General features: G+C 41.2%; 59 protein-coding genes and 1 pseudogene (2 of these 60 running past the window's edge). 41 read left to right on the forward strand and 19 right to left on the reverse strand.

The window, feature by feature from the left end:
* The 33 genes from ACJ7Z2_RS09665 to ACJ7Z2_RS09825 form a co-directional block, all read left to right on the forward strand.
* On the forward strand, nt 1–182 hold the end of the coding sequence (locus ACJ7Z2_RS09665; protein WP_409500150.1) for a conserved phage C-terminal domain-containing protein. 865 nt of this gene lie to the left of the window's left edge; the window shows 182 of its 1,047 coding nt (coding positions 866–1,047); the start codon falls outside the window, past its left edge; it ends in the stop codon at nt 180–182.
* Between the two features lie 10 nt (nt 183–192).
* Entirely contained in the window at nt 193–786 is a 594-nt protein-coding gene (locus tag ACJ7Z2_RS09670) for a DNA N-6-adenine-methyltransferase (RefSeq protein WP_409500151.1), read from the forward strand.
* 1 nt (nt 787) lies between these two features.
* On the forward strand, nt 788–913 hold the full coding sequence (locus ACJ7Z2_RS09675) for a hypothetical protein (RefSeq protein ID WP_015484691.1): 126 nt from the start codon (nt 788–790) through the stop codon (nt 911–913).
* Entirely contained in the window at nt 913–1,941 is a 1,029-nt protein-coding gene (locus ACJ7Z2_RS09680; RefSeq protein ID WP_409501135.1) for a DUF968 domain-containing protein, read from the forward strand. Before ACJ7Z2_RS09675 ends, ACJ7Z2_RS09680 begins: the two co-directional genes overlap by 1 nt.
* Nucleotides 1,934–2,293, forward strand: coding sequence for a RusA family crossover junction endodeoxyribonuclease (locus ACJ7Z2_RS09685; protein WP_409501136.1), 360 nt, complete (start codon nt 1,934–1,936; stop codon nt 2,291–2,293). The genes ACJ7Z2_RS09680 and ACJ7Z2_RS09685 overlap by 8 nt, the downstream gene beginning before the upstream one ends.
* A complete protein-coding gene (locus ACJ7Z2_RS09690; protein ID WP_409500152.1) occupies nt 2,283–2,642 on the forward strand; it encodes an antiterminator Q family protein in 360 nt (119 codons plus the stop codon). Before ACJ7Z2_RS09685 ends, ACJ7Z2_RS09690 begins: the two co-directional genes overlap by 11 nt.
* 78 nt (nt 2,643–2,720) lie before the next feature.
* Nucleotides 2,721–3,047, forward strand: a complete 327-nt coding sequence (locus ACJ7Z2_RS09695; protein ID WP_134916738.1) for a hypothetical protein — start codon at nt 2,721–2,723, stop codon at nt 3,045–3,047.
* A gap of 38 nt (nt 3,048–3,085) precedes the next feature.
* Nucleotides 3,086–3,445 (forward strand): hypothetical protein, encoded by a 360-nt coding sequence (locus ACJ7Z2_RS09700; RefSeq protein ID WP_134916739.1) that lies wholly within the window; start codon nt 3,086–3,088, stop codon nt 3,443–3,445.
* A gap of 207 nt (nt 3,446–3,652) precedes the next feature.
* Complete coding sequence (locus ACJ7Z2_RS09705) at nt 3,653–3,898, forward strand: hypothetical protein (protein ID WP_006251705.1); 246 nt, start codon at nt 3,653–3,655, stop codon at nt 3,896–3,898.
* Nucleotides 3,891–4,460, forward strand: a complete 570-nt coding sequence (locus ACJ7Z2_RS09710) for a lysozyme (RefSeq protein WP_134916740.1) — start codon at nt 3,891–3,893, stop codon at nt 4,458–4,460. The genes ACJ7Z2_RS09705 and ACJ7Z2_RS09710 overlap by 8 nt, the downstream gene beginning before the upstream one ends.
* A complete protein-coding gene (locus tag ACJ7Z2_RS09715) occupies nt 4,433–4,783 on the forward strand; it encodes a DUF2570 domain-containing protein (protein WP_409500153.1) in 351 nt (116 codons plus the stop codon). Before ACJ7Z2_RS09710 ends, ACJ7Z2_RS09715 begins: the two co-directional genes overlap by 28 nt.
* Nucleotides 4,784–5,096: 313 nt before the next feature.
* On the forward strand, nt 5,097–5,492 hold the full coding sequence (locus ACJ7Z2_RS09720; protein ID WP_409500154.1) for a hypothetical protein: 396 nt from the start codon (nt 5,097–5,099) through the stop codon (nt 5,490–5,492).
* A gap of 6 nt (nt 5,493–5,498) precedes the next feature.
* Nucleotides 5,499–5,849: an HNH endonuclease gene (locus ACJ7Z2_RS09725; protein WP_409500155.1), complete on the forward strand. Its 351-nt coding sequence runs from the start codon at nt 5,499–5,501 to the stop codon at nt 5,847–5,849.
* Nucleotides 5,850–5,959: 110 nt separating this feature from the next.
* Nucleotides 5,960–6,445: a phage terminase small subunit P27 family gene (locus ACJ7Z2_RS09730; RefSeq protein WP_249763893.1), complete on the forward strand. Its 486-nt coding sequence runs from the start codon at nt 5,960–5,962 to the stop codon at nt 6,443–6,445.
* A complete protein-coding gene (locus ACJ7Z2_RS09735; protein WP_409500156.1) occupies nt 6,442–8,145 on the forward strand; it encodes a terminase large subunit in 1,704 nt (567 codons plus the stop codon). The genes ACJ7Z2_RS09730 and ACJ7Z2_RS09735 overlap by 4 nt, the downstream gene beginning before the upstream one ends.
* 145 nt (nt 8,146–8,290) lie before the next feature.
* Nucleotides 8,291–9,508, forward strand: coding sequence for a phage portal protein (locus ACJ7Z2_RS09740; protein ID WP_409500157.1), 1,218 nt, complete (start codon nt 8,291–8,293; stop codon nt 9,506–9,508).
* Complete coding sequence (locus ACJ7Z2_RS09745; RefSeq protein WP_006251697.1) at nt 9,501–10,100, forward strand: HK97 family phage prohead protease; 600 nt, start codon at nt 9,501–9,503, stop codon at nt 10,098–10,100. The genes ACJ7Z2_RS09740 and ACJ7Z2_RS09745 overlap by 8 nt, the downstream gene beginning before the upstream one ends.
* Before the next feature lie 66 nt (nt 10,101–10,166).
* A complete protein-coding gene (locus ACJ7Z2_RS09750; protein ID WP_409500158.1) occupies nt 10,167–11,375 on the forward strand; it encodes a phage major capsid protein in 1,209 nt (402 codons plus the stop codon).
* A 52-nt stretch (nt 11,376–11,427) separates the two neighbouring features.
* Nucleotides 11,428–11,748, forward strand: coding sequence for a head-tail connector protein (locus ACJ7Z2_RS09755; RefSeq protein WP_249763887.1), 321 nt, complete (start codon nt 11,428–11,430; stop codon nt 11,746–11,748).
* Between the two features lie 41 nt (nt 11,749–11,789).
* Entirely contained in the window at nt 11,790–12,125 is a 336-nt protein-coding gene (locus tag ACJ7Z2_RS09760; protein WP_134916750.1) for a phage head closure protein, read from the forward strand.
* A complete protein-coding gene (locus ACJ7Z2_RS09765) occupies nt 12,106–12,582 on the forward strand; it encodes an HK97-gp10 family putative phage morphogenesis protein (RefSeq protein WP_409500159.1) in 477 nt (158 codons plus the stop codon). The genes ACJ7Z2_RS09760 and ACJ7Z2_RS09765 overlap by 20 nt, the downstream gene beginning before the upstream one ends.
* Complete coding sequence (locus ACJ7Z2_RS09770) at nt 12,579–12,923, forward strand: DUF3168 domain-containing protein (RefSeq protein ID WP_032844558.1); 345 nt, start codon at nt 12,579–12,581, stop codon at nt 12,921–12,923. Before ACJ7Z2_RS09765 ends, ACJ7Z2_RS09770 begins: the two co-directional genes overlap by 4 nt.
* A 4-nt stretch (nt 12,924–12,927) precedes the next feature.
* Nucleotides 12,928–13,584 (forward strand): hypothetical protein, encoded by a 657-nt coding sequence (locus ACJ7Z2_RS09775; protein ID WP_006252746.1) that lies wholly within the window; start codon nt 12,928–12,930, stop codon nt 13,582–13,584.
* A gap of 57 nt (nt 13,585–13,641) precedes the next feature.
* Nucleotides 13,642–14,058 (forward strand): hypothetical protein, encoded by a 417-nt coding sequence (locus tag ACJ7Z2_RS09780; RefSeq protein WP_006252745.1) that lies wholly within the window; start codon nt 13,642–13,644, stop codon nt 14,056–14,058.
* A 44-nt stretch (nt 14,059–14,102) separates the two neighbouring features.
* The gene (locus ACJ7Z2_RS09785; RefSeq protein WP_032844570.1) at nt 14,103–14,333 is read left to right on the forward strand and encodes a DUF4035 domain-containing protein; all 231 of its coding nucleotides are present in this window, start codon (nt 14,103–14,105) and stop codon (nt 14,331–14,333) included.
* 70 nt (nt 14,334–14,403) lie between these two features.
* Complete coding sequence (locus ACJ7Z2_RS09790; RefSeq protein ID WP_172459171.1) at nt 14,404–14,640, forward strand: hypothetical protein; 237 nt, start codon at nt 14,404–14,406, stop codon at nt 14,638–14,640.
* Nucleotides 14,641–14,693: 53 nt separating this feature from the next.
* Entirely contained in the window at nt 14,694–18,119 is a 3,426-nt protein-coding gene (locus tag ACJ7Z2_RS09795) for a tape measure protein (RefSeq protein WP_409500160.1), read from the forward strand.
* Between the two features lie 9 nt (nt 18,120–18,128).
* A complete protein-coding gene (locus tag ACJ7Z2_RS09800) occupies nt 18,129–18,464 on the forward strand; it encodes a phage tail protein (protein WP_134916756.1) in 336 nt (111 codons plus the stop codon).
* Nucleotides 18,464–19,195, forward strand: a complete 732-nt coding sequence (locus ACJ7Z2_RS09805; protein ID WP_409500161.1) for a phage minor tail protein L — start codon at nt 18,464–18,466, stop codon at nt 19,193–19,195. The genes ACJ7Z2_RS09800 and ACJ7Z2_RS09805 overlap by 1 nt, the downstream gene beginning before the upstream one ends.
* A 1-nt stretch (nt 19,196) precedes the next feature.
* Nucleotides 19,197–19,970 (forward strand): C40 family peptidase, encoded by a 774-nt coding sequence (locus ACJ7Z2_RS09810; protein WP_409500162.1) that lies wholly within the window; start codon nt 19,197–19,199, stop codon nt 19,968–19,970.
* Between the two features lie 17 nt (nt 19,971–19,987).
* Nucleotides 19,988–20,500 (forward strand): tail assembly protein, encoded by a 513-nt coding sequence (locus ACJ7Z2_RS09815; protein ID WP_409501137.1) that lies wholly within the window; start codon nt 19,988–19,990, stop codon nt 20,498–20,500.
* A gap of 71 nt (nt 20,501–20,571) precedes the next feature.
* Nucleotides 20,572–26,163: a phage tail protein gene (locus ACJ7Z2_RS09820; protein WP_409500163.1), complete on the forward strand. Its 5,592-nt coding sequence runs from the start codon at nt 20,572–20,574 to the stop codon at nt 26,161–26,163.
* Nucleotides 26,164–26,225: 62 nt separating this feature from the next.
* Entirely contained in the window at nt 26,226–26,567 is a 342-nt protein-coding gene (locus tag ACJ7Z2_RS09825) for a hypothetical protein (protein WP_249763881.1), read from the forward strand.
* 414 nt (nt 26,568–26,981) lie between these two features.
* Here ACJ7Z2_RS09825 and purA read toward each other — a convergent pair whose 3' ends face one another.
* From purA to ACJ7Z2_RS09850, 5 genes are all read right to left on the reverse strand, one after another.
* Nucleotides 26,982–28,280 carry an adenylosuccinate synthase gene (gene purA, locus ACJ7Z2_RS09830; protein ID WP_409500164.1) on the reverse strand — a complete coding sequence of 433 codons (1,299 nt, stop codon included), beginning with the start codon at nt 28,278–28,280 and terminating at the stop codon, nt 26,982–26,984.
* A gap of 173 nt (nt 28,281–28,453) precedes the next feature.
* Nucleotides 28,454–29,341, reverse strand: coding sequence for a protease modulator HflC (gene hflC / locus ACJ7Z2_RS09835; RefSeq protein ID WP_006250047.1), 888 nt, complete (start codon nt 29,339–29,341; stop codon nt 28,454–28,456).
* 2 nt (nt 29,342–29,343) lie between these two features.
* A complete protein-coding gene (gene hflK / locus ACJ7Z2_RS09840) occupies nt 29,344–30,567 on the reverse strand; it encodes an FtsH protease activity modulator HflK (RefSeq protein ID WP_409500165.1) in 1,224 nt (407 codons plus the stop codon).
* Between the two features lie 170 nt (nt 30,568–30,737).
* Nucleotides 30,738–31,067 carry a thioredoxin gene (gene trxA, locus ACJ7Z2_RS09845; RefSeq protein WP_409500166.1) on the reverse strand — a complete coding sequence of 110 codons (330 nt, stop codon included), beginning with the start codon at nt 31,065–31,067 and terminating at the stop codon, nt 30,738–30,740.
* Nucleotides 31,068–31,313: 246 nt separating this feature from the next.
* Nucleotides 31,314–31,985: an OmpW/AlkL family protein gene (locus ACJ7Z2_RS09850; RefSeq protein WP_154704530.1), complete on the reverse strand. Its 672-nt coding sequence runs from the start codon at nt 31,983–31,985 to the stop codon at nt 31,314–31,316.
* 254 nt (nt 31,986–32,239) lie between these two features.
* On the opposite strand from ACJ7Z2_RS09850, the gene clpB reads away from it, so the two are divergent.
* Both clpB and ACJ7Z2_RS09860 read left to right on the forward strand, forming a co-directional pair.
* Nucleotides 32,240–34,807, forward strand: coding sequence for an ATP-dependent chaperone ClpB (gene clpB, locus ACJ7Z2_RS09855; RefSeq protein WP_409500167.1), 2,568 nt, complete (start codon nt 32,240–32,242; stop codon nt 34,805–34,807).
* 213 nt (nt 34,808–35,020) lie between these two features.
* A complete protein-coding gene (locus ACJ7Z2_RS09860; protein WP_409500168.1) occupies nt 35,021–36,163 on the forward strand; it encodes a 5-methyltetrahydropteroyltriglutamate--homocysteine S-methyltransferase in 1,143 nt (380 codons plus the stop codon).
* Between the two features lie 56 nt (nt 36,164–36,219).
* Here ACJ7Z2_RS09860 and ACJ7Z2_RS09865 read toward each other — a convergent pair whose 3' ends face one another.
* The 4 genes and pseudogenes from ACJ7Z2_RS09865 to folB form a co-directional block, all read right to left on the reverse strand.
* Nucleotides 36,220–37,611 (reverse strand): DASS family sodium-coupled anion symporter, encoded by a 1,392-nt coding sequence (locus ACJ7Z2_RS09865; protein WP_409500169.1) that lies wholly within the window; start codon nt 37,609–37,611, stop codon nt 36,220–36,222.
* A gap of 159 nt (nt 37,612–37,770) precedes the next feature.
* On the reverse strand, nt 37,771–38,670 hold the full coding sequence (cdd, locus tag ACJ7Z2_RS09870; protein ID WP_409500170.1) for a cytidine deaminase: 900 nt from the start codon (nt 38,668–38,670) through the stop codon (nt 37,771–37,773).
* Nucleotides 38,671–38,683: 13 nt separating this feature from the next.
* A pseudogene (locus ACJ7Z2_RS09875) lies at nt 38,684–39,554 on the reverse strand (DMT family transporter).
* Nucleotides 39,547–39,903, reverse strand: coding sequence for a dihydroneopterin aldolase (gene folB / locus ACJ7Z2_RS09880; protein ID WP_006249772.1), 357 nt, complete (start codon nt 39,901–39,903; stop codon nt 39,547–39,549). The pseudogene ACJ7Z2_RS09875 and the gene folB overlap by 8 nt, the downstream one beginning before the upstream one ends.
* Before the next feature lie 69 nt (nt 39,904–39,972).
* Between folB and plsY the strand changes: the two genes are divergently transcribed.
* Nucleotides 39,973–40,578, forward strand: a complete 606-nt coding sequence (gene plsY / locus ACJ7Z2_RS09885) for a glycerol-3-phosphate 1-O-acyltransferase PlsY (RefSeq protein WP_006249773.1) — start codon at nt 39,973–39,975, stop codon at nt 40,576–40,578.
* A 73-nt stretch (nt 40,579–40,651) separates the two neighbouring features.
* Here the strand turns inward: plsY and parE are convergent, their stop codons facing one another.
* The gene (gene parE, locus ACJ7Z2_RS09890; protein WP_409500171.1) at nt 40,652–42,559 is read right to left on the reverse strand and encodes a DNA topoisomerase IV subunit B; all 1,908 of its coding nucleotides are present in this window, start codon (nt 42,557–42,559) and stop codon (nt 40,652–40,654) included.
* Nucleotides 42,560–42,652: 93 nt separating this feature from the next.
* Nucleotides 42,653–43,039 (reverse strand): Cu(I)-responsive transcriptional regulator, encoded by a 387-nt coding sequence (gene cueR / locus ACJ7Z2_RS09895; protein WP_409500172.1) that lies wholly within the window; start codon nt 43,037–43,039, stop codon nt 42,653–42,655.
* 88 nt (nt 43,040–43,127) lie between these two features.
* On the opposite strand from cueR, the gene ACJ7Z2_RS09900 reads away from it, so the two are divergent.
* Together ACJ7Z2_RS09900 and ACJ7Z2_RS09905 are read left to right on the forward strand one after the other, a co-directional pair.
* Nucleotides 43,128–43,328, forward strand: coding sequence for a heavy-metal-associated domain-containing protein (locus ACJ7Z2_RS09900; protein ID WP_409501138.1), 201 nt, complete (start codon nt 43,128–43,130; stop codon nt 43,326–43,328).
* A gap of 52 nt (nt 43,329–43,380) precedes the next feature.
* Entirely contained in the window at nt 43,381–45,573 is a 2,193-nt protein-coding gene (locus ACJ7Z2_RS09905) for a heavy metal translocating P-type ATPase (RefSeq protein WP_409500173.1), read from the forward strand.
* 52 nt (nt 45,574–45,625) lie between these two features.
* Here the strand turns inward: ACJ7Z2_RS09905 and truA are convergent, their stop codons facing one another.
* Together truA and folE are read right to left on the reverse strand one after the other, a co-directional pair.
* Entirely contained in the window at nt 45,626–46,411 is a 786-nt protein-coding gene (gene truA / locus ACJ7Z2_RS09910; protein WP_409500174.1) for a tRNA pseudouridine(38-40) synthase TruA, read from the reverse strand.
* A gap of 60 nt (nt 46,412–46,471) precedes the next feature.
* Nucleotides 46,472–47,161 (reverse strand): GTP cyclohydrolase I FolE, encoded by a 690-nt coding sequence (folE, locus tag ACJ7Z2_RS09915; protein WP_409500175.1) that lies wholly within the window; start codon nt 47,159–47,161, stop codon nt 46,472–46,474.
* Nucleotides 47,162–47,260: 99 nt separating this feature from the next.
* On the opposite strand from folE, the gene ACJ7Z2_RS09920 reads away from it, so the two are divergent.
* Nucleotides 47,261–47,968: a 3-deoxy-D-manno-octulosonic acid kinase gene (locus tag ACJ7Z2_RS09920; protein ID WP_409500176.1), complete on the forward strand. Its 708-nt coding sequence runs from the start codon at nt 47,261–47,263 to the stop codon at nt 47,966–47,968.
* A gap of 54 nt (nt 47,969–48,022) precedes the next feature.
* Here ACJ7Z2_RS09920 and apbC read toward each other — a convergent pair whose 3' ends face one another.
* The 4 genes from apbC to ACJ7Z2_RS09940 all read right to left on the reverse strand — a co-directional run bounded on the left by apbC (nt 48,023) and on the right by ACJ7Z2_RS09940 (nt 53,344).
* The gene (gene apbC / locus ACJ7Z2_RS09925) at nt 48,023–49,120 is read right to left on the reverse strand and encodes an iron-sulfur cluster carrier protein ApbC (RefSeq protein WP_409500177.1); all 1,098 of its coding nucleotides are present in this window, start codon (nt 49,118–49,120) and stop codon (nt 48,023–48,025) included.
* The gene (locus ACJ7Z2_RS09930) at nt 49,117–50,670 is read right to left on the reverse strand and encodes a peptide ABC transporter substrate-binding protein (protein ID WP_409500178.1); all 1,554 of its coding nucleotides are present in this window, start codon (nt 50,668–50,670) and stop codon (nt 49,117–49,119) included. Before ACJ7Z2_RS09930 ends, apbC begins: the two co-directional genes overlap by 4 nt.
* A gap of 30 nt (nt 50,671–50,700) precedes the next feature.
* Entirely contained in the window at nt 50,701–51,351 is a 651-nt protein-coding gene (locus ACJ7Z2_RS09935; RefSeq protein ID WP_006247833.1) for a YchE family NAAT transporter, read from the reverse strand.
* Nucleotides 51,352–51,472: 121 nt separating this feature from the next.
* Entirely contained in the window at nt 51,473–53,344 is a 1,872-nt protein-coding gene (locus ACJ7Z2_RS09940) for a SurA N-terminal domain-containing protein (protein WP_409500179.1), read from the reverse strand.
* A gap of 185 nt (nt 53,345–53,529) precedes the next feature.
* On the opposite strand from ACJ7Z2_RS09940, the gene rpsO reads away from it, so the two are divergent.
* Nucleotides 53,530–53,799 (forward strand): 30S ribosomal protein S15, encoded by a 270-nt coding sequence (gene rpsO / locus ACJ7Z2_RS09945; protein WP_005597777.1) that lies wholly within the window; start codon nt 53,530–53,532, stop codon nt 53,797–53,799.
* Nucleotides 53,800–53,870: 71 nt separating this feature from the next.
* Nucleotides 53,871–54,740: a DUF808 domain-containing protein gene (locus ACJ7Z2_RS09950; protein WP_409500180.1), complete on the forward strand. Its 870-nt coding sequence runs from the start codon at nt 53,871–53,873 to the stop codon at nt 54,738–54,740.
* 88 nt (nt 54,741–54,828) lie between these two features.
* Here the strand turns inward: ACJ7Z2_RS09950 and ACJ7Z2_RS09955 are convergent, their stop codons facing one another.
* Both ACJ7Z2_RS09955 and ACJ7Z2_RS09960 read right to left on the reverse strand, forming a co-directional pair.
* Nucleotides 54,829–56,094: a heme biosynthesis protein HemY gene (locus ACJ7Z2_RS09955; RefSeq protein WP_409500181.1), complete on the reverse strand. Its 1,266-nt coding sequence runs from the start codon at nt 56,092–56,094 to the stop codon at nt 54,829–54,831.
* Between the two features lie 18 nt (nt 56,095–56,112).
* Nucleotides 56,113–57,102: the 3' portion of a uroporphyrinogen-III C-methyltransferase gene (locus tag ACJ7Z2_RS09960; protein ID WP_409500182.1), read on the reverse strand. It continues 321 nt past the right edge of the window; the window shows 990 of its 1,311 coding nt (coding positions 322–1,311); the start codon falls outside the window, past its right edge; its stop codon occupies nt 56,113–56,115.

Genomic DNA, 57,102 nt, shown 5'->3' on the forward strand with positions numbered 1-57,102 from the left:
TAAGTGGCAATCCGTTTAAGTCGTTGGATTTCAGCAATAAACGCAATTTAGTGATGTACCACGCCACCATCAACACCAAAAACAAGCGACCACTTGAGCGAGATTTGCCGATGATTATCAGCCAAGAAATTAAAAATGCCGTTGAGCGTATCGACCGGCTAAAAGTACCGACATTTTCGTAAGGATTAGACAATGACAGATTTTGACAAAGACAGCTACCAAACACCTAATGATTTGCGTAATTGGCTAAATCACCGCTATGCGTGGTTCCACATTGACGGTTGCTCTAACGGACAAAATGCGTTGTACACCTATTGGATTGGTAAAGCGGCGGACGGTTTAGATGATGATAAATTAAGTTGCCAAATTGCCGATGATTTCTTGGCAGACAACTTGTTGGATGTGTTATTAGATCGGGTGGCTGATTGGGGCGAATTACTCCGTATCTTCGTTAATCCGCCATATAGCAATCCACTGCCGTTTGTACAACGGGCGGCAGAGCTGAAAAAAGCCGGTCATTTAGTTGTAATGTTGTTACCAGCGGATAAGACTACAGAATGGTACACCATTATCCAGCAACACGCTAATGAGGTTATAGACATCATAGGCTATCACGATGAAAAAGGCACTTGGCGGACAGGGCGGATTCAATTTATCAACCCGGTAACAGGTAAACCGGCACAAGGTAATAATAAAGGCTCGATGATTGTTGTGTTTGACCCATTTATTGAGGGCATTGTAACTCGTCAGATGCCACTAGATAAAATCAAGGAATGGGGAAGATAAAATGAATTATTGGGAATTATTTATTGGTATTAGTGCGGTGATTGGCGTATTCATTTTTTTACTATGTGTTGGTGTATTTATGCTGCTCGTTAAAGCCTATGATGATACCGAGAAATGGGGGCAATGATGGCGGAAGGTTTACTACTCACTCCCTATTTTCAAACTGAAGTCGGTATTGTGTTTTACCGTGTGCCGAAAGATGTTTCTCCTGCCGCATTCGGTGAGCGGACATTATTGCGACCGGCACCGACTGATTTAGCGACGGTTAAATCAGGTAAGGTTGCAAATTTTTCGGAAAATTCGACCGCTTGTAAAGAGCTGGCGGCGTTTGCGAAATCAGAAAACGTGAGAGCCGTATTAAATAAACGTGATAGATATAACAACGAATTTCCGTATATGCGATTTGTGAAATCTATTCAGACTTGCCAATGCCGAGATGGCAAATATTGCCACACGGAAAAAGTGCTGGTAGAGAATAAAAACGGTGCGGTGCATATTTGCTGGCATCACGACAAAATGAGAATGGACGGCGAAATTTCAACAGAAAAATTAGAAGAATTGGCGGATGAAAACTGGGAAAGGTTTATCGCCCAACAAATCCGCTTAACCTTACGCAAAAAACAATCTACCGCTATTGAATTTGCGGACTTAGTGTTGTTTGCGAGTATCAAAGGTTTGCTTGATGAATTAGACAGCAACGCATTACAGCAGTTTCTCGGCTATCCACCACTGAATAATAGCGGTGTGAGCCAAGAAAGTAATATAGGCTTTGATGATGTGCCGAATGCCCGGGCCAATCTCAAAAAATGGGCGGAAAAATTAAAACTGAAAGTCGAACCGGAACCGTTGGCGGCATTTATGGCAAAACCGAAATTACAGCGGTTTGAATGGCGTAAGTGGTTGCAGTTTGTAAAAGCACAACCTTGTATGTGTTGCGGTAAACAAGCAGACGATCCACATCATATTATTGGCTATGGCGGAGCGATGGGTAGCAAACAGCACGATTTATTTGTAATACCACTCTGCCGAATCCATCACGATGAGTTACATCGTAATGTGGGTAAGTTTGAGCAAGATTACGGCTCACAGTTGGAGTTGTTGATTAAGTTTTTAGACCGAGCGATAGGTTTGGGGGCGTTAGAAATTGATGGTTGAATTAGTGCTGCCCTATCCGCCAAGTGTAAACGACTATTGGCGGTGGGTAAGCAAAACAAGACGAGTGGTGTGTAAACGAGGCAAAGATTATCAATGGGCAACATTTATTGCGAGTCGAGAGAAACCCTCATTTATAGGACAGGTGGAAATTGAATGCGATGTTTACTTTCCCGATAACCGAGATCGGGATTTGGATAACTTAGGCAAGTGCATTTTAGATTCGTTGGTATATAGCAAAGTCATTGTTGATGACTCCCGGCACTATGTCAAAAAGCTGACATTTGAGGACAAGGGCAATCAAAAAGGCGGTGCGGTAATTGTAAGGATTAAGGAGAGGTTAGATGTTAATTGATATTAAAGGTATTTTACGGTTTTGGGGCTATTCCGCCAACGGCAGACTCGGCACAGAATTTCCCTGCGTGGCGGCAGGTATGAAACCCGCCGTGCCGGCAAGCAACCACCGCATATTGCGTTTAACTGACGAGTCCATTTTTGAGATTGACCGCTGTATCAAACAGCTTAAAGAGCAAGAGCCTCAGCAATATGAGGTGCTGATTGGTCGATATGCAGCAAGGGTGTCTGATACACAAATCGAAAAAGTATTAGGTATCAGTCACTCCACATTTAAACGAGAACTGGCACAGGCGGAAATGTATGTGCTGGGTGTGGTAGTTGGGTTAAAATTGGCGTTGGTGGTTTAAATAATGTGATCTATATCACTATACCATTCCTAAAAATACGATAAAGTATAAGCTCCTTTTACCTATGGAGATTTTGAAATGAAAAAATTATTATGTCTGTTGCCATTTATAGCCTTTGCTCAAGCAAAAGAATACACCCCGTCACAATTAAAACAAATGATTAATTCTGGGAATTATCCTCAACAAGGAGAAGCAAAATCCGAATCAAGTAGAATGGATTTCTCAGATTGCGTGCTTACGACTAAAGCACTCTTATCTGAGATAGCCAGTAATTACCCAGTATCTACCATTGTTGACACTTCTATGGTTTATTCCGTGAAAGCTTGGGTTAATGACGCAGCTCTTACTGTGACTTGTTCACAACCAGATGGGAAAAGAGTAATTACTCAATCAGCATACAAATAGAATCGGTATAATTCTTAATTACTTACGGAAAGATGAAAATGAAAAAACTCTTATTTATGAGCTTAATAGGACTTACTTTATCTGCGTGTCATTCCGGGTTTACACATAACAGCAGTAGTGATTCAAAATCGGAGACAAGAGAAGTTTATTCCACTCCACAAATTGATAATGCCAACGCTACGATACCAGGGCAAGGTCGTATATTCCCTCCGTCAAAAGTAGAAAAATCGGTAGGTAAGCAATCAAAAGTTAAAGCAAAAAAGAAAGCTGTTTCATCATATTCCACTAAGAAACGTTATAGAAATTTTAGTAGTTGTGATTGCGGTTATGGCTATTGCTACGGGCCAAGAGGCGGCAGATATTGCTACACATCTGGCGGTAACAAAAGCTATCGTTAAATTAACTAAGCCCTATTGCAATCAATGGGGCTTTGTTTTAGCGGCAAGTGTTCAAATGGTCAAAAAATGATTGACAAGGTTCACCTGAAAGTGTATCGTTTATGTAATCCTTGCGATTAGTGCAAGTGCATTACGCAACACTATTTTTATAGCCCTGATTGGTTTTCCAGTCGGGGCTTTTTTATTGCCTCAAAAATGAGGTGGAGTATGAAATATATGAAAGATATGGGAACGCAAAGCTATATTTGGTCTAGCTTTGGTGGTTTTATTGCTTGGTTAAGCGATCAGCAAAACTTAATGATATTAAGCCTAGCTATTGGTATTGTTACAGCTTGTGCGAATTTGTATCAGCGTTGTGAAGATGGTAAACGGCGTAAGCGTGAAGATGAGCGGGCGGAAGAGCTTCATCAAGCGAAAATGACAAGATTGAGAAAGGGGTTAAGTGATGAGTAAAAGCCTTAAATATGGCAGTGGTATCGTTTGTGGTATCGCTGCCATTATTGCATTAGTCCAATATCAACATCCCGAAATCCGCACTAACCAAGCTGGATTAGAGATTATCGGTAATGCTGAGGGTTGCAGACGTGATCCGTATAAATGCCCTGCCGATGTAATCACGGTTGGGATTGGCTCAACGGAGTTTGGCGGTGAAAAGATTAACCCATACCATCTTTATTCGGATAAAGAAATTGCTGACCGTTGGGCAAAAGATTTGAAGATTGCGGAGAGTTGTGTCAATCGTCATTTTAATGGTAAAGACATGAACGATAATCAATTTTCGGGAATGACGTCCGCTGTATTTAATATGGGTTGTTATAACATGAGATTTTATCGGAATAAACAAGGTCAATATGTGCAGACTACCATCCATAAACTCGCAGTGAATAAACAATTTGAGGAGATGTGTCATCGACTACCTGACTTTATTCGTGCCAGTGGTAAGGTGTTGAACGGATTGGTTATCCGCCGTGAAAAGGAGAAAGCATTATGCTTAACTGGATTAGTGGCACGATAGCCATTGTGATTTTGGGCTTGTGTGTATGGTTATGGGGTCAGTCTCAGATGATAGATAGCTTAAGAGCCGAGAACCAAACGCAAGCCCAAACCATTGAGCAGCAACAAAAAGTCAATCAACGGCTTGCTGATACGCTCGAGCAAGAGCGACAAGCGGTCGAAAAAAGCCAACAAATTGCAAATGAGCTGCGAACTAAAGTGGAGGTTGCACAAAGTGAAATTAAATCAATACTGGCACAAGACAGTTGTGCTAAAGCTGATTTGCCTAATGGCGTGGCTGATAGTATTAAGCGGCTGCACCAGCAAAACAATCACAAGCACTGAATATTTATATCCGCCGGCAGCATACCTAGTACCGTGCGAGCGAACAGAGTTTAGCGGTAAAACCTACGGCGATACGGTCGAGTATCTCGTTAGAGTAATGGGAGAGCGTGATTTGTGTGCGAGTCAGATTGACCGTATCAGAGAGTGGCAAGCACAAACCAAACAGGGTTTTAAATGACTTGGTGGATTAAACCGCTAATGAGAGTGGGAGCTTAATTGCTCCCTTTTCATTTGCGTTACATTACTTAGTTATGCTTTTGATTGTATCAAGATCATAACTAAGCAATGTGTTCTATTAACAAAAGGATTACTTATGATTATTAAATTGAAATTAGGTTCGGTGCTTGTGTTATCACAAGTTAAACAAGCGACTATTGCATACGCTGATTCAGAGGCGTATCAAACAGCAATCGAGCAAGCCAAGAAAGGTTTACGCGATGAAGATAAAGGTAAACCGTTTGAAACGGTTCTTCACTTACCTGCTGTGTATGCCGATGAAGATGGACAAGAAGAAGTTTGCCCTGAGCAGATTGCAACTACAGTACGTTCAGATAATGTAAGTGGCGATCCTGTTGCGGTGGTATTGATTCTAGATGATAACGTGGTTGGCGAACTGCAATCTATTTTCATTTATAAGACAGATTATGCGGAAGTGCTTACTGATACAGGCACTACACTAAGTAAAGTAAAAGCTAAACGTTATCGATAACTTATTATGCCAGCTAGAATACCCAAAGCCTGTCGCAAGCAAGGCTGCAAACATACAACCACTGATCCAAGTGGTTATTGTGATACGCACAAGTCTTGTGGTTGGCAGCGACATCAGCAAGGTAAAACATCATCGCAACGTGGCTACGGCTCACAGTGGCGAAAGCTAAGAGCAATCGTATTAGAGCGTGATAAGCATTTGTGCCAAGCCTGTTTGCAGCGAGGTTTGTATGTATCAGCCTCAGCTGTGGATCATATAATTGCCAAAGCACACGGTGGTAATGATGATTTATCCAATCTACAAAGTTTGTGCTACTCGTGCCATAAAACGAAAACCGCACGAGAACGGTTAGCGTAAAAATTTGGCAGGGAGGGGGGAGGAAAATCGCTAGGGCGAACGCTCTTCGAAACCGCCCCCTGAACTCAATTTTTACAACCGCGAAATTAAAAATTTAGGGTAAACGCCAAATGACAGGAAAATCCACTACGCCGGGACGAGGGCGAAAACCCACCCCGACCAAAGTGAAAGAGCGTCGAGGCAACCCCGGAAAACGAAAGCTAAATCAGAATGAACCTGAATTTAGCCCATTTAATGAACATAGCCCACCACCGCCACAGCTTAATGAAGATGGCCAGCGAATGTGGGCTTTTCTTTTGAAAGAATTATTACCTCAAGGTGTACTGTTTCAAACCGATCTTGAGGTTGTAGCCAACTATTGCATCGCTTATCAGAACCGAAATTCAGCCTGTAAAGACATTGATAAATACGGCACATTTGTTGAAAACAGCAATGGTGGACTCTCCAAAAACCCTGCCTTTACTGTACTGAATGAGGCTCTAAAACAGATGACAACATTTGGATCTCTGCTTGGACTTGACCCCAGCAGCCGCCAACGTCTAACTGGCAAAGCAGACGAACAAAACATCAACCCATTTGCGGAGTTATTACAATGACGGACAATATCAAAAAAGCGACTAAATACGCCAAAGATGTTGTTGCAGGGAAAATTCCGGCTTGCCGTTTCATTGTAAAAACCTGCCAGCAATATCTTGATGATCTTGAACGCCAACAAGCGGTCGAATTTCCCTATTATTTTGCGGAAGATAAAGCAGAAAAAGCTTGCAAGTTCATTCAATATCTACCGCACACCAAAGGCGAATGGGCATTAAAACGGCAGAACATCACACTTGAACCGTGGCAACTGTTCATCGTAGCCAATGCCTTTGGCTGGTTACGAAAATCTAACAACCTTCGCCGCTACCGTGAAATTTATGTGGAAGTGCCAAGAAAAAATGGTAAATCAGCAATTTCCGCCGGTGTCGGCTTGTATATGTTTTGTATGGACAACGAATTTGGAGCCGAAGTCTATTCAGGTGCGACTACCGAAAAACAAGCGTGGGAAGTTTTCCGCCCGGCACGCCTAATGTGTAAGAAAACCGATCTACTTTGCTCAACCTTCGGCATTGAAGTAAATGCTTCTAATCTAAACCGTCCAAGTGACGGTTCACGCTTTGAACCGCTTATCGGCTCACCGGGTGATGGTGCTTCGCCAAGTTGTGCGATTGTGGACGAATACCACGAACACAAAAACGATGAACTCTACACCACAATGCTCACCGGTATGGGAGCAAGAAAACAGCCGTTAATGTTCATCATCACTACTGCAGGTTACAACATTGAAGGGCCGTGTTACGACAAACGCCGTGAAGTGATTGAAAAACTTAACGGAGCAATCCCAAATGACGAACTATTCGGCATCATATACACCATAGATGAAGATGATGACTGGACGGACGAAAGCGTACTCCGCAAAGCGAACCCCAATTTTGATGTATCGGTTTATGGTGATTATCTGATTAGCCAACAAAACAAAGCGATCAACAACGCACGGCTCACCAACACTTTCAAAACCAAGCACCTGAACGTATGGGTATCAGCAAAAGAGAGCTTCTTCAATATGGTTAGTTGGGAAAACTGCAAAGATGAAAGCCTTAGCCTCAATGATTTCCAAGATGACGAGGTTTATTTAGGGCTAGATATGGCTCGCAAACTCGATATGAACTCGCTCGTTAAAGTATTCAGTCGAATGATAGATGGCAAACGTCATTACTACTGCATTGCTCCTGAATTTTTTGTGCCGGAGGATACGGTTTACAACACCGACACGGCCTTAAAACGTGTGGTAGATAAGTATCAAAAATGGGTAAACAGCGGGCATTTAACTGCAACGGACGGTGCAGAAGTGGATTATCGAGAAATCGAAGAAGTCATTAAAGAAACTAACCACCAACACAGAGTGTCTTGTGTGGCGATTGACCCACACGGAGCGATTGCAATCAGTCACAACTTGGCGGACGAAGGTTTAAACCCGATAACCATTACCCAAAACTACACTAATCTTTCCGACCCAATGAAAGAGCTAGAAGCAGCCATCGAAAGCGGACGTTTCCATCACGACGGCAACCCTATTATGACGTGGTGTATCGGTAACGTTGTCGGTAAAACTGTGCCGGGTAATGATGATGTGGTTCGCCCGATTAAAGAAATCCCCGAAAACAAAATTGACGGAGCAGTTGCTCTAATGATGGCCATCGGTCGCATTATGTTGAACGTGGACGATAACTTTTTCCCTAATGAGGTATTAGAATTATGAAAACGCTCCTAACAGATGTCATCGGTATTGGCGGATTTTTAATACTTTGTTATGGCGTGTATCTCCAATATGGAGAGGCTATTGCTTGTATGGCTGGTGGAACACTCTTATTGATCTATGCCCTTATAAGTGCCGGAGGTAAGCGGTGATTTTTGACAAACTTTTTACCACTCGCTCACTGGAAAATCCAGCCGTCCCATTAAATGCAGAGAACGCCTACGAAGAATTATTCGGCACACAACCAACAAAAGCAGTCAGTCCTGATTTAGCGATGAAACTCGCAGCGGTTTATGCTTGCGTATATGTTCTTTCCAGCTCTATTGCTCAATTACCGCTCCACGTTAAACGCAAAAGCGGCGATAAAGTAGAAACCGTTCGAGATCACTCAACTTATTACTTACTGCACGACAGCCCGAATTTTTGGCAAACCTCATATAAATTGCGTGAGTATGCTCAAAGTGCGGTGTTACTGTATGGTAATGCGTACATTCACATTGTGCGGAATAAAAATGGCACGGTGCAGTCTCTCGAATCACTTGAACCGTGGAAAGTTCAGCTACTGAAAAATGGCGGTCGTTACGTTTACGGCTATTATGATGACGACAAAACATTGAGCATTTCGCCCGATGATATGATTCACATTAAATCACTTGGGCCATCGATCAAAACCGGCAAATCCGTTATTCAAACCCACGCTGAAACCATTGGTCTAGGGCTAGATGCTCGCAAATTTGCCAGCGGATTTTTTGGCGGCAACGCACGACCGGCAGGGATTTTATCGGTAAAAACACCTATCAATAGCAGTTCTTGGGCTAATTTTAAGTCAATGTGGCAAGAGGCTCAAAATAAACTCCGTAGCGAAGAAAACAAAACCATTTTACTCCCGGCAGAACTTGATTATAAAGCCCTGACTGTATCGCCGGTTGATACCGAACTACTGTCAATGATGAAACTCAACCGCTCAGAAATTGCCGGTATTTTCAATGTACCGGCTCATATGATTAACGACTTGGAAAAAGCCACTTTCTCCAACATTTCCGAGCAAACCATTCAATTTATCCGCTATAGCGTAATGCCGTGGGTAGTAAATTGGGAACAAGAGCTAAATCGCAAAATCTTTACCGAAGCAGAACGCAAAGCAGGCTACTTCGTCAAATTTAACCTTGCCGGCATTATGCGTGGCACAGCAGCTGAGCGAGCCACTTTCTACCACAATGCTATTACCGATGGCTGGATGTCTCGCAACGAAGCTCGACAACTGGAAGATATGAACCCAGTTGAGGGCTTAGACGAAATGTTAGTCAGCGTGAATGCAGCCCAACAATCTCAACACAATCAACAACAGGAGAACAGCAATGAGTGATATTGAAAAACGCTCCTACGCTGGCGAAGTACGAGCTGAAAACCGAGAAAATGAACCAACGCACATTATCGGCTACGGCTCGGTATTCAACTCAAAGTCGGAAGTAATGTGGGGTTTCCGTGAAATCATTATGCCAGGAGCCTTTGATGATGTCCTTGAAGACGATGTAAGAGGTTTATTCAATCACGATCCGAATTTTATTCTAGGTCGCAGTAAAGCCGGTACATTAAGCCTTTCTGTTGATGAAACAGGCTTAAAATATGACATCATCGCCCCTGATACGCCAACCATTCGTGATTTAGTGATCGCCCCTCTAAAACGTGGCGACATTACTCAATCGTCCTTTGCGTTTCGTATCGCTCGTAACGGTGATGATTGGTACGAAAATGAAGATGGTGTCATTATTCGGGAAATCCACAAAATTTCACGTCTGTATGATGTCAGTCCGGTAACTTATCCGGCTTACCAAGAAGCCAGCAGCACGGCACGCTCCCTTGAAGCGTGGAAAGAAGCAAGAAATTCAGGAGCAATCGCAAAAGCCGTTTCACAAAAAGCCGCACGAGAGCGGTTTTTAAGCCTAATCAGTGCTTAAACCAACACAATTTTTATCAATACGAGCCACATTCTTGTGGCTTTTTTCATTTAAGAGGAAACCAAAATGGCTAAATTACACGAGCTACAAGAAAAACGCCGCAATATTGCGGTACAAATGCGTCAATTAAATGACGAAATCGGAGAAAAAACGTGGACGGATGAACAACGCACCAAGTGGGATTCGATGAAACACGAACTTGTCGGGGTAGAGGCACAAATTGAGCGTGAAGAATCGTTACGTTCAACCGATGCACTCTTTGTGGAAGAAAAACGTGAAGAGCAAGTTAAAGATCCTGTGTTAGATGTAGAAGCAAAACGCTCACAAGTATTTGATTCCTTCTTACGCCGTGGCTTAAGCGAATTAACTCAAGAAGAAAAGCAGGTAATGGCTGAACTTCGAGCTCAGGCAGCGGGTACTGATAACAAAGGTGGTTACACCGTGCCAAAAGAAATGCAGGCTCGTATTGTAGAAAAAATGAAAGCCTATGGCGGTATTGCAAGCGTAGCTCAAATTCTTAATACGGCAGATGGTCATCCGATTATGTGGGCAACCGCAGACGGCACAGCAGAAGAAGGTGAATTAATCGGTGAAAACGTAGCTGCGACCGAACAAGATGTGGAATTTGGTTCTGCTGAATTGGGTGCGAAAAAACTTTCTTCCAAAATTATCCGTGTATCGAATGAATTACTACAAGATTCCGGTGTGGATATTGAAGCGTTTTTAGCAAGCCGCATCGCTCAACGTATCGGTCGTGCGGAAGCAAAATATCTAATCCAAGGCACAGGTTTAGGTACACCGGCACAACCGAAAGGTTTACAGGCTGCCGTGACCGGTGTAACTCAAGCAGCAGCTGCAACTGCGGTAGCGTGGACAGATTTAAATGCTTTAATTCACTCAGTTGATCCAGCATATCGAAATTTAGACACGACTCGTCTTGCGTTTAACGACAACACATTGAAGGCATTAAAAGAAATGGTGGACGGTCAAAAACGCCCATTATGGTTGCCTGATATTGCAGGTGTTGCACCGGCAACTATTTTAGGTCAGCAATATGTTATCGACCAAGGCATCGCAGACATTGCTGCCGGTGCGAAATTTGCTTACTTCGGTGATTTTAGTCGTTTTATTATCCGACGGGTCTCGGGTATGACATTACGCCGTTTAGTGGAACGCTACGCAGAGTTTGATCAGGTCGGTTTCTTGGCATTCCACCGTTTCGACTGTGTGCTTGAAGATACCGCAGCAATAAAATCATTAGCCGGTAAAGGCTAATCGCTCTACGCAGGGAGAAAGACTATTCTCCCTGTTTCTATAAGGTAAAGCAATGAACATTACCCTAGAAGAAGTCAAACAACAATGCCGTATCGAACACGAGCTGGAAGATGATTTGCTCAATGGCTACCTGCTTTCAGCCCGAAAAACGGTAGAAAATCTGACTAATCGCCAACTTTTTGATGAACTACCCGAAGAACCACCGGCAAATGCCTTGCTTCTGACGGCAGATCTCAAAATGGCGGTATTAATGCTCACGGCATACTTGTACGAAAACCGAAGCGGCTGGAATGAAGCGAATAACTCACCGAATTTTGCCATTCCGCCAACAGTCGAGATTATTATTCAACCCTATAAATTCATCACGCTCTAACAAGCGGTCAAATTTTCCGAAAAATTTACATAAGGAAAGGTATGAACATCGGCAAACTTCGTCATCGGATTATTATCCAAACGCAACGCAACCGCCCAAGCGAATATGGTGCAGTCGTTGCCGAATGGCACGATTTACACACCGCTTGGGCGGAAGTTAAACCGATTTCGGGGCGAGAACTTAACTCGGCAAACCAAATTCACAGTGAGGCTACGATGCAAATTTGGCTACGTTACTTGCCGAACCTTGATCACACAATGCGAGTGAAATTTGGTAACCGCCTATTTGAGATTGTGGCAATCCAAAACTGGCGGGAACTTGATCGAAGTCTATTACTGCATTGTAAGGAACTAACCAATGGCAATGCTCAACGTTAAGATTGAAGGCTTAAAAGAGCTTGGTCAAAAAATGCAATCGTTAGGCAAAAAAGCCTCAAATCGGATTGCAGTCAAAGCGATGCGACAAGGTGGTGCGATAGTGCGAAATACCGCCCGAGCCAAAGCTCCTGTATTGCAAGAAAACGTACCACATCGTAAAAAAGGCACATTGAAAAAAGCGATTACCGCCCGAACCAAAATTAAAAACGGTAAAACAGAAACAATCGTTTGGGTTAAGAAATTGACCGACAAACAAATTAGCCGTTTCAAAGGGAAAAGCGGAAGAGGTGGGGCTTACAATCCTAACGATCCGTATTACTGGCGGTTTGTAGAGTTCGGCACAAGCAAAATGGGAGCAAAGCCATTTATGCGACCGGCTTTTGAACAAAGCAAACAGCAAGCGGCGAAAGCTATTACCGATACGCTCCGCACCGAAATTCACAAGGAGGCTTCTTGATTCAAAATGAACTCTACTCTGCCCTGAAATCACTGGTTTCAGGGCGTTGTTTTTATGAAGTGATTCCTGAAACTAATCGGGAATATCCTGTAATTGTCTATCAATTCCCAACTATTACACCAAATTCTGCTTTAGAAGATGGCGATCTTGATGATTTTACAGTACAGATTGACATTTACAGCCCCAATCCTGATGACATCTTCGCTTTGCGTAAACCAATTTTTACTGCCCTAACAGAAAACTTTGATTTTGCTGAGCGTGTGAATGATTTCAGCGATTACGAACCCGACACTAAACTACATCGTCGGGTGATGACTTATCAAATTGCTTACGGAGAATAACCATATGGCAACACAAACCACCCCATTTCAGGGAACAAAATTTTATATTGGTACTGGCTTAACCCAAGAAAAAGCCATTACTGCTTGTACGGTAACACCTAATGCAACAATTACCGCCGCTGGTCACGGTGCTAAAGTAGGCGATTTTGTCAAAATCACCGGCTTAGGTTCACTTGATGGCTTTTATCCTGTTAAGTCTGTTGCTTCAGATGTCTTAACATTTGCTGATGAGGTAGATTGGACATCACAAGATAGACCAACGGATTTCGCAGCAGCAAAAGTAGCAGTTGTGAAATGGTCATCAAACTTCTGTGCGATCAAAAACATTGAAGGCGATGGCGATACATTAGGCGAAGAAGATGTGACGACAATGTGTTCGGAAGGAACAGAAACCGAAGCAGGTGAAATTGAATATGGTTCAATTAAACTTACATTCTTTTATGCGCCGGCTACGGCAATGCAGTCAGATCTTCGCAAGAAATTCTTCGCAAAAGAAACGTTCCCTTGGATGATGGTATTAAAAAACAAACAAGGTTCTTTATATGGCACAGGTTTCATTCAAACCAGCCCGAACTGGAGCGGTGAAGTAAAAGGTAAATTTGAATCAGGCGTTACGATTAAAAAATCAAAACGTGATTATCATTTACCTGTAATTGCATAATTTTGCCCGAAATAGACCGCTTGTATAGCGGTCTTGTTAATTTGATGAGGATGAAAAATGACTATTGGCACTCGTGAATCATTATTAGCAGAAAATAAGCCAAAACTGAAGAAAATCAAAATTGGTAATTCCGAATACTTTATTCGTGAATTTAATGTTGGCGATATGAACCGTAGCTTATATGGCCAGCAAAAAGTAATGTGTGAGCTAGCAGAAGCTCAAGGCATTGAATTAAACTATGATGATCCTGAAGAGTTAGTAAAACAGCTCAGCAAAGTTTACGATCCGTATCGCTTAGCCAGAAACCTTGCTCTACGTTTATGTGATGCAGATGGTAATAATTTGTTTGATTTTGAAAATATGGACGATTTAGAAGCGTTATCCCGCCTAGATAAATCCGTATCAGAAGAGTTAAGCCGTGCATTAATGGTAGAAGAACCAAAAAACTCACAACCCGACGCAAGTTCCAACTAATACTCAGTCTTGCGTTGGGTAAAACATTAGCAGAAATCGAAGAAATGCCTGAATCGCATTTCCAAGAATATATGTTATTTTATGAAGAACAACCTTTTGGACTATGGAGAGAAGATTACCGTACAGCACAGATTTCACATCTGTTAGCGGCAATTCATCGAGATCCGAAACAAAAAGCCACAACCATTAGCGATTTAATGCCCTTCTTTTCTGAAAAGAAGAGTGCTGAAAATGATGAAGATGATGGTTCAGTGGCTTATCTGGCTAATCGATAAAATAGTTATTGCATGGCGTAAAACTAGACAATATAATCAAAGTATTAGTAACAAGTAGGAGAATTGGCATATGCGTGATTTTATCCAGTTTTGGGCAAAATTCTTTTTTATAATGCTGATAGCATTAGGTGCAGTATTTCTTCTATTTGCTGTTGATTTTGCCTATATTCTCACATTTTTTGGTATGTTTGCCATTGTGTTTGTTGTTCGCTTAGTCCAGGCTATTATTCAAACTAACAGACACTATGATGACTTAGAAAAGGCTGAAAAAGAAAAAGCCCGTGTAAACTACGTCATTATTAAATAAAACTAAATTTTTCAAAGAAGCCCGCATTTGCGGGCTTTTTTATTGGGGGGAATATGGCTTCTCTTGGTAACTTAAATATCAGCTTGAGTTTGGAAACAGTCCAATTTCAGCAAGGGCTAAACAAATCTGCTTATCAATCACAAAAATTTTCAAGAGAATTTCAAGTAAATTTATCTGCCGCACAAAACAAAGCAAGACAATTCTCCGAACGTACAACCCAATATTTAAATAATATTGAACGTGCAGCTACCTCAATTAATAAAACAGCAAATATCAGCTTATTTTCAAGTATTGCCAACTGGGCAGGAAACAATTTGGTATCTGCAGCCTCACAAACATTGAAATATGCGGATAGCTATACAGAATTGCAAAACCGTATGCGTTTAGTAACTGATAGCCAAAATGAAATGGTCGCTGCAACTAATACGGTATTTGATATATCGTTACGCACAAATCAAGCTGTTGGAGCAACTTCAGAAGTTTACCAACGATTTGCGAAAAATGCTGATACTCTCAAAATTAGCCAAAAACAAGTTGCTGAATTGACAGAAACAGTATCAAAAGCAGTTGCAATGTCTGGGGCAAGTTCTGCTTCTGCAGAAGCTGCTTTAATGCAGTTTGGTCAGGCAATGGCAAGCGGTGAATTACGTGGTGCTGAACTCAATTCTGTTATGGAGCAAACTCCAGCATTAGCACAAGCTATTGCAGATGGTTTAGGTGTGAGCGTTGGTGCATTAAAGGATATGGGGAAGAATGGCGAGCTCCAAATCTCGAAAGTGATTGAAGCTCTCCAAAAAGCGAAAGATACCGTTGATACGGATTTTGAAAAGCGTGTAAAAACACTTTCAATGTCCTTTACCAACCTTGAAACATCAATGATCCAATTCGTTGGACAGGTTGATTCAACATACGGTGTTACTCAAAAACTGGCAGAAGGAGTTGATTTTGTATCTGAAAATCTTGAAAGTATGATCAAAGTTGCTGGAGCTCTTATTGGAGCATTAGCAATCGGGCATATCAGTAAGTATTCGGCGACACTCTTACAAACAGGTTACAACAGTGCGAAAAATGCAATCGCTCATACTCGTGAAGCTCAAGCTATTTTAGCCAAAGCAACAGCAATGCGGACTGCTGCACAAGTGGAAATGGCAAGTCTTGCCGCACAGCTTCAGCTAGCTCAATCAGAAAAAACTCGCTACGCTTTACGTGAGCAAATGAAAGTGCAAGCAGCTCAAATTATTGCTTTGGCGGAAGCAGAGGCAACAGCCAAACGCAATTTAGCAGCAGCAAACACTTTAGCCAGTACAGCGGCTAGAGGGTTACAGAGTGCAATGGCATTACTTGGTGGCCCCGCTGGTGTGATTATGATTGCAGCAAGTGCGTTAATGTATTTTAGCAGTCAAGCAGATCAAGCTCGCCAAAAAGCCCTAGATACAGCAGGGGCAAACGAACGTTTAAAAGAAAGCTATGATGGGTTAAGTGCTGCCGCTATCTCGCTCAAAATTACCCAACAACAGGAAGAATTAGAAAACTACAAAAACCAAATTCAACAACTTCAATCTGATATATCAGTCTTAGAAGCTAACTGGTTTACAACAGGCTTACCAATTCCTGATAGCGTAAAAAAAGAGATTGCCGAACTAAGCGATCAAATTGAGCTGTTGAAAGAAAATGCCAACATTGATTTCTCTGTGCTTGAAAACCAACTTGAGGCATTGGCCCGGGCAATGTTATCAAGCGGAAAAAGTCTTGATGATGTTAGGGATAAATTTAAACTCTTAGGTATTGATGCAAGCGAAACGGAATGGATTTTAGCAGGCATTCCCTCAACGCTAAATGATATTGGTGATAGTGCCGAAAAAGCTGCAGGGGAAACACTTAATCTTGATGATGCAATGAAAAAATTGCAAGAGAGATCAGTTACTTTAGCTCAAAAATTGGAAGTCGCTAAACTGGAACAACAAGGGCAAGCAGAATCAGCCTATGTACTTGCTGGACTTTATGAATTATTGGGTGTTGAAGGAGCTAAATATAATGAGGTTTTAATCGGCATTGCCACAGGTACAATTACTGCAGCTAATGCGGCAGATAAAGCCATTGGGCTTTCGCAGGAAACATTGAAAAAAATCCTTGACGGCAAAGCTATGCTACAAGGAATGTTCAAAAATGAGACTCAAATTCAGACCATTAAAACTGAGTTAAGGGAAAGAGCTAAAGTAACTAAGCCCAAAAAAGAGAAAAAAGCCAAGAAAAGTGGTGGCGAAAATGCTCGCGATAATTGGCTTTCATTTTATGATGATTTACGCAAGAAAAGCGGTTCAACGTTAAATGAAATCAATCTCGAAGAAACACGAATGTTTCAACGACTTGAAGAGCATATGAAAAAAGGAGTGGTTTCTCATACTGAGTATGAAACAGCTAAAACAGCCATTACACAGCGTTTTGCGAAAGAACGTTTAGAGTTAGCAGGTAAATATGCTCCTGAAAAACTACTTTCCGCAAATTTAAAAGATGAATTGTCTGCTATTCAGGAATTACGTAAAGCAGGTCATCTGACAGAGAGTGAATATCAAATAGCAGAGCAACAACTCAAATTTGATTATGCTCAAAATAAATCTCAACAAGCTATTAGCCCGATAGATCAAGTGCGTGGAATGTATGATTCTGAGCAGGACTTGAAAAATCAACAAGCCCGAGAATTAGCCCAACTTCAAGCATTTTATGATCAGAAATTGATGACTGAAGAGGAGTTTCAGAAACGTAAACAGCAAATTATTTCGCGTTACGAAAATGAACGCTGGCAAAAAGAAATGTCCGAGTATGCGACAGGACTTAATGATCTTGGTGGTGCATTTGATGTTCTTACATCAACTGTTGAACAGTCGGCCGGTAAACAGTCAGCCGCTTATAAGGCAATGTTTGCCGTATCAAAAGCCTTTGCTATTGCCGAAGCTAGTGTGAAACTATCACAGGCTATTGCTCAGGCTATGGCTGATACAACTGCACTTACTCCAGCACAGAAATTTGCGAATATGGCAGCAGTTGCAGCTGCTGGAGCAAATGTCATTTCTCAAATTACAAGTGTTGCCTTTGCGAAAGGAGGCCACGTTCAAGGACCTGGGACAGGTACAAGCGATTCAATTCTTGCTCGATTATCCAATAACGAATTTGTGATGACCTCTCGCACGGTCGATCATTATGGTGTCGGATTTCTTAATGCCCTTAATCAACGTCGTTTACCTAAATTTGCGAATGGTGGTCACGTCGGTGGCAAGTCAGGTAATTATGATGGTTTGTTTAATAGTAACAATGCCCAAAGCAATGAAGTATCTATTACGATCAACATTGATAGCAATGGAAATGAGGAAGTTACAATGGAGCAAAAAGCTGCACAAGGAAAAGAACTCGCTATGGCTATTCAGGCTAATGTGCTTGAAGTATTGAAAAAGCAACGTCGCCCAGGTGGTTTGCTCTCATAGGTGGTAAATATGGCATTAAAAACGCTGTCGTGGTGTCCGCAACCCGGTTACACAGTGGAAGAAGAACCACGACGAAAAGTGCTGAAGTATGGTAACGGCTATCAGCAACGAATGGAAGATGGAATTAATACTCTGCTACGTAAGTATTCCGTAACCTACAAAATAAAAAACAAAGAATCGGCACAATTCCGTAACTTTATGAAAGAACATAGCGGAGTTCGTGCCTTTTATTTTAAAGATATAGCTCTTGGTGGCGAGTTAGTAAAGGTTGTATGTACTAAATTTCCTCGACAAGTGGGGAAAACACACACAATATTTACTTGTGAATTTGAAGAGGTGGTGTAATGCCAAAAGATCTACCGTCAAAAATGGCTCAAGAATTGCCCAAATTGGAACAAGGGGCGTTGATTGAACTATGGGAAATTGATTTACGCCATATTGCCAACAGCAATGGCGATAGCGGTGAACTATATCGATTCCATAATGGTGTAAGTCAAAGCCGTGCGAATATTTGGTGGCAAGGTAACGAATATCAAGCCTACCCGATTAAAGCCGATGGTTTTGAAATTAGCGGACAAGGACCAAGCTCACGCCCCACGCTTACAGTTTCCAACCTGTACGGCATTATTACCGGCATTGCTGCCAACTTTGGGCAAGGCGTGGGCGGTAAAGTCACTCGCCGCTTGGTGTACGCTCAATTCCTTGATGCTCGTAATTTTACCGGTAACAAAAATAATAAAGCTGATCCGACACAAGAAGCAGTAAGTTACTTCATTATTGAGCAACTTAAAAGCCTTGATGATGAACAAGCGACCTTTGAACTGGCTTCGCCGGCAGAAACCGATAACGCCAAAATTCCGCTACTAATGATTACTTCTGATGTGTGTATTTGGCAATATCGCTCCGCTCAATGCGGTTACACTGGCGGGCCAGTTGCTGATGAATTTGATAAACCGACATCTGACCGTAAAAAAGATAAATGCTCACATTGCATTCGTGGCTGTAAACTGCGTTTTGGCGAAAATGCAGTGTTACCCTTTGGCGGTTTCCCTAGTACTACACAATACGGAAATTAAAATGCAAATTGATGACCGATTAAAAAAAGAAATTCTAGATCACGCCAAACAATGTGAACCGCAAGAGTCTTGCGGTTTTGTTGTTTTAGAGCAAGGAGAATTAGTGTTCTACCCTTGCCCAAATATAGCTGATGATCCTGAACATTTTTTTGAGATTGATTATGAAGAATGGGTTATGACATCAGAACTCGGAGAGATTATAGCTCTCGTCCATTCTCACCCTGATTCAGTGCTGGAAAAAGGCTTGCCATACTTATCAATAGCAGATCGTCGATGCCAAGTTCGTACACAATTAGATTTTTGGCTGGTAGTAGATAACGATATTAAACAGTTCCGTCCTATTGAACCGCTGATTGGTCGTCAATTTGAAAACAATAAACAGGACTGCCGTAATATCATTCTTGATTGTTATATGTTGGCTGGTATTGAATTACCCGAACAATCTACTTACGAATTTGAATGGTTTGAGCATTCTAATTTATATGAAGAGGGCTTGGTTCGTTGCGGATTTGAAAAAATTCCTTTTGATGAAGAACCTCAGCTTGGTGATGTCATTTTAATTCAGGTAGGGGCAGAGGTAGGCAATCACGCTGGTGTTTATCTTGGTAACCAGATGATGATTCATCACAGTGAAGGGCGATTATCAGCACGAGTACCTTATGACGGCTTTTGGCTTAAATCCACACATTCAATTTGGAGACATTCACAATGGCAAAAATTACATTTTATGGCGATCTTAAACGATTTAGCGATCAGCCGTTCGAGCTTGAAGTAAGTGACTTCCGTGAATTAATGAGTGGGCTACTTACGCAAATTCAAGGCTTACGTGAACATTTACGCAATGGCTATTACAAGGTGCGGATTGGTAAGAATTACTTAAACAATGATCAGCTACAAACTAACCCGATGATTGCTCTTGATGACAATTCTTCCATTCATTTCACACCTGTGATCGCCGGAGCTGGTAAAGCCGCAGGTATTATTCAAGCGGTGGTTGGTGTTGTTCTGATTGCTGTGGCTTGGTGGAATCCGTTAGGCTGGTCGGCAGGTGCTGCAATGATGGCTGGTGCTATGGGTGCTTCACTTGCGATGTCAGGGGCGATTTCCCTTTTAACTCGAACACCTGAAATGAGCACAGGTGCTAGCGAAAGCGAGAAAAAGCAAAGTACATCATTTAGTAATATCCGTAACTTAACCCCGCAAGGCAGACCAATCCCATTGCTTTATGGCAAAATGATGACAAGCCTTGTATTAATTTCACAAGGGATTGAAACCTTTGATGATATTGAAGCATTAAATAATTAGCAAAATTCTGAATAAATTTGACCGCTTGTAAGCATTGTTTACAGGCGGTTTTCTGTTTTTAAGAGGTATGTATGGGCGGTAAAAAACAAGGTTCAGCACGCACACCACACGAAGCACCTGATAGCCTAAAATCAGCACAGCGATTACGTGCGATTGGTTTGATTTCACTAGGTCCAATTAAAGGCCCTGTAAACAAGTGGAAATCCACTTTTTTTGATAATACACCAATTCAAAACGAAAATGGCGTTGATGATAACGATGAAGCCAGTTTTAACTTTAAAAATACCGAAGTGTCATTTACGTTAGGCACACAAGATCAACTCCCATTACAAGGCTTTGAAATGTCGGAGCGTGAAGTATCGGTTAGCACCGAAGTAAAATACACCACCCCAATTACTCGAACCGTTACCGATCCTGATGTTACTCGTTTACGTGTAACTTTGGGCGTAAATGCTCTCTATGAACAAAACGATCAGGGCGATACTAATGGCACATCGGTTTGGTTCCGTATTTTAATTAACGGCTTGCCTCGTGCGACATATGAAATTCAAGGAAAATCATCATCTCGCTTTTACCGAAGCTACATTGTTGATGATTTACCTGAGCGTCCATTTACCATTACTGTCGAACGCACAACAACAGATTCTAAAAGCCAACGCCTACAAAATGCGACAAACTGGGTTAGTTACACCGAAATCATTGATACCAAATTGTCCTATCCCAATATGGCATTAGTAGGCATTAAAACTGATTCACGCTACAACCCAAATTTCCCAAATGTAAATTTTTTGCTTTATGGGCGTTTGGTTAAAGTGCCAAGCACTTACGATCCTGAAACTCGCACATACTCGACAGCACTCTGGAAAGGTGATTGGAAACAAGCCTGGACAAATAACCCTGCTTGGGTGTTTTACGATTTAGTAACTGACCCTTTAGCTGGATTAGGTAAGCGTGTGGGCGATTATGGTTTGGATAAATTCCAACTCTACCAAATTGCGAAATACTGTGATGAATTGGTTGATGACGGCTACGGTGGCAAAGAACCACGAATGACTGCTAACTTATGGCTGACTGATCAACGTTCTGCCTATGAAGTACTTTCTGATATGGCATCAGTATTTCGTGCGATTGCCGTATGGAATGGTACGCAATTCACTGCGATTCAAGACCGTACAACCGATCCCGTTTGTACTTATAGCCAAGCAAACGTAATCGACGGTAAATTTTCTCGCCAGTATGCAGCAATGAAATCTATCTATACTGCTGCAGAAGTCGAATATGCCGACGAACGCAATATGTATCAAAAGGCGGTGGAATATGTCGCTGATGATTTAATGATCGAGCGTTACGGCTACAACGTCAAGAAAATGACCGCTTACGCCACAACAAGCCGTGGGCAAGCTCACCGTTGGGGCAAATGGGTTTTAGCCACTTCGCTACTAGAACAATGTACCATTACATTTAGTGTTGGTCGTCAAGGTCTATTGCATTTACCTGGGGATATTATCGAAGTCGCTGATAACGATTACGCCGGTAAAACGCTTGGCGGTCGTGTTGTTGCGGTTAATGGTAAAGTGGTTACGCTTGATCAGCCGATTGAAATTTCAGGTAATAGCTATTTGAGCTACCTCAACGATGAAATGAAAGTCGTAAAAGTGGCAATTTCTAGCGTAGATAGCAAAAATAAAGCCGTAGTTACATTGGCAACAGTTCCAACAGGGCTTGAGCCAATGGATGATTGGGTACTAAAAACACCAACCGTTTCTACTCAGCTTTATAGAGCGATTGGTATTACAGAAAATGACGACGGCAGTTATACCATTACCGCTCTCCAACACGAACCGCAAAAAGAGTCGATTGTTGATGGTAGTGCGAGTTTCATTCCTGTTGTGACAACAGCTCATACCGGTGGTGCTCAGAAAGTAGCAAATGCGGAAGCAAGCATTAACGAAAACGGTGTGAAATTAACGTGGGAAATGCCATCATCTAATAGCATTGTAAAATATGAAGTTCGCCTATATCGCAATGGCGTTCTTTACCAAACCTATTTAGATTTGGAAACCACCGAGCTTACTTTTGATGATTTACCGGATGGTAGTTATGTTGCAGAAATTCGCTCTAAAAATGCTAATGGTCAATTATCTGATCCTGTTACTCGTGCGTTTGAAATCAATCTTACGATCAACCGTTTAACCACAAAATCACTTTATTTCTCTATTCAATTAGACTGGGATCTACCAAAAACGGCAACCGTAGGTAATTACACCGAAATTTGGCGTAGCGTGGATAATAATATCCGCAATGCGAAAAAAATTGCGACATTACCGTATCCGCAAAATAGCCATATTCTCAACGGCATTGATTTAAACGAAAGTTATTATTTCTTTGTTCGTTGTGGCGATAAAGCAGGGAATAAAGGGCAATTTACAGAAGGCGTATTTGGCGAAGCAGATCATAATCCTGACACTTTGTTAAATGTACTTGAAGGTCAAATTACTCGTAGCCAGTTGGGAGCAGATTTGATTGCTTCATTACAGCAAGATATTGATACCGCTGTTGCTAGTGAAGCAGGATTAAGACAATCAGCTGTCGCTAATGCTGTTTCACAAATCATAGCGGAATCTCAAGCTAGAGCTAAAGCCATTCAGGACGAGGCTAATAATCGTACCAAAGCAATTCAAGCAGAAAGTGTAAATTTAACGAAAAGAATTCAAGCAGAAGCAGCGACTCGAGGGAATGCTGTTACACAATTACAAAATGTTGATGTTCAACAAGCACAACTCATTTCTGCCGTCACCGCAAAAGCTAATAATGCCCTATCAGGCTTGGAAGAGGAAAAAACAGCACGGGCAAACGGCGATAAAGCTGAAGCTCAAGCCCGTGAAGCATTAACAGCAAGAATGAGTGATGCGGAAAGCAATATTGCAACTATTCAACGTACGGTAGCAACTAATACCCAAAGCATTAGTGAGGTTAGCCAAAACTTAAATGCGAAGCTGGATAATTTAAGTATGGGTGGGCGAAATTATTTAGGATACACCAAAGATTTCTCTTCCGGTTGGGAGTTTGCTCAACACGCTAATGAAACCGCTTTAAATGGCAACGGTACTATTATTGATGGTTGTTTGTACTTTAACTCAAAAACCAATAAAGTTTCAGAGTGGCATCAATTTAGCCGAGAAAGTTCAATAAGTCAGAGATTATCATCAGAATCGCTGAACCGGTTAGAGTCTGGCACATATACAATTAGCTTTATGGCTAAGAGCAATATTGATAATGACCGCATTTGGTTTGCGGTACGGCAATATTTTAATAATGGTGAAAACAATAACAAATCAATATGGGTTAGGGAGATTGGTACTGAGTGGAATAAATTTTCAGCTCAGATTGAGATTGAAGATTTATCTACATCTGATAAAACACATAAGTATTGGCTAGCTGTTTTAGGTTGTTTTACTGCAGGTGCTGAAGTTTGGTTGAAGAATATCAAACTGGAGAAAGGCAATATTGCTACAGACTGGACACCTGCCCCTGAAGATGTGGAAAGCAGTGTGAGTGCTGTATCTGCTGATTTAACCACCTACAAACAAGCTCAAGCAAGTGCAGATTTAGCTCAATCACAGCAGCTCACAGGCTTGACAGCAAGAATGAGTGATGCGGAAAGCAATATTACGGCTATCCAATCAACCAAAGCGAGTAAAACAGAGGTAGCAAGTCTTGCTCAAAGTTCGTTACAAGCAATTTGGAAGGCAGATGTAAAAAACTCTGTGAGTGCTGTGTCAGCCAAAATTGATACCATTCAGCAAACTCTAGCTAATTCTGATTCAGCTTTAAGTTCTCGCATTGACAGTGTAACAGCATCCGTGAATAGCAATAAAGCACAAATTTCACAGGTGAGTAATGCGGTTGCAGGTGTAAATGGTAAATTATCTGCAACTCACACAGTCAAAGCACAGACTATTGCTGGTGGTAGAACTGCTATTGCAGGTATTGCAATGGGGGCAACATCTGACGGTGTAACAACTGAATCATCTGTCATTGTAATGGCGGATAAATTTGGCATTGTTGCTAATGCGAATGATGGAAATGTGAGACCTGTATTTAGTGTGGCAAATGGTCAAGTTGGCATTCGTGGTGATTTGGTTGTTGCAGGTACAGTTACTAATGATAAATTGAGTAGTGGTCTAGGTGGTAACTTATTACAAAATCCGATCTTTGCTAATCCTACAAATGGAGTGCCTTACGGTTGGGGTAAAAACGTTTATGGTAATGTTAGGAGTATTGCAGATAATGTAACTGCTAATCATAGCTGGGTAGATCAACAAGTGTATTTACCAAATGAAAATTTAGCTCAATATACAGTTGATACCACAAATAGTGCATTACCAATAAATGCTAAAGCAGTATGGCTAGGTCAAACTGGTGTATCAGTTATTGCAGGTCAAACTTACATCTTCTCTGCCTATGTCTCTGGTCATAGGCTTGCTGCTCGTCTATATGTAGATTGCCGCACTGCTGATAATCGTTATGTAGGTAACTATGTTTCAGACTTAGCAAGCGGTAGTATGAGAGGTAATATCGGAAACACTAGCCGTTTATTTGTCAAATTTACTGTGCCTGAAAATGCTAACCGAGTTGATTTGTATATTATGGGATACAAATTAACAGCAGCGGGGGCTAGCAACGCAATGCTTTTCGTTGCTCGTCCAATGCTTGAGGAATGTACCCCTCACGCAACACAGCCGTCAGCATGGCAAAACGCCGGTGTTACTCAAGTCCACGGTGGAAGTATTATTGCCGATACAATCCGAGGGGAACATATTAAGGCAAATCAAACACTTTCTTCACCAAATATCACAGGTGGTACAATTACAGGTAACACAATCAATGGTACTACAATCAAAGGTAGTAATATTTCAGGCACAAATATTAGCGGTGGAACGGTCACTGGTGCTACTGTCAAAGGTGGGAGAATCGAAGGTGGTGTAATTAGTGGCTCAACTATTCTTGGGGATATTGTAAAAGCAGTAATTCTTACCAAAAATGGTAATGGATTTGAAGGAACTGTACCAGCGAGTGAAGTGTCATCTCGAACTGTCGTAGTTCCTTCAATTAGTTTTAAAGCTAATAGCGGAGAAACAAGTACCGTTGCAATCTACATTGATGGGTCGAAAGTTGCGGAATCTAGTGTTAGCGGTATTAAAGAGCAGATAATCGCTTCAGGAACTATTCCACCAACGACAATACGAGGTAGTGTATCAGTCTCTGTTTCAGGAGAGGTAAGTGGGGATTTATCAGGTAGTGTATCGGGTTCTGTTAATGGGCAAGCTAGTGGAATGGTATCAGGTAGTGTATCGGGTTTTGTTAATGGCGGAACTGTTAATGGGCACGTATCAGGGACAGCATCAGGATCTTTATCAGGGCAAGCAAGCGGTACAGCTCGGGGTAGAGCCTCAGGGCGTGTTAGTGGCACGGCGGCGGGGTTTGCTGAAGGAACTACCCCAACAACAACTGTAACGTCATCATTTTGGCTTAAAGTCCCTGTATCAGGGAGTATTTCTGGCTATAAACAAATTACCGGCAAAAGCGTCGTAATTAAGATAACTGCAAACAATTCAACAGCACTAAGTGGTCAAAACTCTTTAGTTGCATTAGTCGCATAGCTCAATGGCTCAAGTAGAAATACTTGGGCTTTTTTATTACCAATACAAAAAAGGAAAACATTATGAAATTCATCGAAAAACAAACAGAATGCCAACGTACAGGTGCATTATCAAATCATCACGTGGTAACAGGCTTACAAGTGGACTATGTGAATAATAGTACTTTTATCACAATGGCTTCGTATGTATCCAAACAGAAAAAAGATGAGGGTAAGGAATCGCTATCGGTAAATACCTTCACTATTTCGGCTGTTCCATCGTGGGATCAAATACCGTACGAGTGGGCTTTATCTGAATTAGTCAAAGCACAGCCAGAAGATTTTGTACCTGAGACCTATAGCGGTTATGTAAACCCATATATGTTTGCTGGAGGTAAGGTTAAAGAAATGATAGAAACTAAATAAAACATTACTGTATGGGGCTGAAAATGCCCCTGAAAATTTAGGAAGAGAAAAATAGAATTGAGGGAGATTGATTTTGTGACTAATTTGTGACTAAATTACACCAATTTATACCAAAAAGATGCAAATATACACAGTACTTTAGATTGGGATTGCTCTATAAGTCTTTGTTTATATTAAATATTTTAATTGCATCTATTTTTAATTAACGGGCTTCTAAGGCGTGGGTCAAAGGTTCGAATCCTTTAGGGCGTGCCATTAAATTCTTTTAAATTCAAATACTTACACAGCCTTAAAAACTCACGCTAAAGAACTATTTTCTGTATTGTGACAAAATTGTGCCAAAGTAAAGTTTACTGGTTCAAACAAAAAAGCCATCTAGCTCTATCTCACTAAATGGCTTTATTTTATCTTTTATTAAGCTGCAAAAGGATCACGCAAAATCATCGTTTCGACACGATCCGGACCTGTAGAAAGAATATCTACCGGCACACCGACCAGCTCTTCGATACGTTTAATGTAATCTAATGCGGCTTGTGGTAAATCTTCACGTTTTGTCACACGGAAAGTATTTTCAGACCAACCCGGCATTGTTTCATAAATTGGTTCAACACCTTCCCAGTCTTTTGCCGCAAGAGGGGCGTATTCAACAATTTTTCCGTTTGGCATTTTGTAGGCAACGCAGATTTTCAGCTCTTCAAAGCCGTCTAAAACGTCTAATTTAGTCATACAGAAGCCGGAAATGGAGTTAATTTGCACCGCTCGGCGAACGGCTACAGCATCAAACCAACCACAACGGCGAGGGCGACCGGTTACCGCTCCGAACTCATTACCTTTGCGAGCAATTTCAGCACCTACATCGTCAAATAGTTCGGTGGTGAATGGTCCACTACCTACACGGGTACAATAGGCTTTGATGATCCCTAATACGTAATCTAAATGGCGAGGACCGTAGCCTGATCCGGTTGCCACACCGCCTGCTGTCGTATTCGAGCTGGTTACGAACGGGTAAGTACCGTGGTCGATATCTAACATCGTGCCTTGAGCCCCTTCAAATAAAATATTGTCGCCGTTTTCACGTGCTTCGTGAAGCAAAGTTGTCACATCGGCAACCATTCCGGTAATCACATCCGCAATCGCAAACACATCATCTAAGGTTTTTTGATAATCTACCGCTTCAACTTTGTAATAATTGACTAATTGGAAGTTGTAGTAATCTAAAATATCTTTTAATTTTGCGGCAAAATGTTCTTTGTCGAATAAATCGCTGACACGTAAACCACGGCGAGCGACTTTATCTTCATAAGCTGGGCCAATACCACGTCCTGTTGTACCAATTTTGTTTTTACCAAGAGCCGCTTCTCGAGCGTGATCCATCGCAACGTGATAAGGCAGAATTAACGGGCAAGCTTCAGAAATTTTTAAACGCTCACGCACATTAATGCCTCGTTCTTCTAGCTCCCCCATCTCTTTCATTAATGCCTCTGGAGAAAGCACTACACCATTACCGATTAAACAAGTCACGTTATCACGCAAAATACCCGATGGAATTAAACGCAGAACGGTTTTTTCACCATTAATGATTAAGGTATGCCCTGCATTATGTCCACCTTGATAACGTACTACATATTTCACACGATCTGTTAATAAATCAACAATTTTGCCTTTTCCCTCATCGCCCCACTGAGCGCCAAGAATAGCAACACTTTTACCCATAGAAATGCCTCTTTTAGTTAGGATGAATAACGAAACCCATTATAACTTCATATCGCAAGCGGTCAATTTTTTCAAATTTTTTGCAAAAAATCAGCCAAAATTTACCGCTTGTTATGATCAGAATAGGGATGAAAATTAAAAACCCGATACAAGATCGGGTTTTATAGATACAATTATTTTGTCGGTGCTTGCATAAAGCGTAAGAATTCGCTGTTTGGCTTTAATAACATCATATTATTTTGACCTTCGGCAAAGCTATCTTCATAGGCTTTTAAACTACGAATAAAACTGTAAAATTCCGGCTCGTTACCAAATTTCTCTGAATAGAGTTTTGCAGCTTGAGCGTCACCTTCACCTCGCAAGGCTTGGGCAGTTTTGTTCGCATTTGCCAAAATCAGCACCACTTTTTTATCCACTTCGGCACGAATTACCTCTGCTTTCTCATTACCTTGTGAGCGGTGTTCACGAGCAACCGCATCACGCTCGGCACGCATACGTTGGTAAATTGAAGAAGAAACTTCATTTGGTAAGTTGATTTGCTTCACTCGCACATCAACCACTTCAATTCCTAAACGCTCTGCTCCATCTTCACCGGCATTCAGCGCTTTTTGGGCTCCTGCCATTAACTCACCACGAGAGCCGGATACAATATCTTTAATGGTTCGAGAACCAATCTCGGAACGCAGACGATCCCCTACCTTACGGCGTAATAAATCCGCCGCTTTTTGGTAATCACCACCAGTAGAGGTATAAAATTGGCCAAAATCACTGATTCGCCATTTTACATAGGAGTCCACTAATAAATCTTTTTTCTCGACTGTTACAAAACGATCTTCTTGTCCGTCCAAAGTTTGAATACGAGCATCCAATACCTTTAAGCTGTCGATAAATGGTACTTTAAAGTGAATCCCCGGTTCATATACCACCACTTTTTGATCGCTATCACGATGAACTTTGTTAAAACGTAACATAATGCCACGCTCGCCTTCATTTACAATGGTGATTGCCTGTAGCACAACAAAAGCAACTACAGCAAGTATAGGTACTAATAATCTACGCATGATTAAAATCTCCCCTTACGAGTTGGTTCTTGTTGTTCTGCTTGCTGCGGCTGAATTTGTGTTCTTGACTGTACTTGCGGCTGAACAACTTGTGGTGTAACTACTTGTGCCGCTGCAGGCTGCTCCGCTTTTACTGCCGATGAAGAATTCATTAGCTTATCTAAAGGCAATACATTCAAATTATTACCGTTTGAATCCATCACCACTTTAGGCGTGTTTTTCATCACTTTTTCCATTGTCTGGATATATAAACGCTCACGAGTCAACTCTGGAGAGGCTTTATATTCAGGTAATAATTGACTCAAACGTTCAACTTCCCCTTTTGCATTCAACACAACGGCTTCTTTATAGGCTTGAGCCTGTTCAATTGTACGCTGTGCCTGACCACGCGCAATCGGCTCTTCACCTCTTGCATAAGCTTCTGCTTCACGAATTAAGCGTTGCTCATCTTCTTGTGCTTTGATCGCATCATCAAAGGCAGCTTTCACCTCTTCAGGCGGTCGTGCATATTGGAAGTTTACGTCTGTTACCAATAACCCCATATCATAAGTTTTGATAATATCACGCAATGTGGACCACGTTCTTTCACGTACGGTTGCACGCCCAGTAGTTAAAATTTCGTCCATCGTCATATGACCAATCACATAACGCAATGCACTATCTGTAGCTTGTTTTAAGCTGTCATCAGGATTGCTTACACTAAACAAATATTTAGCCGGATCTTCCACACGATATTGAACCGTCATTTCCACCTGCACCATATTTTCATCTTGTGTCAGCATTGAACCGCTTGTATTAAGCTCTGAAACACGTTCCACATTTACTCTGGTGACAGAATCAATAAAAGTCGGCTTCCAGTTCAACCCAGGCATTACGATACTATCGAGTTTCCCTAAACGAGTAACTACTCCACGCTCAGCCTCTTGTACAGTATAAAAACCGGAACCAGCCCAAACGATTGCAGCAAGACCTAAAACAACAGGTAGGAATTTACCGAAACTTGCAGTAGGTTGATTTGAACTATTATTAGACCCTTTTCCACCACCCATTTTTTTTAATAAACTGCTAAATACTTCTTCTAAATCAGGGGGCTGTTGTTCATTCTGTTGATTATTGGCCGGCTCTTGTTGTGAACCTTGTTCTTGTTGCTCAGGCTTTGGCTCAGCTTTTTTCTGCCCCGGTTTACCCCAAGGATCTTGCTGATTGCCTGATTCATTCCACGACATAAATATCTCCAAAATAAAATCGAATCGCACTTTAAAGCTTAGAATGCAAGTTAGTGATTGTACCTATTTAGTAAGCTTTTGACTAGGTTTATCTGAAACAAGCGGTCTTTTTTCACTATTTATTTGCAAAAAAATAGGGCGATAAATTCGCCCTAGTATTGCTCTTAAAATTATAATGCTTGTTTGATAAATTCAGCCATTTGTACGTGCGGAATTGCACCAACTTGCTGGGCAATCACTTCACCATTTTTGAATAATAGTAAAAATGGAATGCTGCGTACGCCAAATTGTGCTGGTACAGATGGATTTTCATCTACGTTCATTTTGACAATTTTTACTTTACCATCAAATTGTGCATCAACAGATAAATCGTCAAGTACGGGGCCGATCATACGGCAAGGACCACACCAAGGCGCCCAGAAGTCTAATAATACCGGTACATCTGATTTTAAAACATCTTGTTCAAATGTAGCATCTGTTGTATGAATGACATTGCTCATAAGTTTATCCTTAAATATTAAATTAAAAAAAGAAACGCCCTAACTGGCAAGTTAAGGCGAACAGTTGTGTATAAGATAGAGATTAATCTATAAAATTTCAAGCAAGATTTACCAATTACACCAATAAATATTTGCATAGTGCGATTTTATTATCTCTTCAATTAAAAGTAGAAACGGGCTATATCTAAACAACTGCAACAAAAAGGGCTAATCACTAAGATTAGCCCAACTCGTTCTCAACAATAATTAGAACTTCACCCCGAAACCGGCAAATAGGACAACCGGATCAAGTTTTACTTTTACTTCGTGATCTGCACCTGCTGCTTTAAATTTTGCGGTTGTTTTAATGCGTGTGTACCAAGCTGCCGCGTTGAAGTAGATGTTATCGGTTAATTGTACATCAACACCTAGGTTTGCTACCGGTCCGAAAGAATGTTTTTTTACACTTAAGTCAGTAACAGCAGGGCTAACTGATTTAGCGTGGTAGAAGCGAGTGTAATTTAAACCTGCACCAACGTAAGGTTTTACTTTTGCAGTTGGCTCAAAGAAATAGTATTGGGCATAAAGGCTCGGTGGTAATTGTTTTAAGATAACAACTCTATCCAAATCTACTTCTGCACCTGATTCTAAAACTTTGGCTTTGGCATTAATTTTATGAGAGAAAGGGGTTGCACCTAATAACTCAATACCCACATTATCGGCTAACATATAAGTTGCAGTTAAGCCTAACTGAGTATTGTTTTTCACTTCTAAATCTACATCAATACCTGTCGCTGCTTTTGATTTTGCATCTGAACTTGAATTTGCCTTAACATGCACCGCACCGGCACGGAATATCACATCACCTGCTTGATGTGCCACCGCAGTTCCAGTTAATAATGCCCCACCTAAAATAATTGCTAAAGTTGATTTTTTCATTTTCATATCCTCAAAAATAATTAGAATACCTATAATGAGGTAAGCTTTAGCGAAGTGTAAATGAAATGAAATAGAAATGAATTGATATTTATCAAACTTTTAACACAAAGATACCCAACAAGAGTTATTTTATTTATTTTTGTGATCTTTTTCACATTTTTACTTGAAAATTGTTTACCAAGCTCCATTTAGTGTTTCAACAAGAGATGTAAATAAAAATTTACACTTTCTAAACTCATTGTAAGGAGAAAGAAATGAATTTTGAAAAAATGACCACAAAACTGCAAGAAGCCTTGGCTGAATCACAGTCGCTTGCAGTAGGAAAAGATAATCCGTACATTGAACCGGCACATTTGCTCTATGCATTGTTAAAACAAGAAGGTGGCTCGATTGCCTCTTTGTTTACCACATTAAATGTTGATGTCCCGACTTTAATTCGTGAATTACAACAAATTTTAGACCGCTTGCCGAAAGTTCAAGGCGGTAACACCCAAGTTTCACAACAGTTGGTCAGACTGTTAAATCAATCAGACAAGCTGGCACAACAATTCGGCGACAGCTTTATTTCATCAGAACTATTTGTTCTAGCTGCACTTGATGACAATGGCGACTTGGGGAAACTATTTAAACAATTTGGCTTAAACAAGGAAAAACTAACACAAGCCATCAGCCAAATTCGAGGAGGAGACACAGTGAATAATCAAAATGCGGAAGATACCCGCCAAGCACTCAAAAAATATACGATTGATTTAACCGAAAGAGCCAAAGCCGGTAAATTAGACCCGGTTATCGGACGTGATGAAGAAATTCGCCGTGCGGTGCAGGTATTACAACGCCGTACCAAAAATAATCCGGTGTTAATTGGTGAACCCGGCGTGGGGAAAACAGCGATTGTAGAAGGCTTGGCACAGCGTATTGTAAACGGCGAAGTGCCGGAAGGCTTGAAAAATAAACGAGTACTTTCGCTGGATATGGGAGCGTTGATTGCTGGGGCGAAATATCGTGGTGAATTTGAAGAGCGTTTAAAAGCGGTTTTAAATGAACTGGCGAAAGAAGAAGGGCAAGTCATTCTCTTTATCGATGAAATTCACACGATGGTCGGAGCAGGTAAAACTGACGGGGCAATGGACGCCGGCAACTTATTAAAACCAAGCCTTGCCCGTGGTGAATTGCACTGTGTGGGGGCTACAACCCTTGATGAATATCGCCAATACATTGAAAAAGATGCCGCCCTTGAACGCCGTTTCCAAAAAGTATTGGTGGACGAGCCAACAGTTGAAGATACGATTGCGATTTTGCGTGGTTTGAAAGAACGTTATGAAATCCACCACCACGTTCAAATTACCGACCCGGCAATCGTAGCGGCAGCAACGCTTTCACACCGCTATATTTCCGACCGCCAGTTGCCGGATAAAGCGATTGACTTAATTGATGAGGCGGCAAGTAGCTTGCGTATGGAAATTGACTCCAAACCTGAGCCGCTAGATAAACTGGAACGCCGTATTATTCAACTCAAATTGGAACGCCAAGCGTTACAAAAAGAGGAAGATGAAGCCAGCCGCCAGCGTTTAGCCAAATTAGACGAAGAGATGGCAGCGAAAGAGCGCGAATATTCCGAGCTGGAAGAAATCTGGAAAGCAGAAAAATCCGCCTTACTTGGCACGCAGCATATTAAATCGGAGTTGGAAAATGCTCGCATTGCGATGGATCAGGCTCGCCGTGAAAACGATTTCGAGAAGATGTCGGAATTGCAATATGGCGTGATTCCAAACTTGGAAAAACAGTTACAAGCGGTCGAAAATGGCGAAAAAAATGCAGATGCTCAGCTCCTCCGTACTAAAGTCACTGAAGAGGAAATTGCTGAAGTGCTTTCCAAAGCAACCGGCATTCCTGTTTCTAAAATGATGGAGGGTGAGAAAGAAAAACTGTTGCGTATGGAAGAAGTGCTACACACTCGGGTTATCGGGCAAAACGAAGCTGTTGATGCGGTGGCAAATGCAATTCGCCGTAGCCGTGCAGGGCTTTCCGACCCAAATAAACCGATTGGTTCATTCCTGTTCTTAGGCCCGACCGGTGTGGGTAAAACCGAATTAAGCAAAACCTTAGCCAATTTCTTGTTTGACGATCCTGATGCAATGGTGCGGATTGATATGTCTGAATTTATGGAAAAACACAGCGTATCCCGTTTAGTGGGTGCACCTCCGGGATATGTCGGCTACGAAGAAGGCGGCTACTTAACCGAAGCCGTTCGCCGCCGTCCATATTCGGTGGTGTTACTTGATGAAGTGGAAAAAGCTCACCCTGATGTGTTCAACATTCTACTGCAAGTGCTTGATGACGGACGTTTAACCGATGGACAAGGCAGAACGGTCGATTTCCGCAATACGGTGGTGATTATGACCTCAAACTTAGGCTCGCATTTAATTCAAGAAAATGCGTATAAAGGCTATGATGTGGTTAAAGAAATGGTGATGGAAGTCGTTGGACAGCACTTCCGCCCTGAATTTATCAACCGTATTGATGAAACAGTAATGTTCCACTCACTTGGTCAAGAGCATATCCGTTCGATTGCGAAGATTCAGCTACAACGCTTAATCCAACGCTTGGCAGAACGAGGCTATGAGGTGACAGTAACCGATGCAGCATTAGATCATATCGGCAACGCCGGTTTCGATCCGCTGTTTGGTGCAAGACCGCTGAAACGAGCGATTCAACAAGAGCTTGAAAATCCACTTGCTCAACAGATCTTAAGCGGTAAATTATTGCCGAATAAAGCGGTTAAGGTGGATTACCAAAACGGGCAAATTGTTGCAACACAATAATGTCTCCGATGGTGCGAGCGTCCTCGCTCGTACCTTACAAGCGGTGGATTTATCGTAAAAATTTGCAAAAAATTGATCGAAAATGACCGCTTGCACAGTAAAAATTTTCATATTGCCCTTCATTAATTTTCATAAGTTAATGAAGGGCTTTTTATTACTCTTTTTGCTATCATTAACGGCGTTTATAACCAATACAATTACAAGGAGTGATTTATGAGCCAATTATTTCCGGAAGCAACAATTCGCACCCAAGCCCCGTATCGTAATGATATTGTAGGCAGTTTTCTGCGTACCGATGCGTTAAAAAAAGCCAGAGAAGATTTTAACCAGCAAAAAATCAGCCGTGACGGATTGCGTGAAGTGACACGCCAAGAGGTCAAAAAATTAGTTGAGTTGCAAAAACAACACGGTGTAAAAGCAGTATCTGACGGTGAATTTAGTCGGACTTGGTGGCATTTAGATTTCCTAGCTGAACTTGATGGTATGGATTGGCAAGAAACCGAAGTCTTTAACGTGAACTTTACCGGTCATAAACCCAAAGGGCAAACGGTAAAAATCGTAGGCAATATTGATTTCTCCGAAAGCCACCCTTTTGTGGACGCTTATCGTATTTTAAAAGAAGCCGCCGGTGATTACCCAACCAAATTCACTATTCCGGCACCGACAATGTTACATATTATCTGCTGTGTGCGTGCAGAAGATTACCAACCGTTACCACAATATCAAGACGAACAAAAACTGTATGATGATATTGCTAATGCTTATATCAAAGCAATGCACACCTTCTACGATATGGGGCTACGCAACTTGCAATTAGACGATACCAGCTGGGGACAATTCTGTGCGGAAGATAAACGTAAAGAATTCGCAGCCAGAGGGTTTGATTTAAACGATTTAGCCGAAAAATATGTCGCATTATTAAACCGTATTGTTGATGCAAAACCAGCGGATATGTCAATTACAATGCACATCTGCCGTGGTAACTTCCGTTCTTCTTGGTTCTCGGAAGGCGGTTATGGGCCGGTTGCCGAAGTGTTATTCGGTAAATGCCGTGTTGATGGTTTCTTCTTAGAATACGATACCGAACGTGCGGGTACTTTCGAGCCATTACGCCACATTAAAGATCAACAAGTGGTACTAGGCTTAATTACCTCTAAATTTGGCGATTTAGAAGATAAAAATGCCATCATTGATCGTATTAAAGAAGCGGCTCAAATTGTGCCAATCAATCAGCTATGCTTATCACCACAATGCGGCTTTGCCTCCACCGAAGAAGGCAATATTTTAACCGAAGCCGCACAATGGGCGAAGTTGAATCTTATCAAAGAAATTGCGGAAGAGGTTTGGGGTAATTAATCTCTTATAATGCAAATAGCCGAGTAAATACTCGGCTATTTTAGTTTGTTTTAATACTACAACCAGAAGAGATACCCAACAGTTGCAATCACAAAGATACAGATGATATTTAACCAGAAACCGACTTTAATCATCTCACTTTGTTTAATTTGCCCTGTACCAAATACAATCGCATTCGGTGGAGTGGCAACTGGCAACATAAAGGCACAAGAAGCCCCTAAGCCAATAATTAAGGCTAATCCAACCGGTGGCATATTTAATGCTTGTGCTATAGAGATGAAAATCGGCACTAACAGAGCCGCACTCGCTGTATTAGAAGTAACCTCAGTTAAGAAAATAATAAATGCCGCAACAATTAAACCAATTAGGTAAAAATGCCCACCTTCAATTAGTGAAACTACTCCATCAGCCATAATTTTACTTGCACCAGTTTGCCCTAATACTGTACTTAACGTCAAACCACCACCAAATAGGAATAATACCCCCCACTCGGTGTTTTCTTGAATCTGTTGCCAATTTGCGACACGAGTAATGCAAATAAGGGCTGCTGCAATCAATGCAAGAATGGTGTCAAAGCTCGCAATTTTGCCATTAATTCCCAGAAATGCAGAAATAATAGGGTTAATTTTATCACCAAAAATCCAACCAAGCGCAATAAAGGCGAAAATAGCCAAGGTGATAATACGAGAACGATTTAATTCAATTTTCTCAAATGATCGATCAAAACTAACTGAAAAATTTGGTTTAAACACGATATATAGTGTTGCAATCATTAACGGGAATAAAATTAGCATAATTGGCAAACCATATTTTAACCAATCAGCAAAAGTCAGATTCAATTGAGAAGCAACAATCGCATTTGGTGGGCTTCCCACTAAAGTACCCATTCCACCAATACTGGCACTATAAGCAATTCCTAATAACACGAAAAGATAAGTATTGTGGTTCTGTTTCTGATCAAGTTTACTTAAAATCCCCATTGCCAAAGGTAACATCATTGCAGCTGTAGCTGTATTACTCATCCACATTGACAAAAACGCTGTTACCGCAAATAAATAAATAACTGCAATCGATAATTTACCTTTAGCTAATGCCATAATTTTATTGGCAATCATACGATCTAGCTGCTGAATGTGTAATGCTGTCGCTAAGGCAAAGCCTCCAAAAAATAAGAAAATCGTTGGATCAGCAAAAGCAACAAGAGCTTCTTTTGATTTAACCAGCCCCAGTGCTACAGCCAAAATCGGAATTAATAATGCCGTAACCGTAACGTGTAATGCTTCTGTTAGCCATAAGACGGCAATGAAAATTAACAATGCCAACCCCTTATTGGCTTCAGGCGTAAAAGGCAAGGTATTTAACAAAATAATAAATAAAATAGCATCAGCAACAAAAATCAAGCTATTGCGTGTATTTTTACTCGGTTCAATAAGAGGAGTATTTTCCATAAAAATCTCACAAAATATAGATAATCGGTGGTATCACTATATATAAAAAAACGATATAGGCAAATATAATTGTTGCAAAAGTGTGAAGCTCATCAAAAAATTTAACACTAAAAAATAAATTGCTTAAAGATACAGCACCTTTGCAAAAATAAATCAAAATTACACCGCTTGTAGCGAAAGGTATTCAATCTCTAACCCAAATAGTGATTTTGCCAATGCTTGAGTCATTGCATAACTACTGAGAGAGCCTTTCGCCTCAGCCAGCACAACTCGAGTAACGGGAATATCGGCAAGCCCTAAAAATAATCGATAGTTCAACGCACTTTGCAACGGTAAAAAAGTAGGATTAAAAGCTGCATTCTCAGTATATTTACCACAAACTATACGCTCACCCACTTGCAGTGCAACCCCACTAAATGCGTTGCTGTAAGGGGCATAAGCATTATTGGCAGCAAAAATTGCCGCTTGTTGTAAATGATCGCCCTTAACCTCAAATTGTTGCGGTTGTTCATCAAATAAGACTTTCTCAATCCCTAAATCTTTCGGCCCAAAACTATCCGGCAAATAGCTATGAAGCAAATTATCTTGGCTATGAGGTAAATGTACTTTTAAGCTTGCCGCACTATTTAATTCATTCATAAATTGGCGGCAATGCCCACAAGGGGTATAGTTCACAACCACATCTGTTATCAAAGTTTCCCCTGCTAAAAATGCGTGCGAGATTGCACTTTGCTCTGCGTGAACGGATTGTTGCATACATTCCCCAGAAAACTCTTGGTTTGCCCCAAAATAGAAATCTCCGTTTTTGCCAATCGCAACCGCCCCTACATTAAAATCGGAAACCGGTGTAACCGCATAACAGGCAGCAATGGCAATGCAATATAAAGCCAACTCAACACGAGAGCGTTTAAATTTTTCACAGAGTTCATCAACCACTTCATAAGAGAGCTGCCCGTGAAAATCTTGTTTGATAAGTTGCTCAATAATAGCCTGTGTAACTGCACAGTTTTTCTCTGCTTTTAATTGTTCAAAACGCTCTGTAATGTCTGTTCGAAACATACGGTACCTCCGTTTAATGTTTTTTATAGCTGCAAATCAGTATCCCTGCCGTAATCAGTATGGCACTAATAATATGGTAAGAATGAACTGATTCATTTAATAAAATAATACTGAATATTGCTGCAAAGAGCGGCGTAAAATTAGTCATTACCGCTCCTTTAGCAGAACCGACTATTGCAATGCCGAAATTCCAAAACGCATAAGAGAGAATAGAAGGTCCGATAACCAAATAGCCTATCCCACTCCATTGTAAAGCGGTCAAATTTACTAAATTTTTTGCAGATTCTGCTACATATTCATAGATAAAAAATGGCGTTAACGTTAAAACTGCCAGCCCCACTAATACGGTCAAAAACACCGTATTGCTTATACCTTGCGGACGTAGCCGAATCACACAACAATAAACCGCCCAGCTTATAGTAGAAGCAATCGCCCATAAATCACCTTGATTAATTGCCAAGCTAAATAAGCGAGTTAGCTTCCCTTGCATCAATAGCCACAGCACTCCCAGCAAACTGATTATTGCCCCACTTAGAATAATCGGGCTGATTTTCTCCTTAAAAACGAGCCGATTTAAAAATAGCACCAATACAGGCGAAATAGCTAAATAGAGAATTCAATGCTGTTGTCGTTTTTAAACCTTCATATAAGGTAGCCGGGAATAAAATTACCCCAAGCAGACCTAATACCCACATCAAACCTAAACGAGGTTTTAATAAGTGCATTACCCGCCAAGTTGGGCGAAAAAAGAGCAAAACTAAAATTAAAAAAGCCGGCAACCAACGCAAATAGGTTAAGGTAATAGGCTGAACTGCCCCACTTAACACTTTGCCTAATACAAAATTCCCACCCCAAAAAAGAGTAGTGATGATGAGATCATTGATGACCTCGTTCTACAATCACACCTACACTGCTTGCTTGGGCAACCGCTTTCGGCTTATGCAGTTCAATCCGAATCCAAGAAAGTTGATACTCTTTTTGTAATAGTTCCGCCAGTTGATAGGCAACAGTTTCAACTAATTTGAAAGGTTGAGATTCAACAAAATCCAGCACTTTTTGCGATACTTCCGCATAATTCAAGCAATATTGTACATCATCGGTTTCTGCCGCTTTGGAAAAATCCCACGCCATATCAATGTTAAAAACCAAGCGTTGCTTAATCGTATGCTCCCAATTGTAAGCCCCAATGGAAGCAAAAGCGGTTAGTTCTCGAATAAAAACCTTATCACTCATTTTTCGTCCTGTTTTATTTTCTGAATTTCTGTAAAATATAACACAAGATAAATTTAATCAGGAAAATTTATGAATTTAATTCCCTATTTATTGATCTTAACCGCCTATTTGCTCGGCTCGATTTCCAGTGCGGTCATTTTTTGTAAGCTGGCAGGCTTGCCTGACCCAAGAGAAGTCGGCTCACACAATGCCGGTGCAACGAACGTACTACGAATTGGCGGTAAAAGTGCCGCATTAGGTGTGCTTTTATTCGATATTTTAAAAGGCACATTACCGGTGGCGATGGGGATTTATTTTGAACTCTCTCCCTCACAACTCGGTTTCATCGCCTTAGCGGTTTGTCTTGGGCATATTTTCCCGATTTTCTTCCAATTCCGTGGTGGAAAAGGCGTTGCCACCGCATTTGGTGCAATCTCCGCATTAAGCTTTATTGTTGCAGGCGGTGCTATCGGCACTTGGCTACTGGTGTTTTTAATCTCCGGCTATTCTTCTTTAAGTGCCGTCTTCACTGCCTTGGTCGTACCGTTTTACATTTGGTGGTTCGAGCCACAATTTACTTTCCCCGTCGCCTTAGTTTGTTGCCTATTGGTTTACCGCCATCACGATAATATTCAACGCTTATGGCGTGGGCAGGAAGACAAACTGTGGGATAAATTCAAGAAAAATAGAGCATAAAAATAGGCATAGTGAACCGTTCACTATGCCTATTTGCAAATTATTGCGGAAAAATCACCGCTTGTCTTCTCGACTAAACCGCTAAATCCGCTTCATCGCCTCGATTTTGTAGCCATTGTTTACGATCTTCCGCTCGTTTTTTACCCAATAGCATATCCATAATTTCAAAGGTATTCAATTCGCCCTCTTCTGCCGTGTCATCAAAGGTTAATTGCACTAAGCGGCGAGTGCTTGGATCCATCGTAGTTTCACGCAACTGGCTCGGGTTCATTTCGCCTAAGCCTTTAAAGCGTTGCACATTTGGCTTGCCTTTTTTCTTGGCAAGGCGAGCTAAAATCGCCTCTTTTTCCGCCTCATCTAAGGCATAATGCACCTCATCTTTGCCGATATCAATGCGATAAAGTGGTGGCATTGCCACATAAACGTGTCCGTTTTGCACCAATTTCGGGAAATGACGAAGGAATAACGCACATAGCAAGGTAGCAATATGCAAACCGTCTGAATCCGCATCGGCAAGAATACAAACTTTGCCATAACGCAATTCTTCTAAATTATCGCTATCAGGGTCAATTCCCAAGGCTACCGCAATATCATGTACTTCTTGTGAAGCCAATACTTGGTCTGATGAAACCTCCCAAGTGTTTAAAATCTTACCACGCAGTGGCAAGATGGCTTGATATTCTTTATCCCTCGCTTGTTTTGCCGAACCACCGGCAGAATCACCCTCTACCAAGAAAAGTTCGGTTCGGCTGAGATCTTGAGCGGTACAATCCGCCAGCTTGCCTGGTAAAGCCGGCCCACTGACTAATTTTTTACGCACCACTTTTTTCGCCGCACGCATACGGCTCTGGGCGGAACTAATAGCCATTTCAGCAATTAATTTGCCCATCTGCACATTTTGGTTAAGCCATAAACTAAAGGCATCTTTTAAGGTGCTATCTACATAGCTTGAGGCTTGGCGGGAAGACAAACGCTCTTTGGTCTGCCCTGCAAATTGTGGCTCTTGAATTTTCAGAGAAAGTACATAAGCACAACGGTTCCAAACATCGTCAGCGGTTAATTTTACCCCTTTCGGCAATAAATTATGGATTTCGCAAAACTCCACCATCGCCTTTAATAAACCGTTACGCAAGCCATTAACGTGGGTGCCGCCTTGTGCAGTCGGAATCAGGTTCACATAGCTTTCCGCTACTAACTCGCCCCCTTCTGGCAACCAAGTTAATGCCCAGCTTACCGCCTCTGTTTCAGCAGTAACATCACCAATAAACGGTGGATTCGGCACGGTTTCATGACCGTTTAATGCCTCGCTCAAATAATCAGATAAGCCGTCTTCGTAATACCAACTTTCTTCGGTATTGTTGATTTTATCAATAAAATTGATGGTGAGTTTCGGGCAAAGCACCGCTTTGGCTCGTAACAAATGGCGTAAACGGCTCACCGAAAAACGAGGGCTGTCAAAATATTTTGGGTTTGGGTAAAAACGCACGGTCGTTCCAGTCTGCTTTTTCGGGCAAGTTCCAATGACTGTCAGATCTTCCACTTTTACCCCGTTGGCAAAGGCTATCGAATAGACTTCTCCGCCACGTTTGATCTGAATTTCCACTCGTTCGGATAGGGCATTTACCACCGAAATCCCCACCCCGTGCAAACCACCGGAAAACGTATAGTTTTTATTGGAAAATTTACCGCCGGCGTGCAATTTCGTTAAGATAAGCTCCACTCCCGAAATTTTCTCGGTGGAATGAATATCGACCGGCATTCCCCGCCCGTTATCCACCACTTCCAATGAATTATCAGCGTGAAGAATCACATCAATTTTATCTGCAAAACCGGACAACGCCTCATCGACACTATTATCAATCACCTCCTGCCCCAAATGGTTTGGACGTGTGGTATCCGTGTACATTCCCGGGCGAAGCTGCACCGGCTCGAGGTCTTTCAGAACGGTAATTTCATCCGCCCCATAGCGTTTTTCAGACATTATGCTTTCTCTTAGGCTTAAAATAAAATAAGGCTGAATTTTAAGGAATATTCAGCTATTTTGCAAAATTTTGGTGAAAAATGACCGCTTGTATTACCCGTTTAACCCATTCAATATCGAACACTCCGAATTGGCGTTGCCACAGCAAGAGCTACTCCAGCTTTTGAGCAAAGTCAGCATTTGGTTTAAATCGGCAATTTTTTGTTCAAGCTCACCGATATGCTGTTCGGTTAATTGTTTTACATCTCGGCTTGAGCGGTTTGGGTTGTCGTTTAATTTAAGTAGTTCGCTGATTTGAGCCAGCGAAAAGCCCACTTTTCGGGCATTGCTGATAAAATGTAATCGGCTCAAATCTGTGGCATTGTAGAATCGATACCCCGATTCGGTGCGACTTGTCGGCGGCAGAAGTCCTGCTTTTTCATAATCTCGGATTTGTTTGGCAGAAAGACCTGTTTTTTCTGCGGCTTGGCTAATATTCATTATAATCCTCCCACTTTAATCGCTTGACCTTAACCTAAGGTTAAGCTTTATTATACGCCTGAATAATCACTCAAAACAGGAGAAAATGATGACAATTACCCTACAACTTGATGGCTTACATTGTGGCAACTGTGTGAAAAGTGTCGAAAAAGCGTTAAATGGCGTGGCTGGGGTGAGCCAAGTTAGCGTAACGTTAGAACCGCAAATTGCGGTGGTGGAAGGCTCGGCAGAAGCACAAGCCTTAATTGAAGCGATTGAAGACATTGGCTTTGACGCAAAATTAGCCTAATTAATAAGGGGCAGAAATTTTGCCCTAATCTGCCTAATATTTCGGAGGATAAATGACAAGCACAGCTCACTATTCGCCAGAACAACAACTTTTGATTGATGGAATGCACTGTGCCGCCTGTGTTCGGCGAGTGGAAAAAGCCTTACTTAAAGTGGAAAAGGTTGAATTTGCATCAGTCAATCTTGCCGATCAAACCGCTTTTGTGCAAGGCAACGCCAGCCCTGAAGACTTAGTAGCGGAGGTGGTTAAAATCGGCTTTGGGGCAGAAGTGCTGGAAAGCGAAGAAGAACGCCGAATCAAGCAACAAGCCCAAACACAACGGGTATTAGGGCATAAACGTACTCAGTTTATGCTTGCCCTTGTAGTTGGTTTTGCCTTAGTTGCTTTTGGTTTCTACAAAGGAATGACGGTAAACGAAACCAATCGTTCTCTTTGGCTAGGCTGGGCGGGCATTAGCCTTGCGACAATGTATTTTTCAGGCAAAGATTTCTTTCTCGGGGCATTTTCGGCACTGAAAAACCGCTCAGCCAATATGGACGTGTTAGTAGCAATCAGTACCGGCACGGCTTGGCTCTATTCCTGTTGGCTCACGCTTTTTCCACAACCGAATGCTCACGTTTATTTTGAAGCCAGCGTGATGATTCTCGGCTTTATCAATCTAGGAAAATACTTAGAACTGAAAGCCAAACAGCGTTCTTCGTTAGCGTTGGAGAAATTGCTGGATCTCGCCCCGAAACAAGCGGTCATTTTTGAAGAAAATATTGCAAAAACCATTCCGGCTAAAGCCATTAAACCACAAATGCGGGTGCAAGCCTTAACCGGCGACCGCTTAGCGGTTGATGGTATTTTAGACAGTGGCTCTATTTGGGTGGATGAATCAATGCTCACCGGTGAAGCCTTGCCGGTGGAGAAAAAAATCGGTGATAAAGTGCGAGCCGGCACGTTGGTGCAAGATGGTTCAGGCATTTATATTGCCGAGCAAGTCGGCTCACAAACCGCTTTGGCTCGTGTAATCAATGCTGTTCGCCACGCCCAAAGCAGCAAGCCGCCATTGGCACAGTTTGTAGATAAAATCGCCGCCGTTTTTGTGCCGGTAGTGGTTTCCATCGCATTACTTTCTGCGTTAATTTGGCTGGCACTTGGTCAGGATTTTGCCTTTGCACTCTCGATTTTTACTACCGTGTTGATCATCGCCTGCCCTTGTGCATTGGGGCTGGCAATTCCGCTTTCTACCATTGCCGGTGTGGCACGTTCTGCCGAATTTGGCGTGCTAGTACGAAATATTGAGGCACTACAGGCAAGTAGTGAAATAGACACTTTAGTGTTCGATAAAACCGGCACACTCACTACCGGCAGAATGGAAGTGTCTGATGTTCTCACCTTTAACGGATTTGAGCAAAAGCGCTTGCTACAACTTGCTAAAAGTGTAGAGCAACACGCCTCACACCCGATTGCGAAAGCGATTGTAAAATTTGCCGAAAATCAGACCGCTTGTGGTGTAACCGATGTGCAAGTGTTGAAAGGGTTAGGCATTTCAGCAAAATATGAAGGCAGTACAATCAGAATGGGAAATTGGCAATTTGTAGGCGAAACCATTCAAGCAAATCTTGCCTCCCTATTGCCCGCTAAAGAGGGGGATTTTTCCTCAAAAATTTTTGTTTCGGTCGATAATCAACTCGCCGGAGTCTTGTCGATTTCTGATCAACTTCGCCCTGAAGCGAAAGCAACCATTCATCAATTCCAAGCTGAAGGCTATCAATGCGTGATGCTGACCGGTGATCGCCAACAAACTGCCGACTATTTCGCCAACGCATTGGGGTTAGACGGCGTGATTGCGGAGGTATTACCGGAGCAAAAAGCGGAAAAAATTCGAGCCTTGCAAGCAGAGGGTAAAAAAGTAGCAATGATTGGCGACGGCATAAACGATGCTCCAGCTCTGGCTCAAGCTAATGTAGGCATTGCGATGCACAATGGTTCGGATATTGCAGTGGAAACCGCCGATCTTTCGCTGATGCGAGAAGGGCTAGCACCACTGGTGCAAATTCTGCCGTTCTCTAAAAAAGTGCTACAAAATATGAAACAAAGTTTACTCGGGGCTTTTATCTATAATGTGATTGCCATTCCGATTGCCGCCGGTGTACTTTACCCTTGCACCGGCTGGCTACTCAACCCAATGATTGCCGCCATTGCGATGACATTGTCGTCAATTACCGTGGTGTTAAATAGTCAAAGGTTGTTGAAATAATTTAAGCGGCCGAATTTGCATATTTTTTTGCAAATTTGACCGCTTGTAATCGCTAATCCGCCAAAAACAGCGGCCCAAGAGGTGTTTTGGGAATGCCGAAATGTTCAGGGTAATGCACCTCGACCAAATATAGCCCCTCGGCTTTCGCTGTAGGGGCAGCTTTTTCCCGGTCACGTTGCTCCAACACCCATTTTGCCCATTCCACAGGCTGTCTGCCTTGCCCGATTTCGAGCAATGTTCCCACAATATTGCGAACCATATGATGTACAAAGGCGTTGGCTTGAATATCAACAATCACATAATTGCCTTGACGAGACACATTCAAATGATGAATATTCCGCCACGGCGTATTGGATTGGCATTTAGCGGCACGGAAAGAGGAAAAGTCATTCTCACCCAGCAAATACTGCCCTGCTTGGTGCATTTTGCGTTCATCAAGGGGAAAGTGAAAGTGGGTAACACCTTTAGGTAAAATTGCCGACCGCAGTTTTTGGTTAAAAATAATATAGCGGTAACGGCGGGCGGTGGCACTAAAACGGGCATGAAAATCCTCATTCACCGTTACCGCCCATTTCACCGCAATATCATCGGGTAAATGAGCGTTAGTGCCGAAACACCAGCTTTGTAGCGGGCGGTTTGCTTGCGTTTCAAAATGCACAACCTGCCCTGTGCCATGCACACCGGCATCGGTTCTGCCGGCACAAAACACTTCTACGGGCGAATTGGCAACAACCGACAACGCCTGCTCTAGCTGTTGTTGTACACTCTCTACCGCTTCTTGTCGTTGCCAGCCAAAATAACGGCTGCCGTCATATTCAATACCTAATGCGATTTTCATTTTTAATCCTAAAAAAGAGGGCGAAAGATTTTTCGCCCCCACAGTAATTGATATTTGCAATTATTTATTCAATAAGCCTAAAAATTCTTTGCGGGTTTCTCGATCTTCTAAGAAAACACCGCCAAAGGCAGAAGTAACTGTATAGCTATTGGTGTCTTTTACGCCACGGCATTTCACGCAAAAATGGGTGGCTTTCACATACACCGCAACATCGTCTGTTTCTAAAATAGTTTGAAAGGCAGTTAAAATCTGTTCGGTAAAACGCTCTTGCACCTGCGGACGTTGGGCAAAAAACTGCACGACACGGTTGATTTTCGAGAGTCCAATCACCCATTTTTTCGGGTAATAGGCTACCGCTACTTTGCCGTCAATAGTAACAAAATGATGCTCACAGGTAGAAGTTAAAGTAATATCGTCCACCAGCACCATTTCACTGACTTTCATTCGGTTTTCAATATTGGTAATTTTCGGGAAAGTAGCATAATCAAGCCCGCTGAAAATTTCATCAACATACATTTTCGCCAAACGGTGAGGCGTTTCTTCTAAGCTGTCATCACTTAAATCTAAACCGAGCAATTCTAAAACTGCCTGCATATGTTGCTGAATTTCCGAACGGCGACTGGCTTTATCTTTGGTATGAGCAACAGTAGGAGTTTCAATGCCCTTTGCTAACAAGGCTTGTCGAACCTTTTGGGCTTCCGGCGAAAGTGTGTTTTCTAGGGTCGTTAATTCAGGCGAGATCGTTGTCATTGGTTTTCCTCTCAAATGTAAGCGGAAGATTCTAACAAATTGACATCAAAAAAAATAGCTCTAAAATGGGCTATTTCAGCTATAAATATTCCCTAAACTATGCAAAATATTCAGTATCTTTTTAATGCCGACCTAATTCCCGAACATCAAGCTGAATTTGTGCAGTCTCTCTTAACTTGCAAAAATTTTGACAATTCCGACCGCTTGCTAGGTTTCTCAAAAGGGCGAGGTACGACTTGGTTTTTAGATACCTCTGCCGAACTAGGTATCAATGTAGTGCTTCGCCATTATTATCGTGGCGGCTTGTTCGGTAAAATCATCAAAGACAGTTACTTTTTTACCAGTTTTGAAGCCACCCGAGCTTATAAAGAATTTTTCTTACTGCAACAAATGTTAGCTTGGGGCTTACCTGTGCCTCGCCCAATAGCGATCAAAGTAGAAAGAAATTTTTGTTGCTATCGTGCCGACATTATGCTCGAAAAGCTAGAAAATACGCAGGATTTAAGCAAGATCTTACAAAATCGTTCTTTAGCAAACGAACAATATGAGCAGATAGGGAAACTGATTCGCCACCTGCATAACCATCAAATTCACCATTCCGACTTAAATATCCATAATATTTTGCTTGGTAATGATGGCAAATTTTGGCTGATTGATTTCGATAAATGCGGTATTGAGCCGGGCGAAAATTGGAAACAAAATAACCTAGACCGTCTGTTACGCTCGTTTAAGAAAGAACAAGGGCGATTAAATATTTTCTTCAGCGAAGAAAATTGGCAGGCTGTTTTGAGAGGATATACTCTCTAAGAAACAATAATGGCACAAGCTTAGAAACTTGTGCCATCAAATCATCAATATTAACTACTTCACTTCACGAATCATAATTTCAGACGGAATCACACTGCCTTGCCAGTAGAGTTCAGAAGCTACTTTTTCCGCTAATGCGAGGTAGGCTTGGCTGATTTCGTGTTCCGGCGCTGCTACCACTGTTGGTACACCGGTATCTAAATCTTCACGCAGACGAATATGTAATGGTAATTGTGCTAATACTTTGGTGCCATATCTTTGAGCAATCTTTTCCGCTCCGCCGGTGCCGAAAATTGCCTCATGGTGTCCACAGTTTGAGCAGATATGCATTGACATATTTTCAATCACCCCAAGCACTGGTACTGAGACTTTCTCAAACATTGAGATCCCTTTAATCGCATCTAATAAGGCAATATCTTGTGGGGTTGTTACTACCACCGCACCGGTCACCGGAATTTGCTGTGAAAGCGTAAGCTGAATATCACCCGTACCCGGTGGCATATCAATGACCAAGTAATCCAATTCATTCCACCAAGTTTCATTTAAAAGCTGACTTAACGCACTGCTTGCCATCGGGCCACGCCAGATGGTGGCGTTATCTTCTTCCATTAAATAGCCGATAGAATTAGATTGCAAGCCGTGAGCGGTAATCGGCGTGATGTGCTTGTTATCAGGAGAAGTTGGACGTTGATCTTTTGCCCCCAACATATGCGGAATAGATGGGCCGTAAATATCCGCATCTAAAATCCCCACTCTTGCCCCTTGTGCTTGTAAGGCTAAAGCAAGATTAACCGAAGTAGTGGATTTCCCTACCCCACCTTTACCTGAAGTGACCGCAATGATATTTTTCACCCCATTGACTGCCGGGTGTTTATTCGCTCGTTTTAAGGTCGCAATTTGGTAATTTAATACCCATTTTACACCGCTTGCACCCGTTACTTGCTTTAATTTAGCCTCTGTTTCGGCTTTTAAGGCTTCAAAACCACTGTTCCACGCAAATGGCATCGTGATTTCAATTCTAAGAATATCGCCCCCTAATTCTGCTTTTTTAAACACATTAAGGGCAATTAAATCTTTCTGTAAAGTCGGGTGGGAAAATTGTTGCAAAATTGCTTTAATTTCAACAAGTTGCTGTTCATTTAATTGGTTCATTGGTTATCCTTGTTTGCTAAATTGCGTTTTAAATCTTTGCTATAAATTACTTCGCTATCGTTATTCAAATCAATACCCAAAAGGGAGGAAACAATCCCAACTCGATGATGGTATTGAAATAATGGCAATACAGCAACATCACTATAAAGCTGCTCGCTAATTTCTTGAATAAGTGACTCTCTCGCTTCTGCACTAAGGGTTTCTGTTTGTAAACGATTTAATTTTTGATCGACTATCTCACTTTTATAGCCGGAATGATTATCCGGGCTCATTGAATGAAACTTCTGCAAAAATACAACCGGATCAGGATAATCTGCACACCAGCCTGCTCGTGCTATCTGGTAATCTTTTTGTTCCCTTACTTTATTTAAAGTCTGCCAATCAACCATTTTAGGCGTAATATTAAATAATTCTGATTGAGAAAGGGCTCGAGTAACTTGGTTAGCAATATTAATATTAATGCTATTCTCATCATATAACAAAGTCAGCTTTAAAGGATTATAAGGGCTAATTCCTGCTTTTGTTAATAGCTGCTCAACCACAACAGGATTCCAACGCTTTTCTCTATCTTTTACTAAGCTATGTGGAATTACAGACTGACTCGGAACCCCATATTCTTGCCCAATATTTGCTGAAGCCACCATTGTCCTTATTGCTTCACGAATCTCTCGTTTAGCTAATAATGGATCATCAAAATTGAACTCATAGTAATAGGAGCACAAACGCGGAAATTTCACGATATTCGTTTTTTTATTTAATAAAGGATTCTCGACAATATCAAAAGCAGAGCAGTTTTGGATAGTTGTAATTAAATCATACTCTATAGTTTGAAAGGGAATTTCTTGGGTTCGAGCCTTTAACACCATTTTTTGAGCATCTAGTTTCTCGAGACGGTAAGACGCATTGCTCACGAAGTTATCTATGGTTGGAGCAATCCCTTGATAAGTAGGTAATAATGCGGAATGCGCCAGCATTTCAGGCAATTGGTGATTTGGGTGATTTAGCCGAATTCTCAATGTATGCGCATTTAATGCCTCTACACCGAGTTCTTCAACTGGCTTTATTTGCTCTTCAATCGCTTTTGCATTTTCTATACCCATATAGATGAGATATTTAGACAATACAGAATGATTTTGAGGATCTATTAAACGTCGCCAGCTTGCTACAAAATCTTGTGCAGTCACAGGTTGGCCATTAGACCACACAGCTTTCTCATCTAAAATAAACAACCACTCTTTTTCATCTTCAGTAAACCAATTCTGAGCAATAGCCGGAACAACATCTCCTTTTCTGTTGTAGGCCATTAAACCGACTAATAGATCTCTTAAAGGAGCAGCATCTGCCGAAGCTTTAATTTTATGAGGGTCGAGTTGAAATACTGCAGAATAAATTGCACGTTTGAGTAAAGTATCACTCTGCCGGTTTTCTACCCAGACAGATTGAATGGATTGAGGGCAAATTAATTGATCACAAGATGTAATAAGCAGAATGCAAGCGGTAACTTTTGCAATTTTTTTTACAAATGTAACCGCTTGTAAGGATTTCAACATAAACTCCCCAAAAGTTAATTTAATTAAGATTTATTTTACAAGAAGCACAGGAAATAAAGTTGTAATTCCTGCCACAATAATTTCAATTCCCAGCGCCATTAAAATCAGCCCCATGATACGAGTAACGACATTAGATCCTGTTTTGCCTAATTTTTTCACCAAAGGGGCTGAATAGCGGAATAAAATATAACAAATTAATGCAAATACAATAATCGCAATGCTAAAGCCGACATAGTCTTCCCAAGTATGGTAGCGGGTTCCCCACACAATGGTTGAGCCAATTGCCCCTGGTCCTGCCATAATCGGCATTGCTAATGGCACGACACCGATATTTTCGTATTCAGTAATATCTTCATTTTTCTCTTCTTTATTTTGTTTGTGTTCACCTAATTTACCGCTAATCATCGTCATCGCAATGCTTACAATCAAAATGCCACCAGCTACTCTAAAAGAGCTAAGTGAAATGCTAAACGCATTGAGAATCAGATTACCAAAATAGAGGCTGACTAATAAAATTACGCCAATAGAAACAGCGGTGATTAAGCTGGTGCGATTTCTTTCCCCCTCATATTGGTGAGCGGTCATACTGAAAAAAATAGGTAAGGAACCAAAAGGATTGACTATAGCAAATAGACCAATGAAGAATTGGAGGTAGATGGCAAAATTAATAATGATATCCACAAAAACTTTCTCAAACAACAGTGTTTCGGGCGCTATTATATCGGTTAATCAAGGTAGATACAAACCAAAAGCACCCAGCCTAAAGGACGGTTGGGTGCTTTTTGATAAAATGAAAGACTTGTTAGTGTGACGAACGTTGCTGCATAAAATCTTCATTTACCTCAATTGAAGCTTTTGCACGTAGCGATTGTAAGAATTCATTACGTAAGATTAAACGATTAGCTTGTTCAAATTGTGGCGCCAATGTCTTAAACTGTTCAGCACTCCCTTCCGTAATGTTATCTAAGGCAACAATAACTACATCACCCTTTTGATTACGTGCCATTTGATAAGTCGCTTTATCTTGCGCCTTTTTCATTGCGAAAATCGTTCCAACCAGTACCGGGTTTTCTACTTCTGCTTGCATATAAACTAAAGTTTGTGGCGCATTAAATTTCACGTCCACTGATTTCCCGTCATTCAAGGCTTTTACATTTTCTTCTACTTTCACCAGCAACGCTTTTTCCGCTTTTTCTGCCTTCACAAAATTTTCAACTGCTGCTTTTGCTTCATCAAAAGTTTGTGGACGTTCTGCTTCGTACTCACTCACTCTCACAAACAATGTCTGTGGATTTGCATCATTCCCAACATCTAAAGCATCAGAATTTTGTTTATTTTGGCGTAGCTCTCCTTCAAACAAAACTTTTAATACTTTCTCATTTTGTAAAGCAGTAGGTACGTTTTCACGGGTAAACAGATCCGTTTTTTGCAGTTTCACATTACCGGCTTTTGCAACTTCTTCAAGTGAAGAATTATTCTCAAAGGCTTTATTTGCCATTTCGCGCGCAACTGTAGAATATTCAGTTAACACTAATTCTTGGCGAATAGTTTGGGCAATTTTATCTTTCACTTGTGCTAACTCAATCACTTGCTCAGGTTTACGCTCCAATACTTTGATAATATGGTAAGCATTATCCACTTTCACCGCTGCACTCACCTGACCGGCAGTTAAATTTGCTACAGCATCTTCAAAAGCTTTCGGGAAAGTGCCAGCTTTTGCCCAACCAAGATCACCACCATTATTTGCTGATAAAGTATCGCCGGATTTGCTTTTTGCCAAAGTAGCAAAATCCTCCCCATTTTTGAGCGCTTGCTCGATAGCCTGAGCTTCCGCTTCACTAGCGACTTGAATATGAGCTAAACGGGCTTCACCTTTAGTTACATAATCAGCTTTATTGCGATCATAGTAAGTTTGAATTTGCTCATTGGTAATCTCAACTTTGCTTTCCACATCTTTTGGAGAGAGAGTAACGTACTCAACCGCTAATTTTTCAGGTGCTAATAATTTAGTTTTATTTGCTTCGTAATAGGCTTGTAATTCTTGCTCGGAAGCGGTCTGATTTTCCATTTCTTTTGCAACTGAAAATTCGGCTAAACGCACTTCACGTTGTTGCAACAGTAATTTTGCTAACAAAGCCTGTTGTGCCGGTACATTAAAATCACTATTGATAATCCCCTCTTGTAGCTGGGATTGCAACATACCTTCCTGCACAATCGCTGCATAGCCATCGGCACTTAAATTATTGTGGCGTAATGTTTGTTGGTATAACTCGTTACTGAATTTGCCATCTTGTTGAAACATCTGGCTGTTTACAATTTCAGATTTGATTTGATCAGCACTAATACCTAGTTTTAACTCTTTTGCATACTGGCGCAGAAGCTCTTCATCAATTAATCCATTTAATACCGATTGATTAAATTGAGCAGCATACTCCGGGCTATCCATTAAATCCCAAAAGCGACTCCCCAGTTCAGCATTTAATCTATTTTGCTCACGATTCAGCGTGTTATTAAATAATTGCTGACTAATTTCTTCACCATTTACTTTCGCTACAGAATTATCATGTGAAATCAATCCTGTTCCAATTCCGCCAATCACGAAGGAAATAGAGACTAATGCAAAAATAATTTTAAATACCGGCCCATTTGTCCGCTCGTGCATTTTTTCAATCATTTAAAAAATTCCTAAAATTACTCAAAAAATTGTTGCTGATTATACTCTTTCTCCGATGAGAAATAAACTTGCAAATTTTTATTGAAATTTAACCACTTTCTCTTTAAAATTCGCATTTCCTGTCATAGCTGGGTTAGAGATCGGCTATTGATGTATTATCAACCCTTAACAAAAAGGAAATTAAAATGTCTCTAAGCGTAGAAGCAAAAGCAAAAATCGTTGCTGAATTTGGTCGTGATGCAAAAGACACCGGTTCTTCTGAAGTTCAAATTGCATTATTAACTGCACAAATCAACCACTTACAAGCACACTTTGCTGAGCATAAAAAAGATCACCACGGTCGTCGTGGTTTATTACGTATGGTTTCACGCCGTCGTAAATTATTAGACTACTTAAAACGTACTGATCTTGCTAAATATTCAGAAACTATCGCACGTTTAGGTTTACGTCGCTAATTTCAAATATTAGATATGAGAGCCGAGCTGAAAAGTTCGGCTTTTTTATAAATTTTATTCGAGGAAAAAATATGGCTTTTGCGTCATTATTTACATTATTAGACGATATTGCTGCCGTGCTTGATGATGTATCGATCATGACTAAAGTGGCTGCTAAGAAAACAGCAGGCGTAATCGGTGATGATCTTGCCTTAAATGCTAATCAAGTCAGTGGAAAGAATGTGGTGCCAGAACGAGAACTACCGATTGTTTGGGCTGTAGCGAAAGGCTCATTAATCAATAAAGTGATCTTGATTCCACTAGCGTTGCTGCTATCGGTCTTTTTACCGCAGGCTATTATCCCGCTATTAATGATAGGCGGTGCATATTTATGTTTTGAAGGCATAGAGAAATTACTCCATCGTCTATTACATAAAAACAATCAAGCTCATTCTGATGAAACCGAAACCCTTTCTGAAAAAGATAAAATTAAAGGTGCAATTCGCACCGATTTTATTCTATCAGCAGAAATTATCATTATTGCGTTAGGTGTTTTGCAAGACTCTTCAACCCTAACCCAAATTTTATCTCTCTCCGCTATCGGGGTCGGAATTACCCTGTTTGTTTATGGCTTAGTCGGATTAATCGTAAAACTTGATGATATCGGCCTGTGGCTGATGCAGAAAAAAAGCGCCCTCTCGCAAGCGGTTGGAAAAGGCTTATTATTTGCAATGCCGTGGTTTATGAAAGGACTTTCTGTGATTGGTACTATTGCGATGTTCTTAGTCGGTGGTGGTATTTTCACCCATAATTTACCAATGATTCATCACTTCGTAGAACAATTCGGTATCTCTCCCCATTTTTCTACTCTGGTTGATTTTGCAGTGGGTATTGTGGTTGGTATTATTGCATGCTTAATTATTTTACCTTTGATGAAATTATTTTCTAAAAAGGCGCACTAATCCCCAAAAGCGTAGCTTTGGTTAAAGCTAGCTTTTTATCTCTTGCTATAAAAAAATAGCAGGTTCAAGCCTGCTATTTTTTTAATTATTATAATGAGTTAGACTCAGTGGCTGTTTGCGGTAAGGCTAATGGCTCATTAACTTTAGACTGAGTAGCCATATTCACCTGTTTGAGATTTTCCTCACGAATACGGTTTGCCATTAATGTATCCCCCATCTGCTCTGCCACGTGCAGTGCCATAATACGATCATCAGCAACACATTCATCATGAGCCAATAACAATTCAAACTGAGACTTCGCTTTTTGGTATTGCCCATCTCGTGTATAAATATAGCCAAGCGCTCTAGCATAATCATCGGTATATTTAACATTCGCTTTATCTGCCCGTTTTGCTAATACTTTTAGTAGCTTACTGTCAGAATCAATTTGTAAACGGGTTAATTGCACAAATAAACCTTGTAATTGCTCATCTTCAAATTTCTTCAACGTTTCTAAAGCAATTTCTTGTGCAGATTGATGATCGTCACTATCAATTAAACGCTTGATGACACCGACACGACTATACACCGATTTACGACGACGATTTGGTTGGTTTTCCCACCAAGAAAGCAAGCCTTCCTGTCCTTCTTCCTGTAAACGCTCATCTTGTAAACCATCATCAACGAAATACTCTAACTCCGCATACTCTTCTGCAGTTAAGAAATTACGTTGGCCGATTTCAACTAATAATCTATCTAACGCAATATAAGCTCTGGATTCTTTATAAATTTGAATCGCTAAGCGTAATACCTCATCGCTATGAGGTGCAAGCTCTAGTAGGCTATCAATCGCAGTTCGGGCAGCCGGTAATTTTCCTTGTTGTAATAAAATTCGGGTTCGAACCAACTCCACTGCAACATTATTCGGTCCAGCTATTTCAGTAGCCTTAATTAAATATTTATTTGCAGCTAAATCATCACCATTTTGCTGAGCAGCTTCCGCCGCTTTAATTAAATTCAGTACAGGCTCATCTGCATGTTTTGCATTTTTACTAAAGAGTTTTTCCGCTTTTGAGTAATTCCCTTCACTCATACGCATTAAACCTTCCAGTGTTTCTTGCTGAGCTTTTTTATGCTTACGAGTTGAGAACCAGTTATAAGCTCCATTACTCATACGGCATATTTTAGTGACAATCCATTCAAGTAAATAAACTACCGCCATTGCCAACACAAAAAAAACCACAAGCATTACAATGCTCATTTCAATCACGGTAGTTGCTGTTTCAATTCTAACATAACCTTGATTTCCGGCTAAATAAGGCCCAGAGATTAGCCCAACTAATAATAAAAGCATCAAAAAGAGCGTTCTAAACATAATCTATTCTCCTTTTTATTATTGTGCTGAAGGAGGCATCGCATCTTGCTCTGCTTTAACAGGCTCTGCTTGCTCTAATTCTTTTTCAGCTTTTATTTCGACTTTCTCTATTTTTTCAGGGGTTTTATTAATTTGCTGAGCAATCACCTTTAAGCTTTGTAATGAAGTTGGAGCATCCACATAAATAGTTTGTTCTGCCAACTCATCTAGCTCTTTCAAGAAATGTTGCACATTTTCATTTGAAGTTTCAAAATAACTTCTTACCCAAGAGCCTACCGTTTGTAACGATTTTTTATAAAGTTCGCTTTGCTGGCGAGGAACAGCTAAAATCGCAATTTGTAAACGCAAGCGAATGTTTTCACGCAAATAAATTTCTTGATTCGGTGCAACAAAGGCTTTCTCATCTGCTGCATTACGTTTCGATACACGAATAAAATGATCTAAAAATGAAGCAGCACTTTTTTCTAAATTTTTCTCCCAATCCGCAAGAGAATCACTTACTTGCCCATCTTGTTTACTATTTGAAGCTTGTTCACTTTCCAAAATCGGCAAATCATCTAATTTATTCGCTAAATTTGCGACACGCTGCATTAAGGCATTTTGATCGATCTGATGCAATGCGGTTAATGTATTTAAATCAATTTTGATTGCCTCACGAATGTGAATCGTATTCGGTGCTTTTGATAAAACTTGATCTGCCTCTAACAATAAATTTTTCGCTGTTTCAATGTCATTATCTAATACCACTTTACGAGCCGCATTATTCAATAAGAAATCTGCCTCAGATAATAACCAGAATGTGTTATCCGAACCAGAGGTATTATTTAGCTTTTGCAGTTGAAGCTGCAAACTACTAATTTGCTGGGTATAACCATTTTGGGCTGTTTCTAAAGCTTTAATCCGTTCTAAAGCTTTTTGATATTCCGTGACCAATTCGGCAATTTGTGCTTTTTCATTTTCGAAATTTGGCATCTCAACCATAGTTTGAGTAGTAAGCTGATTTGCTTT

This window comes from Mannheimia glucosida (genome assembly GCF_046267875.1).
GTDB lineage: Bacteria > Pseudomonadota > Gammaproteobacteria > Enterobacterales > Pasteurellaceae > Mannheimia > Mannheimia glucosida.

What these genes read in the sequence shown, in the direction of transcription:
- ACJ7Z2_RS09670 (WP_409500151.1), top strand. Translation starts at nt 193, where the DNA reads ATGACAGATTTTGACAAAGACAGCTACCAAACACCTAATGATTTGCGT.
- ACJ7Z2_RS09675 (WP_015484691.1), top strand. Translation starts at nt 788, where the DNA reads ATGAATTATTGGGAATTATTTATTGGTATTAGTGCGGTGATTGGCGTA.
- ACJ7Z2_RS09680 (WP_409501135.1), top strand. Translation starts at nt 913, where the DNA reads ATGGCGGAAGGTTTACTACTCACTCCCTATTTTCAAACTGAAGTCGGT.
- ACJ7Z2_RS09685 (WP_409501136.1), top strand. Translation starts at nt 1,934, where the DNA reads ATGGTTGAATTAGTGCTGCCCTATCCGCCAAGTGTAAACGACTATTGG.
- ACJ7Z2_RS09690 (WP_409500152.1), top strand. Translation starts at nt 2,283, where the DNA reads ATGTTAATTGATATTAAAGGTATTTTACGGTTTTGGGGCTATTCCGCC.
- ACJ7Z2_RS09695 (WP_134916738.1), top strand. Translation starts at nt 2,721, where the DNA reads ATGAAAAAATTATTATGTCTGTTGCCATTTATAGCCTTTGCTCAAGCA.
- ACJ7Z2_RS09700 (WP_134916739.1), top strand. Translation starts at nt 3,086, where the DNA reads ATGAAAAAACTCTTATTTATGAGCTTAATAGGACTTACTTTATCTGCG.
- ACJ7Z2_RS09705 (WP_006251705.1), top strand. Translation starts at nt 3,653, where the DNA reads ATGAAATATATGAAAGATATGGGAACGCAAAGCTATATTTGGTCTAGC.
- ACJ7Z2_RS09710 (WP_134916740.1), top strand. Translation starts at nt 3,891, where the DNA reads ATGAGTAAAAGCCTTAAATATGGCAGTGGTATCGTTTGTGGTATCGCT.
- ACJ7Z2_RS09715 (WP_409500153.1), top strand. Translation starts at nt 4,433, where the DNA reads ATGCTTAACTGGATTAGTGGCACGATAGCCATTGTGATTTTGGGCTTG.
- ACJ7Z2_RS09720 (WP_409500154.1), top strand. Translation starts at nt 5,097, where the DNA reads ATGATTATTAAATTGAAATTAGGTTCGGTGCTTGTGTTATCACAAGTT.
- ACJ7Z2_RS09725 (WP_409500155.1), top strand. Translation starts at nt 5,499, where the DNA reads ATGCCAGCTAGAATACCCAAAGCCTGTCGCAAGCAAGGCTGCAAACAT.
- ACJ7Z2_RS09730 (WP_249763893.1), top strand. Translation starts at nt 5,960, where the DNA reads ATGACAGGAAAATCCACTACGCCGGGACGAGGGCGAAAACCCACCCCG.
- ACJ7Z2_RS09735 (WP_409500156.1), top strand. Translation starts at nt 6,442, where the DNA reads ATGACGGACAATATCAAAAAAGCGACTAAATACGCCAAAGATGTTGTT.
- ACJ7Z2_RS09745 (WP_006251697.1), top strand. Translation starts at nt 9,501, where the DNA reads ATGAGTGATATTGAAAAACGCTCCTACGCTGGCGAAGTACGAGCTGAA.
- ACJ7Z2_RS09750 (WP_409500158.1), top strand. Translation starts at nt 10,167, where the DNA reads ATGGCTAAATTACACGAGCTACAAGAAAAACGCCGCAATATTGCGGTA.
- ACJ7Z2_RS09755 (WP_249763887.1), top strand. Translation starts at nt 11,428, where the DNA reads ATGAACATTACCCTAGAAGAAGTCAAACAACAATGCCGTATCGAACAC.
- ACJ7Z2_RS09760 (WP_134916750.1), top strand. Translation starts at nt 11,790, where the DNA reads ATGAACATCGGCAAACTTCGTCATCGGATTATTATCCAAACGCAACGC.
- ACJ7Z2_RS09765 (WP_409500159.1), top strand. Translation starts at nt 12,106, where the DNA reads ATGGCAATGCTCAACGTTAAGATTGAAGGCTTAAAAGAGCTTGGTCAA.
- ACJ7Z2_RS09775 (WP_006252746.1), top strand. Translation starts at nt 12,928, where the DNA reads ATGGCAACACAAACCACCCCATTTCAGGGAACAAAATTTTATATTGGT.
- ACJ7Z2_RS09780 (WP_006252745.1), top strand. Translation starts at nt 13,642, where the DNA reads ATGACTATTGGCACTCGTGAATCATTATTAGCAGAAAATAAGCCAAAA.
- ACJ7Z2_RS09785 (WP_032844570.1), top strand. Translation starts at nt 14,103, where the DNA reads ATGCCTGAATCGCATTTCCAAGAATATATGTTATTTTATGAAGAACAA.
- ACJ7Z2_RS09790 (WP_172459171.1), top strand. Translation starts at nt 14,404, where the DNA reads ATGCGTGATTTTATCCAGTTTTGGGCAAAATTCTTTTTTATAATGCTG.
- ACJ7Z2_RS09795 (WP_409500160.1), top strand. Translation starts at nt 14,694, where the DNA reads ATGGCTTCTCTTGGTAACTTAAATATCAGCTTGAGTTTGGAAACAGTC.
- ACJ7Z2_RS09800 (WP_134916756.1), top strand. Translation starts at nt 18,129, where the DNA reads ATGGCATTAAAAACGCTGTCGTGGTGTCCGCAACCCGGTTACACAGTG.
- ACJ7Z2_RS09805 (WP_409500161.1), top strand. Translation starts at nt 18,464, where the DNA reads ATGCCAAAAGATCTACCGTCAAAAATGGCTCAAGAATTGCCCAAATTG.
- ACJ7Z2_RS09810 (WP_409500162.1), top strand. Translation starts at nt 19,197, where the DNA reads ATGCAAATTGATGACCGATTAAAAAAAGAAATTCTAGATCACGCCAAA.
- ACJ7Z2_RS09815 (WP_409501137.1), top strand. Translation starts at nt 19,988, where the DNA reads ATGAGTGGGCTACTTACGCAAATTCAAGGCTTACGTGAACATTTACGC.
- ACJ7Z2_RS09820 (WP_409500163.1), top strand. Translation starts at nt 20,572, where the DNA reads ATGGGCGGTAAAAAACAAGGTTCAGCACGCACACCACACGAAGCACCT.
- ACJ7Z2_RS09825 (WP_249763881.1), top strand. Translation starts at nt 26,226, where the DNA reads ATGAAATTCATCGAAAAACAAACAGAATGCCAACGTACAGGTGCATTA.
- purA (WP_409500164.1), bottom strand. Translation starts at nt 28,280, where the DNA reads ATGGGTAAAAGTGTTGCTATTCTTGGCGCTCAGTGGGGCGATGAGGGA.
- hflC (WP_006250047.1), bottom strand. Translation starts at nt 29,341, where the DNA reads ATGCGTAGATTATTAGTACCTATACTTGCTGTAGTTGCTTTTGTTGTG.
- hflK (WP_409500165.1), bottom strand. Translation starts at nt 30,567, where the DNA reads ATGTCGTGGAATGAATCAGGCAATCAGCAAGATCCTTGGGGTAAACCG.
- trxA (WP_409500166.1), bottom strand. Translation starts at nt 31,067, where the DNA reads ATGAGCAATGTCATTCATACAACAGATGCTACATTTGAACAAGATGTT.
- ACJ7Z2_RS09850 (WP_154704530.1), bottom strand. Translation starts at nt 31,985, where the DNA reads ATGAAAAAATCAACTTTAGCAATTATTTTAGGTGGGGCATTATTAACT.
- clpB (WP_409500167.1), top strand. Translation starts at nt 32,240, where the DNA reads ATGAATTTTGAAAAAATGACCACAAAACTGCAAGAAGCCTTGGCTGAA.
- ACJ7Z2_RS09860 (WP_409500168.1), top strand. Translation starts at nt 35,021, where the DNA reads ATGAGCCAATTATTTCCGGAAGCAACAATTCGCACCCAAGCCCCGTAT.
- ACJ7Z2_RS09865 (WP_409500169.1), bottom strand. Translation starts at nt 37,611, where the DNA reads ATGGAAAATACTCCTCTTATTGAACCGAGTAAAAATACACGCAATAGC.
- cdd (WP_409500170.1), bottom strand. Translation starts at nt 38,670, where the DNA reads ATGTTTCGAACAGACATTACAGAGCGTTTTGAACAATTAAAAGCAGAG.
- folB (WP_006249772.1), bottom strand. Translation starts at nt 39,903, where the DNA reads ATGAGTGATAAGGTTTTTATTCGAGAACTAACCGCTTTTGCTTCCATT.
- plsY (WP_006249773.1), top strand. Translation starts at nt 39,973, where the DNA reads ATGAATTTAATTCCCTATTTATTGATCTTAACCGCCTATTTGCTCGGC.
- parE (WP_409500171.1), bottom strand. Translation starts at nt 42,559, where the DNA reads ATGTCTGAAAAACGCTATGGGGCGGATGAAATTACCGTTCTGAAAGAC.
- cueR (WP_409500172.1), bottom strand. Translation starts at nt 43,039, where the DNA reads ATGAATATTAGCCAAGCCGCAGAAAAAACAGGTCTTTCTGCCAAACAA.
- ACJ7Z2_RS09900 (WP_409501138.1), top strand. Translation starts at nt 43,128, where the DNA reads ATGACAATTACCCTACAACTTGATGGCTTACATTGTGGCAACTGTGTG.
- ACJ7Z2_RS09905 (WP_409500173.1), top strand. Translation starts at nt 43,381, where the DNA reads ATGACAAGCACAGCTCACTATTCGCCAGAACAACAACTTTTGATTGAT.
- truA (WP_409500174.1), bottom strand. Translation starts at nt 46,411, where the DNA reads ATGAAAATCGCATTAGGTATTGAATATGACGGCAGCCGTTATTTTGGC.
- folE (WP_409500175.1), bottom strand. Translation starts at nt 47,161, where the DNA reads ATGACAACGATCTCGCCTGAATTAACGACCCTAGAAAACACACTTTCG.
- ACJ7Z2_RS09920 (WP_409500176.1), top strand. Translation starts at nt 47,261, where the DNA reads ATGCAAAATATTCAGTATCTTTTTAATGCCGACCTAATTCCCGAACAT.
- apbC (WP_409500177.1), bottom strand. Translation starts at nt 49,120, where the DNA reads ATGAACCAATTAAATGAACAGCAACTTGTTGAAATTAAAGCAATTTTG.
- ACJ7Z2_RS09930 (WP_409500178.1), bottom strand. Translation starts at nt 50,670, where the DNA reads ATGTTGAAATCCTTACAAGCGGTTACATTTGTAAAAAAAATTGCAAAA.
- ACJ7Z2_RS09940 (WP_409500179.1), bottom strand. Translation starts at nt 53,344, where the DNA reads ATGATTGAAAAAATGCACGAGCGGACAAATGGGCCGGTATTTAAAATT.
- rpsO (WP_005597777.1), top strand. Translation starts at nt 53,530, where the DNA reads ATGTCTCTAAGCGTAGAAGCAAAAGCAAAAATCGTTGCTGAATTTGGT.
- ACJ7Z2_RS09950 (WP_409500180.1), top strand. Translation starts at nt 53,871, where the DNA reads ATGGCTTTTGCGTCATTATTTACATTATTAGACGATATTGCTGCCGTG.
- ACJ7Z2_RS09955 (WP_409500181.1), bottom strand. Translation starts at nt 56,094, where the DNA reads ATGTTTAGAACGCTCTTTTTGATGCTTTTATTATTAGTTGGGCTAATC.